The sequence below is a fragment of the Microbacterium sp. UMB0228 genome (assembly GCF_002871415.1).
Classification (GTDB): Bacteria; Actinomycetota; Actinomycetes; order Actinomycetales; family Microbacteriaceae; genus Microbacterium.
The window spans coordinates 146,157-202,813 of record NZ_PNFU01000006.1 but is presented as its reverse complement, the minus strand read 5'-3'; the positions used below and the strand labels follow the sequence as shown (position 1 = coordinate 202,813).

Below are 56,657 nucleotides of genomic sequence, written 5' to 3'. Positions count from 1 at the left end.
TAGCCATCCCTTGGATTCTCGCTTCCCCAGCGCCGTGCTGGAATCAGCGTGTCCAAGATCAGGGGTCAAGCGCCGTGTTCCTGACGAGCGCGCAACGTGGGCAGAAGGCGCCCCCCATCGCGTACCAGGTGATGAACGGTTCAGGCCCCACGACCCTGCAAGCTCGCCTGAGCGCTCTTCGAGAGCGTCTCTCCGAGGCGGGGTCCATTCGGGAGGTAATCGAGGTAGCGGCGACGGCACACGACGCGCTCGGACTACCGCAGAAGTCGGGCGCCTGGCAGCAAGCAGCAACCCTGCTCTCGGTGATGTACGCGCGAGCGGCACGCACGAGCAGCGCCCGCGATGACCGTCAGATGGTTGCAGCGATCTGTGCGGAAGCTCGTGAGGCGAGTTACGCGGCGCTCACGGACTCGGCGCTGAGCCCGCGAGAGGTTCAACTAATGAACCTCTACCAGACGAAGGGACGCGAGGCCGACGCAACCGTCGTGGTGTTGCGGGAGGGAGACTTCATGGGCTACGAATCAGAACCGTTCCCCACAACAAGTCGGCTCCTCTACGTGGTCTTCTCCAGAGCCAGACACAAGATCGTCGTGCTGCTCGTGGGCAACAGGTTCCACGCCGCCGTAGCGCCTCTCGCGGCTCTGGCCGCGAACTGAGCTTGCCTACGAGGGGGACCAGAAGGGGACCAGAATCATGCAATCCATGCATCCCGTGACGTGTTCTGCATGATCTGACGCCCGGAATCACGCGGAATCCGGGCAGGCCGAAGCCGTTTGGACGCCTGGGGGTCAAGGGGTCGCAGGTTCAAATCCTGTCAGCCCGACCATTTCGGGGCCGGAATCTCGCACGAGGTTCCGGCCCTTCTGTATTCCTGGGATCGCCGAGGGCACGAAGAGGGCACGCCCTCCGCGGCCCTCCGCGACCGTCAGTGCGTCGGAAGAAGCTCCGCGATCTCCCCCGGGGCCGCGCCGACCAGCGTCTCGCAGGCCTGTGCCAACCGAGCGGCGAACAGCGCCGCGTCGGTACGGCGGGTCAGGGCATGCGCTGCGATGCCGTCGATCATGGCGAGGATCTGCCAGGCCACGGCATCCGTGTCATCGGTGCGGAACACCCCGGAGCGCCGGCCCTCCTCGATGAGCTGCGCGATGAACGACTGCCAGGCGCTCATCTGCTCGTCGATGGCCACCGACAGCGCCGCGCTGCCGCGGCCGAGGGACCAGGCGTCCACCCACACGAGCGTGATGTCGTCGTGATCGCTGCTGAGGACCGTGGAGATCATCCGCGCCACCCGAGCCGCCGGCTCGCTCTCGGTCTCGGCCTGGGTGCGGACGTCGTCCAGTTCGGATGCCGTCAGCTCGCGGAAGGTGCGCGCCACCAACTCGTCCATGCTCGATGAGTAGTGCGAGACGAGCCCCGGCGCCACCCCTGCCCTGCTGGCAACCGCCCGCAGCGTCAGCGCGGACAGTCCCTTCTCCCTGGCGATCGCGATCGCGGCGTCGTTGATCTCGCCGGCGCGCTGCTCCGGCGTCTTCCTGGTTCGTGGACGCGTATCGGGTGTTGACATGGTGCCTCCAGTGTAGGAACATTCCTGTATTGGTCATGTGACCAACAAGCCGTTGTCGGCAAAGGAGATGACATGGGCTGGCGGATGCCGCACGAGGGCGAACGGCACGAACGCACCTGGATGGCGTTTCCGCGCGTGGGCGTCACCCTGGGCGACGGTGCTGCCTGGCGCGACACGGCGTACCGCGCGTGGACCGACGTCGCCCTGGCGATCGCCGAGTTCGAACCGGTGACGATGGTCGTGGACCCGACCGAGATGGCGCGGGCGCGGGACATGCTCGGCTCGGCCGTCGAGATCGTCGAGTCGCCGCTCGACGAGTTCTGGATGCGCGACTTCGGCCCCACCTTCGTCCTCGACGACGATCGGCCAGGCGTCCTCGGCGCGGTCGACTGGATCTTCAACGGCTGGGGTGCGCCCGCATGGGCCGAGTGGCAGGTGTCGGCCGGCATCGCACGCATCGTCGCCGCACACGTGGGAGCCGAGCACATCAGTTCGGTGCTCGTGAATGAGGGCGGCGGTATCCACGTCGACGGTGAGGGCACGGTGCTGCTCACCGAGACGGTGCAACTCGACCCGAACCGCAACCCCTACGCCGACAGAGGCCGCGTCGAGGCCGAACTCGCACGCACGATCGGCGCGACCACAGCCATCTGGCTGCCCCGAGGCCTCACGCGCGACTACGACGAGTTCGGCACCAACGGGCACGTCGACATCGTCGCCGCGTTCGCCGCTCCGGGCCGGGTGCTGCTGCACCGCCAGGACGACGCGGGACACCCCGACCACGACGTCACGCGGGAGCTGAAGACGTTCCTCCAGGACCAGACGGATGCCGCGGGCCGCCCGCTCGAGATCATCGACGTCCCGGCCCCGGCGACCCTCCGCGACGACGAGGGCTTCGTGGACTGGAGCTACATCAACCACCTCGTGGTGAACGACGCCGTGATCGCCTGCGGGTTCGGTGAGGACGCCGCCGATGCCCGTGCGCGAGACATCCTCGGAGCCGCGTACCCCGGGCGACAGATCGTGACCGTCGACGCGCGCCCGATCTTCGCGCGCGGCGGCGGCATCCACTGCATCACCCAGCAGCAGCCGGCCACGAGCGAGGCACCCGCATGATCGACGTCGTCGACGCATCCATCGCGGACCTGCAGCGAGCGCTGGAGACCGGTGCAGCGACCAGCGTCGCGCTGGTGCAGGCCTATCTCGCCCGCATCGACGCGTACGACGCACCCGGCACCGAGACCGCGCTCAACGCGGTCGTCGTCCGCAACCCCGACGCACTCGCCGAAGCCGCGGCGTCCGATGCCCGCAGGGCGGCCCGGCACTCGCTCGGCCCGCTGGACGGCATCCCGTACACCGCGAAGGACAGCTACCTCGTCGCCGGCCTCACCGCGGCATGCGGATCCCCAGCGTTCGCGGATCTGGTCGCGCAGCGGGACGCGTTCACGATCGAACGGCTCAGGGCCGGCGGGGCGATCTGCCTCGGCCTGACCAACATGCCGCCGATGGCGAACGGCGGGATGCAGCGCGGTGTGTACGGACGGGCGGAGAGCCCGTACAGCGCCGACTGGCTGACGAGTGCGTTCGGATCCGGTTCCTCCAACGGATCGGGCACCGCGACCGCCGCGAGCTTCGCTGCCTTCGGGCTCGGCGAGGAGACCTGGTCGAGCGGTCGGGCACCGGCGTCGAACAACGCCCTGTGCGCGTACACGCCCAGCCGCGGCGTCATCTCGGTGCGCGGTAACTGGCCGCTGGTGCCCACGATGGACGTCGTGGTGCCGCATGCCCGTACGATGGCCGATCTCTTCGAGGTGCTCGACGTGATCGTCGCCGACGACGCCGACGTCCGCGGCGACTTCTGGCGCGCCCAGCCGTGGGTGCGTATTCCTGCCGCATCCGAGGTGCGTCCGGCGTCGTACCGCGACCTCGCCGCGGCCGACCCTCGTTCCGCTCTCGCCGGCCGGCGCTTCGGCGTGCCGCGCATGTACATCAATGCCGATCCGGATGCCGGCACCGGCACCACCATCGGAGGCGCGTCCGGGCAGCGCATCGTGACCAGGGCGTCCGTCATCGACCTCTGGGAGCAGGCGCGCCGAGACCTCGAAGACGCCGGCGCCCACGTGGTCGAGGTCGACTTCCCGGTCGTCACCAACTACGAGGGTGACCGCGCCGGGGCGCCGACCGTGCGCACCAGGGGACTGGTGTCCGAGCGGTTCCTGCGTTCCGAGATCGAGGATCTCTCTGCCTGGGCGTGGGACGACTTCCTGCGCGCGAACGGCGACCCCGCGCTCGACCGGCTCGAACTCGTCGACGGCGCGCGCATCTTCCCGCATCCGGAAGGTGCCCTCCCGGATCGCTACACCGGCTTCGATGACGAGATCGCCGGGTATCCGGCCCTCGTCCGCGAGCGCCCGTACGCGTCATTCACCGACATCCCGCATCTCGAGGAGGGTGTGCGCGGGCTCGAGGAGACCCGCCGCGTCGACCTCGAGGAGTGGATGGACGCGCTCGGCCTCGACGCCGTGATCTTCCCCGCGGTCGCCGACATCGGCCCCGCCGACATGGACGTGAACCCGGCATCCGCCGACGCCGGTTGGCGCAACGGGGTGTGGGTCGCGAACGGAAATCTCGCGATCCGTCATCTCGGCATCCCGACCGTCACGGTGCCGATGGGCACGACGGCAGACATCGGGATGCCGGTGGGTCTGACCATCGCGGGCCGCGGCTGGGACGACACCGCCCTGCTGCGCCTCGCCGCCGCGTTCGAGGCGACCGGCGAGCGCCGTACTGCGCCGCCGCGCACTCCCGCTCTTCTCGGAGAGGAACTCTCGTGACGTCGCCCTTCCCGCGTCCGGAGCGGCGCCAGCAGATCATGGCCGATGCCTCGGATCCGTTCCGGCGCGGCGTCGAGCGCGGAATGCAGCTGCGTGAGACTCTGCCCGGCACGATCGACGCGTATGATCGGCTCTTCCGCCTCGGTGCCGTCGACGAGAAGACCGTGCGCGACGACGCCGAGCGGCTGCTCGACGCGGTCGACGCCCACCGTCCGGCGCTGCGCGCGCAGATCGAGGGCATCGCCGCCGGGGCGGACGCCGAGATCTGGCGCGTCGCCGCATTGAACGGCCGCACGGAGATCCTGTCCCGCAGCGTCGCCGTACCGCCGGGAGAGTGCTCGACCATCGTGCGCTCGATCCGCGATGCGGACGGCCGCGCGCGCACCCTCGGCGTGCAGACGTGGGACTGGCACATGGAGATCGCGCCGTACTGGCACACGATCATCTCGCGCGGCGGCGTCCACGACTACGCCGGGCTCACCGAATGTGGCATCCTCGGCAAGATCGGCCTGAACAGCGCCGGCGTCGCGCTGCACTTCAACATCCTGGGGCATCGGTCCGACCGGCCCGAGGGCATCCCGATGCACGTGCTCGCCGCTCTCGTGCTCGAGGAGGCCTCCAGTGTCGCGCACGCCGTTGAACTGGTGCGCGAGGCGCCGGTCACGAGCTCCGGCTCGTTCGCGCTCTTCGACGCCGCGGGCGACGCGGTGCTGCTCGACATCAGCCCCGAAGGCGTGTTCTCCGCGCCCGCCATCACCGAAGGCACCTGGCTGCGCACCAACCACTTCCTCACCGAAGCGCCGGCGGCGCACGAGAAGACCTGGCTGTACCAGCCCGACTCCGGTCTGCGATGGGAGTTCCTGCGAGACCGACTGCTGTCGGTCGGCGCGCCGACGGATGCCGAGCAGCTGCGCGCCATGCTCGTGACCGGCGACGGCGAGCCTCCGGTGACCTGCGTACCCGACCTCGCGCTTCCGATGGGACAGCGGTGGGCCAGCCTGGCCACCGTCGTGCTCGACCCCGTCGGTCGTCGGGCCGACGTGCTCGACGGCACTCCCGCTGAATCCGCCACCCGCCCTCATCTGGCTCTGGCGCTCTGATCCGATCGAAGGGACCACCATGACCGACACCGCCACCGTCTATCGCAACGCCACCGTCTTCGACGGGCTCGCGGATGCTCCAGTGCAGTCCGCGTTCGCCGTGCGCGGCGATCGCATCCTCGCTGTCGGCACGGAGACGGAGGTCCGCTCCGCGGCAGGTGAGGGTGCCGCCGTCGTGGACCTCGGCGGGGCGTTCGTGATGCCCGGTGTCATCGAGGCGCACGCCCACCTGGCGATGTTTGGCCACGCGCAGGGCAAGGTGCAACTCCGCGACTGCACCTCGGTGGCACAGATCCAGCAGCGGCTGCTCGAGGCGCGGGCGATGAACCCGGACGCGACGATCATCGAGGGCGTCAGCTGGCTGTTCGATGCGCTGCCCGACGGCGTCACCCAGCCGACCGCGGCGATGATCGACGAGGTGATCGACGACATCCCGGTCTTCCTCGACGCGAACGACCTGCACAGCACCTGGGTGAACACGGCCGCGCTGCGCGCTGCCGGAATCGACCGCGACACCGTCGACCCGATCGGCGGCCAGGTCGTGCGGGACGACGACGGAGAGGCGACCGGGTTCCTGCTCGAGACCGCGGCCATGGATCTGCTCGCGGACTATCTCGACGGCATCCGGACCGAGGAGGAGGTCGACGGCCACCTGGAGCTCGCCTTCGCCGCGTATCTGGCGGCCGGCGTCACCGGTGCCGCCGACATGGGGATGACAGAGCAGTCGATGGCGGCGCTGCGGCGTCGGCTCGACCGCGACGGTCGGCTGCCGTTCCCGGTCACCGCGCACTGGTGGCTGAGCTCGACCGGCGACCCGGCAGCCGATCTCGCCCAGGTCGAGCGTGCGGTCCAGCTGCGTGACGAGCTCGAGGCCACGGGCACGCCGTGGCTGAAGGTCGTCGGAGTGAAGTTCATCCTCGACGGCGTGATCGACGCGTGCACCGCCGCGATGGTGCGCCCGTACGCTGACGGCTCGAACGCCGACCCGATCTGGAGCCGCGAGGCCGCGACGCCGGTCGCGATCGCCGCCGACCGCGCCGGCCTGCAGCTCGCGATGCACGCGATCGGAGACGCGGCGAGCGCCCTGGCCGTCGACCTCGTCGAGGCCTGTGAGCGGGCGAACGGCACCGGCACCGCCCGCCGCCCGCGCATCGAGCACCTGGAGTCGGTCGCGCCCGAGACGGTCGCACGGATGCGCGCGCACGGCATCGCGGCATCCATGCAGCCGGTGCACTGCGACCCCGCCATCCTGGACAACTGGATGGCGATGCTCGGAGATCAGCGCGCTGAGGACGGCTTCCCGTGGAACTGGTTCCGCGACGTCGATGTTCCCATCGCGCTGGGTACCGACGCCCCCACCGCACCCCACGAGGCTCTGCACAACCTGTTCATCGCGATGTCCGGGCGATCCTCGATCGACCGCGCGCTGCCGCCGTACCACCCCGAGCGTGCGTTCACCGCCGCGCAGGCACTCGCTGCGGCGACGTCCGGCGCGGCCCACGTCGGTGCGATCGACGACGCCTACGGCCGGATCGCGCCCGGTTTCTTCGCGAACGTCGCCGTGCTGGACATCGACCCGCTGTCCGCGCCGACCGACGACCTGCTCACCGGTGCCGTGCTGCTCACCCTCGTGCACGGCGAGGTCGCCTACCGGCGGCCATGAGCTCCCGCTCCTGAATCCCGAACGCCCCCTGCACTGACGCAGGAGGGTGCCCGTCCTGGAAGGACCGTCATGTCCGACACATCCGCCGTCCCCGCTCCCGGTGCCGTCGCGCCCGGATCCGAGTCCGACTTCGTCGACTCCGCGAGCACTCCCGAGACCCGGGGCATCGAACTCATCGACGACGCCCAACGGCACGGGAGAGCGCGCGATCTGTTCTTCGTCTGGAGCGCACCGGGCGTCAGCGTGCTGAACATCACGGTCGGCGCCTCGATGACGCTCGTGCTCGGCCTGGAGATCTGGCAGGCGCTGCTGGTGATTCTGGCGTCGAGCGCGCTCGCTCTGCTGCCGGGTATCGTCGCCATCTCCGGACCGGCAGCAGGGACCTCCGGCTCGGTGGTCCAGCGAGCGATCTACGGCATCCACGGCAACAAGATCGTCATCGCGTTCTACGGCTGGTTCATCTCGGGGGTCTTCCTCGCGCTGAACTGGGTGGCGGCGTCGTTCATCGGCGGCGAACTGCTCGTGCGGTGGGGCTTCCCCGATCCGATCGCGGCATCGATCCTGGTGGCGGTCGCGGTCTCGACGATCACCGTGGTCGTCGCCGCGTACGGTCACGCCCTCATCCTGAAGGCCTACCTGGCGATCTCGATCGGGCTGTTCGTGATCTTCGCACTCGTCATCGGCTTCATCGCCCCCGCGCTGGATAGGGGATTCGCGCAGCCCGAGCCGCTCAGCGGGCTGCCGCTGTGGGTGAGCGTCACGATCGCGTTCGCGCTGATGGCATCGTCGCCGCTGTCGTTCAGCAACAGCGCCGACATGGCCCGTTATCTGCCACGCGACACCAAAGCGTCCGGCATCATCGGCGCGACCGCGCTGGGACAGCTCTTCCCCGCCGTGCTCATCACCGCCTTCGGCGTCGTGCTGGGCGGCTCCATCGGGCCGGACAGTCTCGCGAACGGCATCGAGTACTCCCTGCTCGAGAAGCTGCCGGTGTGGCTCGCCCCGCTGTTCGTGCTCGGCGTCCTGGTGAACTGCATCTCGCTCAACGGCATGACGACCTACACGGCGAGCATGGCACTGCAGTCGATCGGCGTGCCGATCCGCCGCATCCCCTCCGCGATTCTCATCGGTGCGCTCGGCTGCGCGTTCACGATCGTGCTCGTCGTGGCATCCGACCTGATCAGCGCCGTCAACCTGATGCTGCAGTTCCTGCTGATCATCTCCGTGCCCACCATGGGCGTCTACGTCGCCGACATCGTCCTGCGCCGCAACCGGTACTCCGGGACCGACCTGTTCGACGAGCGGCCCGGCGGCAGGTTCTGGTACACCGGCGGCTTCGGCATCCCGGGTCTCGTCTCCGTGGTCGCCGGTGGCTTCGCCACCGCGATGTTCCTGTCGACGACCGTGTGGACCGGCCCGCTCGGCGCGGCGCTGGGCGGGCTCGACCTCTCGGTGCCGGTCGGACTCCTGGTCTCGATCGGCCTGTACGCCGTGCTCGCAGGACGGACGGTGCGCACGCAGATCGGCGGCTGAGCCCGGCGGCCTCCGCGGTTGCTCTCTTCGGCCACCGGGCGTCAAGGGGGTAGGGCGCCGTCGTCCCCCGTCCTACCGTTCCCCCATGGCTATCGAACTGAATCGACCGGCGCTGAAGCTCGCGCGTTCCCTCGTCCGCGACGGCAAGGTCGTGCGGGACGAACGCGACGACTGGTCCGAGGCGGCGCCCAGCGCCGAAGAAGAGAACCGCTTCATCGACGAGCACGGGTGGACGGAGTTCGCCCACTGGCACCTCGGCATCGACAAGAGCGAGAACCCGGAGACGAAGAAGGCGTACAGCTTTCCCTTCGGGGACTTCCAGAAGGTGCGTCGTTCCGGCGTGATCTCGGGGGAGAGCCGCGCCGGGCAGTATGACCACGAGGAGATCCGCGACGAGCTGCGAAAGATCCTCGACCTCATCGACTCCGAGGATTGACGCCGCGCGTCCGTATGCTCGTCGCAAGGCTGTTTCGATGACGACGGGGTGGGGCATGGTCGACGACACCGGCAGGGACGACGCGGACGCGAGCGGCGAGACGGAGGACGACCTCCCGTACTACACACCGCCGTTCGGCAGGGAAGAGGTCCCCGGGTTCCTCGACCGGCTCGTCGCGCACCTGCTCGGGGGAGAGACGCGCGAGGCCTTCACGTTCGAGGGCGTGGAGGTCGAGGAGTCGCAGGGCGTCTGGCTGCTCCCCCTCGGCGGCTACGACCCCGACGCCGACGAGTCGCTGCGGCCGAACCCACCCGCCGACCTCGTGGTCCCCGAGGGGGGATTCGCCGCCTACGCGGAGGAGTGGACGGAGGGCGTGCGCCGGACGCTGCGCGAAGCGTGGGGCGCGCCGATGGTGCGGAAGCCCTCGCTCGTGGGGGAGAACCAGGACCCGGAGGGAATCCTCGACGTCGTCCTCGTCTCGGTCGGTATCCCGGAGGCGGAGATGTGGGACCGCGGCGATCTGTACTGCGTGCTCGTCACGAACTGGGACGCCGAACCGCGGCAGAGCATGCTGCGCCAGGCGATGGTCGTGCTGCCGCGGGAGTACGCCGTCGGCAGCCTCAGCGCGCTCCTGCCCGAGGAGGACATGCACAACGACCTCCTCATGAACGGCGAGCATCCGCTCGAGCTGCGACGCCGCGCCTGGCTGCTGAGCACGCTGTTCGGCGCCGGGGAGGTGCGACTGCGCGACGTCGACGTTCCGGCATCCCGTTTCAGCCTGCAGTCGCGCAGCGGGGTGACGACGGTCTGGACGTTCACGGACGACGGCCGCATCCTCGTCCTCATCCAGGACCAGACGTCGACGTTCGCGGACGAAGCGCCGGCGCAGTTCCTCGCGGAGGTGGCGCAGCAGCACGGTGGCGATGCGCCGGATGCGGCGGATGCGGCGGATCCGTCCGAACGGGAGGCGGACCTGGCGGAGGCCTGGCTGATCCTGGCCGCCCGCATGCTCGACAGGGTGCCGGACGATCTTCGCGCCCTCATCGCCGCCCGAGGCGAGGACGCCCGCGGTGCGGTCGCGGAGCACGACCTGGAATTCCGGATGCTCGGCGACGAGCCCGTGCCGGTCATCACCGGCGCGGTGTGGTTCGACGGGGAGCACTGGTGCGTCTCGCCCTCGCTCATGGAGATCGGCCGCCGCAACGACTTCGGCATGGACGACTTCGGCTTCGGCGCTGCGGTGCGGCAGCCGTATCGCCTCGGCGGCGCCCTCACCGTCGACGAGATGTCGCGGGAAGGGGACGAACGACGCACCTGGTCGAGCAGGTCTTCGCCGCGTGTCCGTATCCGGAGCAGGACCGCCCGTCCGACACGGAACGCCTCGGCTACGCGGTGCCGACGAGCGGTGACCACCACGACCTCCTGGCCGATATAGAGCGCGTCACGAGGGCCTGGTGGGAGCGCTCGCCGGAAGACGCCGACTGGGCGGATCGGACGTTCGAGATCGGCGGACGTGGCCTTCGCGACGACCACGGCCGCGCGCTCCGCGTCGTGCTCGCGTCAGGGGAGGTGTGGACGGTCGATGCGCTGCAGGCCTGGGCGGACGACCTCATCGGCGTCATGAGCGAACGGTGGGGAGCGGCGGGGGAGATCCACGCCCGCAACGAGAAGACCGGGATCGATCGCCGCAGCCCGCTCACCCGCGTCATGCGCGCCACGGGCCTCCTCACCGCGCCGCTCTGGTGGGTGAACGGCCACGCGGTCGCTGTCGTCGCCGGAACGCCCGATCCCTCGTACGGCGACGACCCCGAGGTCATCATCGTCATCGCGCGCCCGGACGCCGTGCTCGACCTCGCGCGTGGAAGCAACCCGTGGGAGCTCCGCATCCGCGCCCGGATCATCTCCGACATCTCCGCCCTCGTGGGCGGCGCCCCCGCGCCGGGACCCCTGCGGTGGAACGGCCCGCCGCTCGCCGGCTCCTCCCTCGTCCCCGATGCGATGCGCGGCGGTTTCCGCACCGGGGACCACTTCTGGACGTGGCACTTCACCCACGACGGGCGCGGCCTCTTCCTGTCCCATCCGACGGGTCCCGACGCCGCCGCGCGACCCGAGCCCACGTTCGAGGAACAGGTCGCCTTGTTCGGCGGCGTGCCCGACGACCTGCTGTCGCTCGTGGTCGACCGAGACCCGGGAGGGTTCTTCCCGGTCGTGCATCGCGGGGCTTCGACCCCTGGCTCCGCTGAGACCGAGAACCTCCTCACCGGCGCAGCGACCCTGCCCGCCGTGCACGCGGTGTTCTGGCGGGATGACGTCGACTGGCGCGCCTCGGACGGGATGCTGCAGCGGGTCCGCGACGCCCTCGACCCGGACGACGTGGACACGACGAACCCCCTGGAGACCATCTACCCCGAGGCCTTCGGGGTGCCGCAGCTCCAGTGGGCACTGCGGATGGGCGAGCGCATGGGGCCGCCGACCCTCCTCGATGCGCCGTACGTGAGCTTCGTCTTCGATCGGGTGCCCGAGCGGGAGGAGATCGAGCAGGTCTACGCCGCACTCGGGATGTTCCCCGATCTCGCACTCACCGGCACGCTCAACGATCTCCTCGACGTCGTCGTCGATGCTCCGGGATACCGGTTCCTCCTCGATGCCGCGCTCAGCAACCCGCACCCCGAGCGTCGCCGCGAGCTCGCGCTCTGGCTCTTGGACCAGCGCCTCGACGCGTCATCCGCCCTGTCGTTCCTGAGCCCGGTCAACGTCCTCTTCGCCAACCCCACGCTGGGCGCGGAAGATGAACCGGTGCTGCGACGCCTGCTCGAGCAGGGCGCGATCCCGGGCCCGACACCCGTCGCGATGCTCCCGGAGTGGCATCCGTTCGTGCAGCTGCTGGATCGCGACATCGAGGAGACCGCGCTGGCGCCGCTGGTGCGGACCCTCCTCGTGCACGGCGACGTCGATCCCGCGACGCCCGCGCTCCCCGACGGTCGCAGCGTGCTGGACTTTGCATCCGGCCCGTTCCCGCACGGGCGGTCCCGAGATGCGCTCGCGTCGGCGATCCGAGAGCTCGTCGCGGGCGGCGCCGTGGACACCGCTGCGGAGCCGGAACGATGAGCGCTCCGGAGCCCGGAGCGCGCGTGGACGACGCCGAGCCCTACGCCCGTGCTCTGCGCACCGTGCTCGACGGGGAGAGCGAGCGCGTCGCCGCCGCACTGAGTCACCTGCATCGGGCCGCCGTCGAAGCGCAGAGCGGTGCGGAAGCGGTCCTCACCGACGTCTTCGTCGACCAGGTCCTCGTCGGGGCTCCGGACCTCGGCTACGCCTGACCTTCTCCTCCGGCCCCGGAACCTAGCTGCTCGGCGAGGTCTCCTCAAGCCCCTCGGCCACTCTGATTCCAGCCGGGAGACTGGGGGCAGCCCGATCGAAGGAGGAGACATGGAATCGACACCCGACGACGTCGGCGGTCAGCCGCTGCGCGACGGCGACGCGACCACCGAGGCCGACCCGAGCAACGATCCCGCGCAGGCGGAATGGGAGCGCACGGAAGCCCTCGACGAGGGTGCGGCACCGGAGGATCTGGAGGCGTCGACAGCCACCGGCCGCGATCCCGACGAGATCCCCGACCCCGACGATGAGGTGCCGGCGGAGGACCTGCCGGGTTCCGCCCCGCAGCCCGAGAGCCAGGGGGAGGACCCGGTCCTCGCCGACCTCGGCGACGAGGGGCAGGGCGACCTGGGGCCGGGGGACGTCTGATGGCCGTCTCGGCGGTCGTCACCCGGTCGAAGAACGGGCAATGGGTCAACGAGGTGGACGGCGCCCCGGAGCTCTCCCGCAGCTACACCAGCCGTGACGAGGCGATCGAGGAGGGGGAAGCTCTCGCGGCGGAGCACGGTGCCCGCCACGAGATCGAGCACAGCGAGCCGACCGGCGCCATCACCGACGGCGGCGCACCCGACGACGCCTGATCGTCACCGCCGCGGCGTGAACTCGTCCGGAGCCTCCGGCTCCTCGACATCCTGCGATTGCTGGAGGTGTCCGCAATCCGGGCACCTCCAGCCACCGGGGATGGCGAGCATCACGACATCGTCCTCCGGGCAATGCGGTGCCGCCCCCTCGCCGTTCGTCATCGCCCCAGGCTAGAGCGCCCGGTCCGCCGGGACCAGGGGGTGCTCATCGCAGGATGACCAGTTCTCGGGTCGCGCGGGTCATGGCCACGTAGCGGTCGACCGCTCCCGTCCGCCCGGTACCGAACGCCTCCGGGCGCACCAGCACCACGAGATCGAACTCGAGTCCCTTCGCGCCTTCCGGCGTCAGCGCACGGACCCGGGGCCGCGGAGCGAACCCGGGATCGCCGATGACCGCGGCGACTCCCTCCGGGTTCGCCGCGAGCCACGCGTCGACCACCTCGTCACGCTCGACGGCGTTCCCGTGCCGGACCGGAATTCCGCTCTCGCGCACGGACACCGGGACGTTGGCGTCGGGCAGGGCCTCGCGGATGGTCGGTGCGGCGACAGCCATCACCTCCGTGGGCGTGCGGTAGTTCACCCGCAGCGAGGAGACCCGGACGTTCCGCAGGCCGAGGCGCTGCAGACGCTCACTCCACGACTCCGTGAACGCCCTCCGTGCTTGGGCTCTGTCGCCCACCACCGTGAAGCTGCGGGACGGACACCGTGCGATCAGCGTGCGCCACTGCGCGTCGGTGAGCTCCTGTGCCTCATCCACGACGATGTGCCCGAACGGGCCGGCGAGCTCGTCCGGGGGGAACGGAGGAGGAACGTCCGCTCCGGCGAGCACGGTCCGCGCGTCGGCACCGCGCAGGATCGACATCACCTTCATCTCGCTGTCATCGCTCTCGACGAGGTGGTCGACCACGGCGGACATCTGCTCCCGCGCCGCCGCGGCCGCGACCTGCCGGCGGTGCTGCTCCCGCACGGCCTCCGGGTCGCCCAGCCGACGGTGCGCGGCATCGAGCAGGGGAAGGTCGGCGTCCGTCCACGGCGCCCCCTCTGCGCGGTGCAGCAGGGCGAGCTCGTCCGCCGGGAGATCCGGCGCGCACCGCGCGAGCAGCGCCGGAGACGCCCACAGGGCGGCGACCACCGCCGCCGGAGAAAGCAGCGGCCACGCGCGTACGAACGTCGTCGTGAGATCGTCGTCCTGCCGCAGCCACCGACGGACGGAGGACTCCGGGACCTCGGGATCGCGAACCTGGTCCACCAGCATCTCCAGCACCTCCTCCCACACCTCGTCACGAGCCTCGTTGTGCGGCGACGCGGGATCCGCACGGGCGAACAGATCGGCCCACTCCTCTCGGCTCACCCAGAGATCGGCCCACGGCGCCTCGATGCGGAGCGCGTGCATCGGCGGCCGGGTGAGCTCGGAGACCGCCGCCGCGATCACCAGCTCCGGGTCGAGGCGCTGCTTGAGCTCGGCCACGCGGGAATCCGTCTCCGCAATCGCGCCGGCGCCCTCGGGAGTGAGATCACGCAGGGTGCACAACCGCACCGTGTCCTCCCCGAGGCTCGGCAGCACGTCCTCGACATAGCCGAGGTACTGCGGGTTCGGTCCCACGAGCAGCATGCCCCCGGCGCCGGTGGTCAGCCGCGGCTCGGCGTACAGGAGGTGCGCCGCCCGGTGCAGCGCGACGACGGTCTTCCCGGTGCCCGGGCCGCCGTCCACGACCAGAGCGCCGGGCGAAGGGGCGCGCACGATGGCGTCCTGATCCGCCTGGATCGTCGCCAGCACGTCCCGCATGCGCCCAGTCCGGTGTGCGTCGAGGCTTGCGAGAAAAGCGGACTGGTCGTCGAGGGAGGCGGCGCCGTCGAGGCCCTCCGGCGACAGCGCCTCGTCCCAGTAGTCCCTGATCCTGCCTCGATTCCACCGGTACCGTCGCCGGGAGAGGAGGCCCCGGGGGTCTTTCCAGGTCGCGGCGAAGTACGGTTCCGCTGCCGGAGCCCGCCAGTCGACCAGCAGGCGGGTGCCGTCCGCATCGGACACCCCGGCGCGACCGATGTACGCCGGCGGTCCGGCCGCCGGGGTCATCCGGCCCAGGCACATGTCGATGCCGTACCGCTCCCGCAGGCGCAGCGTCGCACTGAGGCGGCGGATCTCCAGGTCGCGATCGACCGCCGTGACGCCTGCGTCGGCGGCCTGCCGGCGCACGAGGGCGAGACGAGCCGTCAGGGCGTCCTGTTCTCGGGACAGAGCGGCGCCGAGGCGCCGGAGGTGGGCGCGGTCGGCGGCGATGAGGTCGTCTGCGGATTTCGCCGCGTGGTCGTCGGGCAGATCAAAGGGGTCGAGCACGGGACATCTCCTTCGCGAGGGCATGCGGGGGCACGCGAGCCGTCGATTCTGCCTCCCGGCGGGGGCCTTGTGGCAAGCCCCCACCCCGGCGATATCCTGGAGATGCACGGAGACGAGGGGACCTCACCATGACCCATCGGATCGGCTACCTCATCGGCAGCCTCGCATCGGACTCGATCAATCGCGTCCTGGCCACGGCGCTCGTACGGCTCGCCCCGCCGGACCTCGAGCTCGTGGAGATCCCGATCCGCGACCTCCCCCTCTACAACCGCGACGACGAGCTCGAACCCGTCGCTGCGGTCACCGCGTTCAAGAGAGCGATCGAGGGGGCAGAGGGTCTGCTGCTCGTCTCGCCGGAGTACAACCGCTCGATCCCCGGGGCGTTGAAGAACGCCATCGACTGGGGCTCGCGGCCCTGGGGTCACAACTCGTTCGCGCGCAAGCCCACCGGCATCATCGGCGCCTCGACCGGAGCGATCGGCACCGCGGTCATGCAGTCGTCGATGCGGAGCGTGCTGAGCTTCCTCAATGCGCCGCAGCTGAACGCCCCGGAGGCGTACATCACGTTCCGGCCCGAGGTCTTCGGTGCCGACGGTCAGGTGCACGATGCCGACACCGAGAAGTTCCTCGCGCACTACATGGAGGAGTACGCGGCGTTCGTCGAACGGGTGCTGTCGCTCACCGCTCCGGGTCACGTCGGCGACCGGTAGCCGCCGCGCTCGCCGCGTCAGGAAGGCGCGTCCGCCACGAGCGCGCTCAACGCCAGGGCGTCGTGGGGCGCGTGTCCGCGGGCGTCGTTGTCGAAGTACACGAAGACGTCGCGCGGTTTCCCGTCGTCGGCTCCGGTCCCGTCGGCCCACCCGCGGATGAGTCTCGCCCACTCCCGCAGCTCGGTCTCGGTGTAGGCGCTGTGATAGAGCATCTGCGCGCCGTGGAGACGGATGTAGACGAAGTCCGCGGTGAGGGCATCGAACCGTGGCCACCTGCCTGCGGTGTCGGCGATGACGAGGGAAGCCCCGTGGTGCTGCAGGAGCCTCAGGCTCGAGGGGTCGGCGAAGGAATCGGAACGCGGTTCGAGGGCATAGCGGAGCGGGCGGTCGGCATCGATCTCCAGCCAGGCCCGGTCCTGCAGCCGCTCGTCGTGCCGTCGGGCGAGGGCGAGAGCGTCGGCCGTCGTCCGGGGAAGCGCGTCGAAGAAGGACTCCAGGAGCTCCGGGTCGAAGCGCTGGCGCTCGGGGAGCTGCCACAGGATCGGGCCGAGGCGGGGGCCGAGGGCGAGGACGCCCGACGCGAAGAAGTTCGCCAGTGCCTGCTCGACGTTCTGCAGTCGCAGCATGTGGCTGACGTAGCGTGAGCCTTTGACCGCGAACACGAAGTCGTCGGGAACGCTCGCGGCCCACCGGCGGTAGCTCTCGGGCCGCTGCAGGGAGTAGAACGAGCCGTTGAGCTCGACGGTGGGGAACTGCGATCCGATGTGCTCGAGCTCTCGACGCTGCGGGAGGCCGCGCGGGTAGAAGTCGCCGCGCCACCGGGCGTACCGCCACCCGGAGACGCCGATGCGTACCCGGCCCTGCCCGCTCTTCCTCGTCATGGCCGGCTCCGTCGGGTCAAGCCCCTTGCCGCTGTCGTGCGGCCTCGGCAGGCTGGAGGCATCCACACCGAAGGAGGAGGAGCCATGTCTCTCAATGACCATCCGATCGACGATGTGAAGCCCGAGGCCGACCTGCAGGAGCAGGAGCGCCTTGCGGAGGAGGTTCCCGAGGACCCGGAAGCGCCGACCCCCTCGGCACCGGAGCCGCACCCCATCGAGGCGGACCCGGCGGACGCCGCGGAGCAGCGCATCGAAGTGCCGCTGGATGAGGACGGCCTCGACGAGCCCACCGACGACTGACGGCCTCCGGCGGCAGGTGCGCCGGGGCGGCGTTCGAGACAGGGGAGAGGCGTCATGACGAACGACCGTAGTCCGAGCGGTGCGTGCTCTCGCCGGGGTTGACGCTCAGCGGGACGGTGGCTAGCCGCGGGGTATGCCCTCTCGACGGGACCGCCCCAACCCGGTGCTGCCGAGAGGGCTCACCGTCCTACCCGGACGGTTGGGGAGGCGGCGAAGTCTCGCTGTCTCTACGGCTGATCCCCCAGAGATTCAGCCGGTAGCCCCCGCTACGAAGAGCAGAATATCCCTTAATCCTCTTGTCCGCCATTTGGGGGACAAAAGTTTCTTCGAAAATTCTGCGCGGCTCCCGGCCCTGTCGCCGATACGGACCGTTCCGTAGGGTGGGGGGCATGGACAGGATGCTCGTCTTCGCCGGTCAGGTCGCACTCCCGGTCGGGCACCGTGTCGAGGTCTCCGAACTCGTCGACCCCCAGACGCAGGAGCCCGTCGTCCTGTCGCTGCTCGACCTGGACACCGGTATCCGCTACCGCCGCGGCGAGGAGCCCCGAGCTGAGGTGACGCACTGGATCGGCCGTGTCCTCGACTGCACGGTGGCGGTGGGCGTCGCTCCGCGGACGTCGCTGCTCATCGACCCCATCGGGCCGTCGGCCAGCGGCGCGGGCATCGCTCTGCGCGGCGCGGATGCGGCGGTCAACGCGGCCAAGGCCGAGGCGGATCGCTGGGGTGGATCGGACCGTCCCCCGCCGGAGGAGCCCGAACGCTTCTGGTGACCGCCGGAGGCCAGGGCCCCTCCCGCACCGGGGTCATCGGAAGTCCCGCGAGCGGTGCATGACCCCCGTGCGGAGGTCTTCGAAGGCGTCGGCGAGCACATTGACGACCCCCTCCGGGGAGCGCTCGAGGATGCCGCGGATGATGAGCGCCGGGGACTCCCGGGCGATGCGACCGAACCGGCCCCATACCCCCGTCGAGCAGATCACGTTCACCAACCCGCTCTCGTCCTCGAGGTTGACGAAGGTGACGCCGGCGGCCGTGGCGGGGCGCTGTCGATGAGTGACGAGACCGGCCACCTCGACGCGTCGTCCGGTCTCGTGGCGCTGCAGGTCTGCGGCCGTCAGGACACCGCGAGCCCGGAGGTCGTCGCGGAAGTGCGTCATCGGGTGGTCGTCGGTCGAGATGCCCGTGGCCCAGAGATCGGCCGAGAGGCGCTCGTAGCTGGTCTGGTCGGCGAACAGCGGCGGCTGCACCGCCACCGTGGTCCCCGGGAGGAATCGGGCGCGGTCTTCCGCGGCAGCCCCGGCGAGCCAGATGGCCTCCCGGCGCTCCAACCCGAGGCACGCGAAGGCTCCGGCGGTGGCGAGGGCCTCCAATTGCGCGGCCGTGGCGTCGGTCCGGCGCACGAGGTCGTGCAGATCGCGGTAAGGGCCGTGCGCTTCCCGCTCGGCGACGATGCGCTCTGCCATCGGCACTCCGATCCCGCGGATGCCGCTGAGCCCCAGGCGCACCGCGTACCGTCCGTCCCGCCGGTGCGCCGCGGACTCGTCCGGTGCGCTCCGGTCGAACCGATGCACGGGCGGCTGCGGGTCGGCCAGGCAGTCGTCCCTCCCGGTCGTCCCTGCGGCGTCGGGCGTGAGGGGTTCGAGGGTCTCGGTGGCGCCGGAGAGGTGGAGATCCGGGCGCCGGACCTCCACGCCGTGTCGACGGGCATCCGCCGTGAGGGTCGCGGGGGAGTAGAAGCCCATCGGCTGCGACCGCAGCAGGCCCGCGAGGAACGCGGCCGGATAGTGCAGCTTCAACCATGAGCTCGCGTAGACGAGCAGGGCGAAGGACAGCGAATGGGACTCCGCGAAGCCGAAGTTCGAGAACGCCTGGATCTGCGCGTAGATCCGGTCGGCGGCCTCGTCGACGAGCCCGCGGCGGGCCATCCCGGCGTACAGCTTGTCCCTGACCTTCTCGATCTTCTCCAGACCCCGCTTCGACCCCATCGCCCGGCGCAGCAGGTCGGCCTCGTCGGCCGTGCAGTCGCCGACGGCCGTGGCCATCTGGATGAGCTGCTCCTGGAAGATGGGGATGCCGAGTGTCCGCTCGAGGATGTCCTCGAGGTCGCTGTGCGGGTAGGGGATGGGGAACTCCTCCGGGGGCTCGCCCCTGGCCTCCCGTTCCCGGTTGGCCTCGTCCACCTTGTCCTTCGCCATCTTCCGACGGACGAACGGGTGCACGGCGCCGCCCTGGATGGGTCCGGGGCGGATGAGGGCGATCTGGATGGCGAGGTCGTAGAAGCGCCGCGGCTGCAGCCGGGGGAGCAGCCCGATCTGCGCGCGGGACTCCACCTGGAAGACGCCGATCGAGTCGGCCCGGCAGAGCATGTCATAGACGCCGGCCTCCTCCTTCGGCAGGGTCTCCAGCGTCCACTCCTCGCCCGTCGCCTCCCGGACCAGGTCGAAGCAGTGCTGCAGCGCCGCGAGCATGCCCAGGCCGAGGAGGTCGAACTTCACCAGCCCCATGAAGGCGGCGTCGTCCTTGTCCCACTGGATGACGGTGCGGTCCTCCATGCGGGCGTGCTCGACCGGCACCACCTCGCCGACCGGCCGGGCCGTGAGGACCATGCCGCCCGAGTGGATCCCCAGGTGCCGCGGAGCCTTCAGCAGCTCGGCTGCGTAGTCGAGCACGGTCTCGGGGATGTCGTGGCCCTCGACGGGTTCGAGTCCCGATCCCCAGCCGTCCACCTGCCGCGACCAGGAGTCCTGCTGCCCCGGGGAGTGCCCCAGGGCTCTGGCCATGTCGCGGACCGCGTTCTTCGGACGGTACTGGATGACGTTCGCCACCTGGGCCGCCCGCTCCCTGCCGTACTCCCGATAGACCCACTGGATGATCTCCTCTCGGCGCCGTGAGTCGAAGTCCACGTCGATGTCCGGTTCCTCCGTGCGGGTGGTGGCGAGGAAGCGCTCGAAGGGGAGACGGTAGAGGATCGGATCGACCGCGGTGATGCCCAGCAGGTAGCAGACCGCGCTCGCCGCCGCGGAACCCCGGCCCTGGCAGAGGATGCCGCGTCGCCGGGCTTCCGCCACGATGCCGTGCACGATGAGGAAGTATCCGGGGAAGTCCTTCTCCTCGATCACGTCGAGCTCGCGGGCGATGCGCCGACGGCCGTCCTCGTCCAGCCGCGGATACTTCGACGGGACCGCCTCCCAGACCAGGTGCCGCAGCCAGCTCATCGGGGTGTGTCCCGTCGGCACGTCCTGGCGGGGGAGGGCCGGGCGCGCCATCCGAAGTGGGAAGGCCGAGGCCGCAGCCAGCTCCAGGCCGTGCGAGATCGCACCGGGGTACCGCCGGAAGCGCGCCGTCATCTCCGCGCCGCTGCGCAGGTGCGCGCCGCCATGGGCCGGGAGCCAGCCGTCGAGCTCGTCCATGCTCCGGACCGCGCGGACCGCGGCCACCGCCTCGGCGAGAGGGGCCTGATCCGGGCGGGCGTAGTGCACGTTGTTGGTCGCCACGACGGGCAGCCGCATCCGGCGGGCGAGATCGGCCAGGGCGTCGTTGCGCCGGGTGTCCAGCGGATCGCCGTGGTCGAAGAGCTCGACGGCGATGTTGTCGCGTCCGAAGAGGTCGACGAGGTGGCGCAGCGGCGCGGCGGCGTCCCCGGCCTCCAGCCCCTGCCGTACCGCCCCCTTGCGGCAGCCGGTGAGGATCGTCCAGTGCCCGTCGGCGGTCGCCGCCAGTTCGTCGAGATCGTAGACCGGGCGTCCCTTCTCCCCGCCGCGGAGCTGGGCCGCGGTGATCGCCCCCGACAGGCGGTGGTACCCCTCGAGGCCCCGGGCGAGCACGAGCAGATGCGTGCCCGGCGGATCGGCGGCCCCCTGCGGAGCGGAGGGCAGATCGAGGGAGAGCTCGACGCCGTAGACGGTCTGCAGCCGCAGCTCCATGAGCTCCGCCAGCTCGGCGAAGCGCGCGGCGCCGTAGAACCCGTCGTGGTCGGTGAGCGCGAGCGCGCTCAGGCCGAGACGCTCGGCCTCCGCGAGCAGATCCTCGGGGGAGGACGCCCCGTCGAGGAAGGAGTAGGACGAGTGCGCGTGCAGCTCGGCATAGGGCACCGCCTCTTCTGGGCGCTCCGGGAGGGTCGGGGGGACGAGCTTCCGCGGACGACTCACCGGTCCGGGATCCGGGCGGAGCCCCCGCGGTGCGGAGGTCGCTTCGGGGGTGGGCTCGCCGCTGAGGGTGCGCTCGAGCTGATCCCAGGTCAACGGCGGATTGTGCCAGCCCATCAGCGGTACCTCCCCTCGGCCCACCAGCGCTCGCCGGCCAGGAAGACCAGCCAGGCGCGGTCGCGGTCGTCGACGATCTGGAGCCGGTGGCCTCGTTTGCCGCCGCCCGTGCTCCACCGCCGCTCGTGCACGGGCCACGGGCCGGCCCAGGCCTGCACGGTCGCCCCGTCGATGCGGGCGGGGTCATGCGTGAGGACGCCGCGATCGTCGACGTCTATCGTGCTCCCGTCCGCGGCGACGACGCCGATGGGGCGCGGGGGGCGGAACACCTCGGAGGGGAGAGGGTCGGGGAGGCTCCCCGGCCAGGGGGACCGTGGATCACGAGGCGGGACCGGGCGCTCGCCCCACGGCGTGAGTACCTGACGATCGGCGAGCCAGCGCCCTCCGGAGAGGGCGGCGGTGACCACGCCCTGATGCCCCAGCATGGTCTGCACCCGGGAGACCGCGTGATGCAGTCGCTCATCGGTACCCGAGCCGAAGAGTCCCGGTTGGTGGTGGGCCGCATCATCCACCGCGACGGGGAGGAGACGGGCGGCCACGATGCCCCCGAACGCCCTCGCCTCGTCGACGGGCGCGCTCGCGGTCAGGGCGGCCAGCGCCTCCAGCTGCCAGCGCACGCGGTCCACGAGGTCGGCGGCGTCGAAGCTCGTCGGGTGCAGCCAGGTGCGGGAGTGGACGGCGCCGTCGTCGTCGGTCAGGTCGATCCGCACCTCGGTGCACACGAGCGACGCGTCCGCCAGAGCGAGCATCACGGCATCGGCGGTCTGCCGCACGGCGAAGGCCACCTGGTCGGTGCCTCCGAGAGGGGACTCGAACTCGATGGTCCTGGCCAGTTCGGGGTCGGGCGGCCGGGGAGCCAGGGGCCGGGAGTCGGCGCCGGCGGCGAGGGCCTGCAGGCGGGCACCGTGCTCGCCGAAGCGGTCGCGGACGTCGAGAGGGGCGAGCGCGGTGAACTCGCCGAGAGTGCGCACGCCGAGGCGGAGGAGGAGATCGCTGATCTGCTCGTCGCGGAGCACCTGCACGGGATAGGGGGCCAGGAACTCCCGGGAGCCGCCCGGGGGCACGACCGTGCAGGACGCCGTTCCTCGGGCCGCGATCTCGGCGGTGAAGGGTCCGTCGGCGACGCCGACACGCACTTCGGGGAAGCCGGCAGCGGCGAGGACCGCGGACAGGGCTGTCGCCGCCTCGGTCTCCCCGCCGTGATAGCGGGCGATGCCGCGGGCGCGCAGGATCGCGAGGCCGGGGCGCAGCAGCGTCACGCCCGGGGCGTGCTTCTCGATGAGCTGCAGCACGGGGACGAAGGCGCGCTCGTCCTTCTCGGCGTCGTGGGGGAGGACCTGCAAGGAGGAGAGGAGGCCCTGGGCGACGCGGCGGCGCTGGCCGATGCGGACGCCGTGTGCGCGGGCCGATGCGGTGCAGGCGACGACCGTGTTCGCCTGCACCAGGGCCGTCGGCGGGTGCGGGCCTCCGCCCAGCACCGCTCGCAGCGGCCAATCGGGGAACCAGAGCACGAGGACGCGGAGCGGGGCGTTCATCCTGCCTCCGCCCAGAAGAGGAGGTCGGACGACCCGGCCACAGCATCGTCTGTCGCCGAGAGGCTGCCCGTCGCAGAGGGAGCGAGCGGCGGCAGAGCGGTCAGCTCCGCGGCCGCGGTCTCCACGGCTCCGTGTCCGCCGGGCAGTCGGACGCGCACGCTCGAGGCGCGAGGGCTGTGCCTGGTCCGCGCCGTGACCGTCACCGTGCAGTCCGAGAGCAGTCCCCACCCCTCGCCGAGCCCATGCCAGTCGGGGTCGTGGAGCCGGATGGTCCCCTCGCTCTGCGCCCAGCGCCCGGCGCCCGGTTCCTCCGCCACGAGCAGCGTGGACCCGCGGTCGCGCAGACGGGCGCTGAGTCGGGACACATCGGTATCCCGTGCCCTCGTCGTGGGCTGCACGACGACCAGGGGCACCACCTCGGCCAGCGCGGATGCGACGGCGAGCCAGCGGTCCCCCGGGTCGGGGACGAGGATCAGGCGGCTCAGATCGATGCCGTAGGCGGCGGCGGCCTCGACCCCCAGGGTGGGCATGCCGATCACCGCGCACCAGTGCCCGCGGCCGGAGGAGGCGCTGAGCAGGGCGAGCACGAGGGCGGGCGAGGGGGAGACGGTGTACGAGGTGCCCGTCTGCAGTCCCTCGTCCGGCAGCAGCGCGGCGAAGGCGGGATCGAGGGGGAGGAGGGTGTGCTCGCTGCGCCGCCGCTGCATCCGGCTGATCTCGCGGCGCAGTCGCAGGACCTCTCCGGCGCGGGTGTCGCTGGTCGGAGAGAGCGCGGTCATCGCATCGAGCCCGATCCCCATGTGTCCATCCTCGAAGATATGTACGAATAAAGCAAGTGACGCGACTGACGCTAGTTCGTACATCCGACATCGCCTTCCGGGTTGTCCACAGGGCGCTCCGCGCCGTCACGGATCTCCCTACCCTGCCGGGATGGACATCCGTCTCGCCCTCCTCGGCCTCGTGCACGGCGGCCTCCTCGCGATCGGCATCCTGCTGACCGTGATCGATGCGCGCACGCACCGGCTCCCGAACCGCATCGTGCTGCCGACCCTGTTCCTGCTGCTCCTGGCGGCGGTCGCCGACGCCGTCGTCACCGCCGACGCCGCCGCTCTGGGGCGGGGCCTGCTCGGAGCCCTCGTGCTCGGCGGCTTCTATGCGGCCCTGCGGCTGCTCAGCCGGGCGGGCATGGGTGGAGGCGATGTGAAGCTCGCCCTGGTGATCGGGCTCGTCCTCGCCTGGCATGGCTGGGGGGCCTTCCTCCTCGGCGCGGTGTCCGCCTTCGTGCTCGGAGCGGTCTACGCGCTCGTGCTCCTCGCCGCGGGCCGGGCCGATCGGAGGACCCGCATCGCCTTCGGGCCGTGGATGATCGCGGGGGCCGTCCTCGGCGTCCTCGGCGGCTGACCGCGCAGGTCGCCCCGAATGGGGGAGGGCGGCGCTACCCTGGGCACATGGCACTCGCGCGACTTCACGGTGGCCCGCTGGACGGGCAGATCATCCCCCTCGATGACGATGCGGACGACAAGCTGATCGTCCCCTACAGCGAGACGCAGGTGGTCTACAACCGCCGCGGCGAGCCGCAGAACACGGGCGAGGGCGACGGCCCCACCGAGATCGACTACTGGTTCGAGGAAGCCCTCGAAGACCTCACGCTCGAGGATGACTGAGCCCTCTCGCACCGTCGAGGTCGAGCGCAAGTACGACGTCGACGACGGGACGCCCCTGCCCGACTGGACGGCGATCCCCGGCGTCGACGCCGTCTCGCCCGGCGAGCACCGCGCTCTCGACGCCCGCTACCTGGACACCGCGGACGGAACGCTGGCCCGTGCCGGCGTCGCGGTGCGCCGTCGTTCCGGGGGGCCGGACGAGGGCTGGCACATCAAGGGCCCGCGGCAGGGCGACGGCCGGGTTGAGCAGGGCTGGCCCCTCGGCGGCGAGGAGGTCCCGACGGCGGTGCGCGCAGCGATCGCCGCTTGGACGACCGCGCCGCTGGAGCCTCTCGCACGCATCGAGAACGACCGAACGGCCTACCTCCTCACCGGACCGGGCGGCGTCGTGGCTGAGTTCGTGGACGACCACGTGCGCGCGACCGACCTGCGCAGCGGGACTCGCCGGACCTGGCGGGAGTGGGAGGTCGAGCTCGGCCCCGCAGGCCCCTCCGACGACGCCGGTCGTGCGGCGTTCTTCGCAGCGATCGGGCGTGCGGTGCACGCCGCCGGCGGCCGTGAGGCGGGCTCCGATTCGAAGCTCGCCCGGGCTCTCGGCTTCTAGGCTGCCGACTCCTCGGATGCAACCCCTTTCCGCGTGGGGTTGCAGGGTGGTTGAGTGACCACATGAGTCGACCGCCCGTGCTCCGATCGCTGCAGACGATCGTCCCCGAGACCATCCTCGTGCAGGAGCAGGTGCGCGACGTCTTCGCCGCCCAGCCCGGCCTGGGACGGCTGGCGCAGCGCATCGTGGCGACGTCGTTCAACGTCTCCGGCATCGACACGCGGCACACCGTGATCGCGGAGCTGGCCGACGACGCCTCCCCGGACGACCCGTTGTTCTACGATCGCGTCTCCGGGCAGCTGCTGGCGCCGGGTACGAGGGCACGCAACGAGGTCTACACGCGCGAGGCCTCCCGTCTCTTCGTCGAGGTCGCGCGCCGCGCCCTCGAGGCGGACCCTGACCTGAGCCCGGCGGACGTGACGCACGTCATCACGGTCTCCTGCACGGGCTTCCACGCCCCGGGCCCCGAGTACGAGATCGTGCGCGGGCTCGGCCTGTCCGACGCCGTCCAGCGCTATCACCTCGGCTTCATGGGGTGCTACGCCTCGATGCCGGCTCTCCGCGCCGCCGCACAGTTCTGCGCGGCCGATGAGAACGCGGTCGTCCTCGTCGTCAGCGTCGAACTGTGCACGCTGCACCTGCGCTCCTCCGAGGATCCGGACACCATCGTGGCCTCCTCCCTGTTCGCCGACGGGGCGGCCGCGGGGATCGTGACGGCCCGGGAGCTGCCCACGGCCGTCCCCGCGCTCCGGCTCGACGGCTTCCACACGGCGATCGTGCCGGAGGGGGTGGACGACATGGCCTGGACGATCGGCGACTCCGGCTTCGAGATGATCCTCTCCACCGCCGTCCCGCAGATCATCGGGGAGTCGATCATCGGAGCGCTCGCGCCGCTCTACGGGCGGGAGGACGGCCTGGCGGAGGCTTTCGCCGCCGGGCGGGTGGGCGACCGGGTGCGCCACTGGGCGATCCACCCCGGCGGACGGAGCATCCTCGATCGCGTGCAGGAGCGGATGGCGCTGAGTGACGGGCAGTTGCGACCGGCGCGGGAGACGCTCCGGGAGTACGGGAACATGTCGAGTGCGACCGTGCTGTTCGTGCTGAAGCGCATCCTCGAGCAGGAGGATGCGGAGCCCGGGGACCGCGTGGCAGCGATGGCCTTCGGCCCGGGGCTCACCGCCGAGAGCGCGCTGCTGACCGTCGTCGCGCCCGCGCCGTGAGCGTGGATCTGTCGGCGCGCGCCGTCGACCTCGTCGAGCTCATGGACGACCCCGCCGCCGACGACGAGGCGCTCGGTCGCACGTACCGGCGCTTCAGCGCCGTCAACGCGGTCGTCTCGCGCCCCGGGCGGCTGTATCGGCGGGACATCCGCCCGCGGGCGGTCGCCGGGCGTCCGCTGCGCATCCTCGACATCGGCGCCGGTGGGGGAGACCTGTGTCGCGACCTCGTCCGGAGACTGCGACGCGACGGCCTCCGTGCCGACATCACCGCTCTGGACGCCGACGAGCGTGCGATCCGCTGGGCGTCGGCGCACGACGACGGCGCAGGCATCCACTATCGCCATGCGCTCTCCGGCGACCTCGTGGCGGCGGGCGACACCTATGACGTCGTGCTCTCCAACCACGTCCTCCACCACCTCGACGCCGCAGCACTGCACGCGGTGCTCGACGAATCCCGTGCGCTGGTGGGTGACCGCGGACTCATCTCCCACCACGACATCGCCCGCAGCCGCCTGGCCTACGGGGCGTTCGCGGCAGGAACCTGGCCGTTCGCGCGGAACCTCCTCGCCGGGTCCTTCATCCGGGTCGACGGTCTCCTGAGTATCCGCCGCTCGTACACTCCGCAGGAGCTCGCGGCCGTCGCCCCGCCGGGCTGGGAGGTGCGCTCGCACCTGCCCGCTCGTCTGGAGCTGCGCTGGGAGGGTACGGATGGTCGACCATGACGTCCTCGTGGTCGGGGGCGGTCCGGTCGGGCTGCTGCTCGCCTGTCTCGTCGCGCAGGACGGTCGTCGGGTGCGCGTATGCGAGCGTCGCGCCGAGCCGGGCCTGCAGACGCGCGCGATCGGGATCCATCGTCCGGGGCTGGATGCTCTCGATGCCGCGGGAGTGGGCGCCGACGTCCGCTCCGCGGCGCTCCGCCTGTCGAGCGGCGAGGTCCGCAGCCGCGGGCGACGGCTCGCCGCCCTGACTTTCCCTCCCGAGCGTCCCATCCTCACGCTGGCGCAGCCCCGGACCGAGGAACTGCTGCGCGACCGCCTGCGGACGCTGCGACCCGATGCGCTGCAGTTCGGCTCCGCCGTCCGGTCCGTCCAGGACGAGGGTCCGTTCGTCCGGGTCGGGATCGACGGTGAGCACGGGCGCGCCGAGGAGACGGCATCGGTCGTGGTGGTCGCCGACGGTGTGCGGAGTCCTCTGCGGGCGGCGTTCGGCGCCGGGTGGGGCCGGCGGTCGGGGAGTGCCGGCTACGCGATGCTCGACGTCGACGATCCGCAGGCCGACGATCGCGCCGTGCTGTACTTCGAGCCGGACGGCCTCGTCGAGTCCTTCCCCTTGCCGGATGGACGGCGCCGCTGGGTGGTGCGCGAAGACGACGGCCGGGCGGTGGCGTCCGCCGCCGAGCTGGCGGACATCGTCGGGCGCCGGACGGGGCACCGCCTCGACGTGGACCCCGCGGCGGCGGTGTCGTCGTTCCGCGCCGCTCAGCACGCGGCACGGCGGCTGCACCGCGGACGGATCGTCCTGCTCGGGGACGCCGCGCACGAGGTGAGTCCCATCGGCGGTCAGGGCATGAACCTCGGCTGGGCGGATGCGCTCCGCCTGCGGGACGCGTTGCGCCGCACCGACCCGGACGCCGTCCCCGTTCTGGACGGCTTCGCCCGGGAGGTGCGGCGGACCACGCGGAAGGCGCATCGTCGTTCCGCGTTCTTCATGGCGATGGGTGCTCCGGCGATCGCGCCGGTCGTCGCCGCGCGGGAGGGGCTGGTGCGTACGCTCGGTTCCTCCGCGCTGCGCCCGTGGACGACCGGTCTCATCACGATGCGCGGCCTCTGACGCGAAAAGGCCCGGTCCGCGATGCGCGGACCGGGCCTTCTCAAGGCGTCGGATCAGAAGTTGATCATGTGGCCGGCGAGGCCGTGGAAGCCCTCCTGCAGTGCCTCCGACAGCGTCGGGTGCGTGTGCACGTTGCGGGCCAGCTCGAGAGCCGTGAGGTCCCACTTCTGCGCGAGGGTGAGCTCGGGCAGCAGCTCGGACACGTCGGGGCCGATCATGTGCGCGCCGATGAGCTCCAGGTGCTCGGCGTCGGCGATGAGCTTGACGAAGCCGACCGGCTCGCCGAGGCCGTGGGCCTTGCCGTTGGCCATGAACGGGAAGGTCGCGACCTTGATCTCGCGCCCCTCGTCCTTGGCCTGCTGCTCGGTGAGTCCGAACGAGGCCACCTGCGGCGAGCAGAACGTCGCCCGCGGCATCATGCGGTAGTCGCCCAGCGTCATGGTCTCGGCGCCGCCGATGGTCTCGGCCGCGACGACGCCCTGCGCCTCGGCGACGTGCGCGAGCTGCAGCTTGGCGGTGACGTCGCCGATGGCGTAGATGCCCTCGACGTTCGTGCGCATGTGGTCGTCGATGTCGATCGCACCGCGCTCCGTGAGCTTCACACCCGTCTTGTCGAGTCCGAAGCCCTCGACGTTCGGGGCGAACCCGACCGACATGAGCACCTTGTCGGCCTCGATCGACGCCTGCTGGCCGTCCTTGCCCGTGTACGAGACGGTCACCGAGGAGCCGTTGTCGACGACCGACTCGACCTTGGTCGAGGTGAGGATGTCGACGCCGTAGTTCTTGTACTGCTTGGTGATCTCCTTCGACACATCGGCGTCCTCGTTGGGGAGGGCGCGGTCGAGGAACTCGATGATCGTGACCTTCACGCCGTAGTTCGTCATCACATAGGCGAACTCCATGCCGATGGCGCCGGCGCCGACGATCACGATGGACTTCGGCAGCTCACGGGAGAGAATCTGCTCCTCGTAGGTCACGACGTTGTCGCTGAGCTGCACGCCGGGCAGCAGGCGCACCTTGGAGCCGGTCGCGATGATCACGTTGTCGAACGTGACCTCCTCGGTGGAGCCGTCCGCCTTCGCGACGGAGATGGCCTTGGGGCCGGTGAAGGTGCCGCGGCCGTCGTACTCGGTCACCTTGTTCTTCTTCATGAGGAAGTGGATGCCCTTGACCCGGCCGTCCGCGACGACGCGGCTGCGGTCGAACGCCTTGCCGTAGTCGATCGTGAACTCTCCGGAGATCCCGAAGAAGTCGGCCTTGTGGTTCAGGGTGTGCGCGATCTCCGCGTTCTTCAGGAGCGCCTTGGAAGGGATGCAGCCGACGTTGAGGCAGACACCACCCCAGTACTTCTCCTCGATGATCGCGGTGGACAGGCCGAGCTGTGCGCTGCGAACCGCAGCGACGTATCCGCCAGGACCTGCACCAAGGATGACGACGTCGTAATGTGGCATGCCTTAAGCCTATCGCTCCGAGGGGGCGTCGGAATCGGTCGGAGCGGGGCGCCGACGACCGCGCAGGGTGAGCCAGATGACGAGGGCGAGCACCGCGAGCGCGCCGAGGATCACGAGCACCCAGATCCACGCCGGAGCGGCTCCGGCGTCTTCTCCGGCGTCCGGCGCCGTCGTCGCGGTCGCCTCGGGGGTGGCGGTCTGCTCCGCCGTCGGTGCCGCCGTCGGGGGAGCGGTGGTGGGCTCGTCCGTCGCGGCGCCCTCGTCGCCGACGGTGAAGGAGAACTCGCCGGACGTGGGGTGGCCGTCGCTCGAGACGACCTTCCACACGACGCGGTACTCGCCGGCGGGCCCCGAGCCGGTCAGGGGCTGGGTCACGATCGCGCCGTCGACCGTCGGGGCGCCGTCGATCACGGACTCGCCGGCCGGATCGGTGACGGTGAGCTCCGTCGCACCCTCCCCGTCGATGAGCTTGGCGCTGAACGTCAGGGTCAGCTCCGCCGGCAGGGTCTCCACGCTGCTGTCCGCCGCGGGCGACGACGACACGAGGGCGTCGTGGGCCGAGGCCGACAGCGGGGAGAAGAGGACGAGGAACGCGGCGAGGAGGGTGGCCGCGAGGGCGATCGGGGCCGCCGTGCGGCGCAGGGCTGTGGTCTTCACGAGTCCAGCCTATGAATCCCCGGTATGGGAACGCTGAGTGCGAAAGCGGCCTCCCGCGCACCCCGTCGGATCGGATAGTCTGGACGACCAGGAGGGCACAGTGACAGACAGCGACAGCCGACCGGCCGGTGAAGCCGCCATCCATCGCTCCGGCGAGCCGAGACACGATGTGACGCAGACGTTCGGACACGATTCCGATCTGTCGTTCGTGCCGTTCGGCGTGGAGTTGACCGATGTCGAGCAGTCGGCCATCGCGGCGCTGCCCTCGGGCTCCGCACTGCTGCTCGTCCGCTCCGGCGCCCTCGCCGGCGCCCGATACCTCCTCGACACCGACGTCACCACCGTCGGTCGTCACCCGGAGGCCGACATCTTCTTCGACGACGTCACGGTGTCCCGTCGTCACGCGGAGATCACCCGCACCGGGACGACGTTCGAGATCATCGACCAGCGCTCCCTCAACGGCACCTACGTGAACGGGGAGCGCGTCGATCGAAGCGCCCTCGCGGACGGCTCCGAGCTGCGCGTCGGCAAGTTCCGCCTGAACTTCTTCGCTTCTCCGCTCGACCGCGCGGCGAACGCCTGATGGCGGCGACTCCCGCCCGCGAACGCTCGGCGTCCGCGGGCCTGCTGAGTATCGGTCAGGTGCTCGCCCGCCTCACCCCGGAGTTCCCCGACCTGACCTCCAGCAAGTTGCGGTTCCTCGAGGTGCAGGGCATCGTCCGCCCCTGCCGTACCGAATCCGGCTACCGCAAGTTCTCCGCGTCCGACATCGAGCGGCTGCGCCTGGGCCTCACGCTGCAGCGGGATCACTACCTTCCGCTCAGCGTGATCCGCGAGCAGCTCGATGAGGCGGAGGCGTCCGGCGAGACCGCCGCGCTCGCGCCGCCGCCCTCCATCGCCCCCGCGCCGCGTCGCTACCGCCGCGAGGAGCTGCTCGCCGCGGCGGGCGCGGGACCACAGCTGCTCAACGACGCGATCAGCACGGGTGTCATCACCGCCCAGGAGACGTACCCGGAATCCACCGTCGCGCTGCTCCGCGGGCTCGTCGCCCTCGATCGGCACGGCATCGAGCCTCGGCACCTGCGCTCCCTGCGGCAGGGCGCCGAACGTGAGGTGTCGCTCATCGAGTCGGCGCTCTCCACGCTGCTGCGTCGCACGGACGCGGCGTCCCGTGCTCGCGCCAACGAATTGGCCCCGGAGCTGGCCACGCGGATCGACGATGTGCGGACGCTCTTCGTGAAGGACGCGCTCACCCGGATCCTTTCGTAACGAACTGATTGCGACACACCTTCGGCGTCGCACGGATGTCGTTGCCGGTGCCGGGACCCTGCTCTACCGTGGAGATAACCGTTCCAGGGAGGATTTCAGATGAATGCGGATGAGCTCGCAGGCGACCCGCGGTTCGTGACCGAACTCCTCTTCACGGACGGTCTGCCCGCGATGGACGACGAGGTCGGCTACCGCGGCGCCGTGGCGGCCCGTGCCGCCGGCATCACCTACCGTCAGCTGGACTACTGGGCCCGCACCGAGCTCGTGGAGCCCACCGTGCGCGGTGCGAACGGCTCCGGATCGCAGCGCCTCTATGGCTTCCGCGACATCCTCGTGCTCAAGCTCGTCAAGAGCCTGCTCGACACCGGCATCTCCCTGCAGCAGATCCGCACCGCGGTGGACGAGCTCCGCCGTGCGGGTATCCGCGACCTCGCCGGCACGACCCTCATGAGCGACGGCGCCTCGGTCTACCTCTGCACGTCGAATGACGAGGTGATCGACCTCGTCAGCCGCGGCCAGGGCGTGTTCGGCATCGCGGTGGGCAAGGTCCTCCGCGAGGTGGAGTCGACGCTCGTCGCGTTCGATCCGACCGCACCGGACCCCGTCGACGAGCTGTCGGCCCGTCGCGCCAAGCGCACCGCCTGACGCGTCCCCTCCCGCTTCACGAAGAACGGCCACCCTCGAAGAGGATGGCCGTTTCGTCGTTCCGCGGGATCAGCTCTGTGGTCCGTTCTCCGGCACCGGGACGCGGCCCGTCCGGATGATGCGGTCGAGGAGCTGGTCGAAGTCGGCGGCGAGCTCCTGTGCGGAGTCGCCGGGCCAGATGTGCAGAGGCTTCGCGGCGCCCTGGGCCTGCTGGAGCGAGGTGCGTTCGGGCAGCTGGGGCGAGAGCACCAGGGGACCGAACATGTCCCGCAGCTCCTTGATGCGGAACTGGTGCTCGATCGACTGCGGACGGACGCGGTTGACCACGATCCCCAGCGGCTGGAGGCGCGGGGAGAGGCCCCGACGGATCTCCTCGATCGCGCGGAGCGCACGGTCCGCCGCGGCCACGGAGAAGAGGCCGGGCTCGGTGACGACCATGACGCGGTCGCTGGCGGCCCACGCCGTTCGCGTCAGGGCGTTCAGCGACGGGGCGCAGTCGATGAGCACGAGGTCGTAGTCGGCCTCAACTGCCGCGAGGGCCTCCTCGAGCTTCCACACGTCGCGGACGCTCGGGTGCGGGCCGTCGAAGTTGATGGCGGACGGACTGCCGATCAGCACGTCGATCGTGCCGGGGTGGACCTTGGCCCAGCCGCTGGAGGTGATCGCCTGACGGACGGTCTTCTCCTTCGGGTTCGCCAGCACATCGGCGATGTTGAGTCGTCCCGCGACCTGGATGTCCATCCCGGTGGAGACGTCGGACTGCGGGTCGAGGTCGACGACGAGCGTCCGGACACCCCGGGCGAAAGCCGCGGAGGCCAGCCCGAGTGTCACGGTCGTCTTGCCGACGCCTCCCTTGAGAGAGCTGACGCTGAGTACGTGCACGGACTCCACGTTACCTTCCCCTAGGCTGGGGGAACACTCAGCCCCGCCCCATGTGCGTGCTTCGGCCGTGCATCGAGCTCTCAGAGGTGTGCATGTTCCAGAAGATCCTTGTGGCGAATCGTGGCGAGATCGCGATCCGGGCATTCCGAGCGGCCGTGGAGGTGGGGGCGCGCACCGTCGCCGTCTTCCCGCACGAGGACCGCGGCTCGGTCCACAGGCTCAAGGCCGACGAGGCGTACGAGATCGGCGAGCGCGGCCATCCGGTCCGTGCCTACCTCGACGTCGACGAGATCATCCGCGTCGCGACCGAGGCCGGCGCCGACGCCATCTACCCCGGCTACGGCTTCCTCTCGGAGAACCCCGAGCTGGCGGAGAAGGCCGCAGCGAACGGCATCGTGTTCATCGGGCCGCCGGCGAAGGTCCTCGAGATGGCCGGCAACAAGGTGGAGGCGAAGCGCCACGCCGTCGAAGCGGGCGTCCCCGTGCTCCGGTCCACCGAGGCCTCGGACGACGTCGACGCCCTGGTCGCCCAGGCGGAGGAGATCGGGTTCCCCCTCTTCGCCAAGGCGGTGGCCGGGGGAGGTGGGCGTGGCATGCGGCGCGTCGAGACGATGGGCGATCTCGGCCCTGCCCTCGCCGAGGCCATGCGGGAGGCCGGCAGCGCCTTCGGCGACCCCCGCATGTTCCTCGAGCAGGCCGTCGTGCGGCCCCGGCACATCGAGGTGCAGATCCTCGCGGACAAGACCGGTCAGACGGTGCACCTGTTCGAGCGGGACTGCTCCGTGCAGCGGCGGCATCAGAAGGTCGTCGAGATCGCTCCCGCCCCCAACCTCGACGACGACGTGCGCCAGGCCCTGCACGGCTACGCCGTCGCGTTCGCGCGCTCGATCGGCTACGAGAACGCGGGCACCGTCGAGTTCCTCCTGGAGACGGCGGGGGAGCGCGCCGGCGAGGTCGTGTTCATCGAGATGAACCCGCGTATCCAGGTCGAGCACACGGTGACCGAGGAAGTCACCGACGTCGACCTCGTGCAGAGCCAGATGCGCATCGCCGCGGGGCAGACCCTCGCCGAGTTGGGACTGCAGCAGGAGAATCTGCACCTGCGGGGTGCCGCACTGCAGTGCCGCATCACCACGGAGGACCCGACGCAGGGCTTCCGCCCAGACACCGGGAAGATCACGACCTACCGCTCGCCCGGCGGCGCGGGGATCCGCCTGGACGGCGGCACCGTGCACCAGGGCGCTCAGATCAGCCCGCACTTCGACTCGATGCTGGCGAAGCTCACGTGCCGCGGACGCGACTTCCCGGCCGCCGTCGCCCGCGCGCGCCGTGCCCTCGCCGAGTTCCGCATCCGCGGCGTCTCCACGAACATCCCCTTCCTCCAGGCGCTGCTCGACGACGAGGCGTTCATCCGGGGCGACGTCAGCACGTCCTTCATCGACGAGCGTCCGGAGCTGCTCCGCGGACGCGAGTCGAAGGACCGCGGGACGAAGATCCTCAACTGGCTCGTCGACGTGACGGTGAACAAGCCGCACGGTGCGCATCCCGGCGTCATCGACCCCGCGACCAAGCTGCCGCCGATCGACCTGGCCGCCGAACCCGCGCCCGGCTCCCGGCAGCGGCTGCTCGAGGTCGGCCCGGAGGAGTTCGCGCGCGGTCTGCGTGCGCAGAGCGCGCTCGCGATCACGGACACGACGTTCCGAGACGCGCACCAGTCGCTGCTCGCGACCCGCGTCCGCACGAAGGACCTCGTCGCCGCCGCGCCGTACCTCGCCCGGCTGACACCGGAGCTGCTGTCGGTCGAGGCCTGGGGCGGCGCCACCTACGACGTGGCGCTACGCTTCCTCGGCGAGGACCCGTGGGAGCGGCTCGACAAGCTGCGCGCGGCTCTGCCGAACGTCGCGATCCAGATGCTGCTGCGCGGCCGGAACACGGTCGGCTACACGCCGTACCCGACGGCGGTGACCGAGGCCTTCGTCGCGGAGGCGGCGGCGAGCGGCGTCGACATCTTCCGCATCTTCGACGCGCTCAACGACGTGGAGCAGATGCGCCCCGCGATCGAGGCGGTCCGCGCCACGGGGACGGCCGTCGCGGAGGTCGCGCTCTGCTACACCGGCGATCTGCTGGATCCGGCGGAGGAGCTCTACACCCTCGACTACTACCTGGGGCTCGCGGATCAGATCGTCGCCGCGGGTGCGCACATCCTCGCGATCAAGGACATGGCGGGACTGCTCCGTCCCGCCGCCGCCGCGAAGCTCGTCTCGGCGCTCCGGGAGCGCTTCGACCTGCCCGTGCACCTGCACACCCACGACACTCCGGGCGGACAGCTCGCCACCCTCCTCGCGGCCAGCGCCGCCGGCGTCGATGCGGTGGACGCCGCGTCGGCCCCGCTGTCCGGCACGACCAGTCAGCCGTCGCTGTCGTCGCTCGTGGCCGCCCTCGCCCACACGGAGCGGGACAGCGGGATCTCCCTCGCCGCGGTCTCCGACCTGGAACCGTACTGGGAGGCGGTGCGTCGCCAGTACGCGCCGTTCGAGTCCGGGCTCCCGGGGCCCACGGGGCGCGTGTACCACCACGAGATCCCCGGCGGACAGCTGTCGAACCTCCGGCAGCAGGCGAAGGCTCTCGGCCTCGCGGACGACTTCGAGCTCATCGAGGACATGTACGCCGCCGCGGACCGCATCCTCGGACGCGTGCCGAAGGTCACCCCGTCGTCGAAGGTCGTGGGCGACCTCGCCCTGCACCTCGCCGCGGTGAAGGCCGACCCCGCAGACTTCGAGGCGAACCCCGAGAAGTACGACGTGCCGGACTCCGTGGTCGGGTTCATGGCCGGAGAGCTCGGCGACCTCCCCGGTGGCTGGCCGGAGCCCTTCCGCTCCAAGGTGCTCGCGGGGCGTTCCGTGCGCACGGGGCTCACGGCGCTGACGGAGCAGGACGAGGCGGAGCTGGCCGGGACGAGCGAGCAGCGCCGTTCTCGCCTGAACACGCTGCTCTTCCCCGCCCCCACGGCCGAGTTCGCGGAGCGGCGCGAGCAGTACGGCGATCTGTCCGTGCTCGACACGAGCGACTACCTCTACGGGCTGGTCCCCGGCCAGGAGCACCTCATCGAGATCGACCGAGGAGTACAGCTCTACGTCGGTCTCGAAGCCATCGGCGAGGCGGACGACAAGGGCATGCGCACCGTGATGACGACTCTCAACGGTCAACTCCGGCCCGTTTTCGTGCGCGATCGCTCGATCGCCGTCGACGCGCACGAGGTGGAGAAGGCCGACACGTCGGTGCCCGGTCAGGTGGCCGCGCCGTTCTCCGGCGTGGTCACGCTCAAGGCCGAGGTGGGCGCGACCGTGCGGGCGGGCGAGCCGGTCGCGTCGATCGAGGCGATGAAGATGGAGGCCGCCATCACCGCCCCGGTGGACGGGGTCGTGGAGCGGCATGCCATCGCCGAGACGCAGCAGGTGGACGCGGGTGATCTTTTGGTCGTGATCCGACCGGCGCACTAATCTTGTGCGGGCGAGGCCGCGCACCCTGGGCGCATCCCGAGGCCCGCACAGGTTGGGAGTGACACGTGACCGCGAAGAAGAACGCCGACCCCGAGGACAGTCCGCTGGGAGTGCTCGACGACGCCGCGTCCGTCGACACCGCCGGCATCGGCATCCTCGGCGGGACCGCGCAGGTGCGGGTGACCCTGCCGGCGGAGGAGGACGACGACCTGGCCGACGACGGCGTGGTGGAGGGAGAGGTCGGCATCGATCTCGTCGTCGACGACCTCACCCTCCCCTCCGCGCCGACGCCCGTCCTCGACCCGCCGCGCATCCACGAGGTGATCGACGCGGTCGTGGTGGAGGAGCCGGTGCCGACCGTGGTTGCCGCGCCGGAGCGGGCCGCTGAAGAGAAGGCGGCCGCCCTCTTCGTCGCGAAGGCCGATGCCGACCGTGCGGAGGTCCCGGCCGCGAAACCGGCGCGGGACCCGCAGGTGCCCGTGCAGAAGGAGACCACGATGCCCGAAGCCGACGACACACCCGCGGCCTCCGCGCCCGCACGTCCGGCGCCGCGGTCGGATGTGACCCTCACCGCGAAGCGTCTGGGGGAGCTGGGGGAGTCCGCTCGCGAGTCCGCGGACCTCCTCACGACCGATCGCCTCCTCGACCCGCACCGGGTGGCCAAGCCCGAACCCGAGGGCGGGTGGAGTCACCTGCTCTACACGTTGTCCGGTCGGCGTTTGAACATCGGCGACGGGCGCCGTGCGCGCGAGCGCAAGGAGCTGACCGCGCGCATCGCGGCCCCGCTCGCCGGCGGCGCCCGCTTCGTGCCGGTGCTCTCCCGCAAGGGCGGGGTGGGCAAGACCACCGTCACGGCGCTCCTGGGCATGGCCCTCGCGGACGCGCGGGAGGACCGTGTCATCGCGGTGGACGCGAACCCCGATCGGGGCACTCTCGCCGACCGGGTGCAGCGCGCCGCGCACGGCAAGTCCGTGCGCGACCTCGTCCGCATCCGGGACGACGTGCGCGGCTACCACGACATCTCCGCGATCGTGGCTCGGGATGCGACACGCCTCGACGTGCTCGCGTCGGACGCCGATCCCCGTGTCGCCGAAGCCTTCAGCGACAGCGACTACCGCGATGTCGCCGACGTGGCCGCGCACTACTACTCGCTCGTCCTCACGGACACCGGGACGGGGATCGTCCATTCAGTGATGTCGGCCACCCTCGACCTCGCCGACCAGATCGTCATCGTCTCCGGCCTCAGCGTCGACGAGGCGCGACTGGCCTCCGAGACGCTCACGTGGCTGGAGACCAACGGGTACGCGCAGCAGGCGCGGGATGCGATCGTGGTGCTCAACCAGTCGACCCCGGGCACGCCGCTCGTCCGCCTCGGAGAGCTGCAGGCGCACTTCGCGTCGCGGGCCCGCAGCGTCGTGCGCGTGCCGTACGACCCGCAGATCGCCGCGGGCGGGACGATCGTCTTCGCGAACCTCCTCCCCGAGACCCGGAAGGCGGCGCGGGAACTCGCCGCGCTCCTCGTCGAGGGCCTCCGGACGAAGGCCGCCTGATGACGGTTCGAGAGATCCGCATCTTCGGCGACCCGGTCCTGCGGACGGTGTGCGCGCCCATCGAGGAGATCGACGACGGCGTGCGCGCCCTGGTCGCCGATCTCCTGGAGACCGTCGAGCTTCCGGGGCGCGCCGGCGTGGCGGCCCCGCAGATCGGCGTCGCGCTGCGCGCCTTCAGCTACAACGTCGACGGCGAGATCGGGTACGTCCTCAACCCCGTGCTGACGGAGGTGCGCGGCGAGCCGGAGCCCACGGGGGAGGGCTGCCTCTCCGTCCCCGGACTCTGGCACGACGCGCAGCGCCACCCTTGGGCCCGGGTCGAGGGGATCGACCTCGACGGACAGCCCGTGGTACTCGAGGGCGACGGCTTGCTCGCGCAGGCGCTCCAGCACGAGACCGACCACCTCGACGGCACGCTCTTCCTCTCCCGGCTCGACCCGGAGACCCGGAAGGTCGCGATGCGCGAGGTCCGCGAGAGCTCCTGGTTCTAGCTGCCGACCCACCCCTTTTCGTACGAACCGGCCCCTTACGCGCGAGCGCAAGGGGCCGGTTCGGTCAGAAGGGGGTGGGTCGACGAGGGGCGTCAGCCGCCGATCGCGACGTTGGTGGTGGCGACGGGCTCGTCGTAGATCGCGGAGATCTCGTCGGCGAAGTCGTTCATGATGATGTTCCGCTTGATCGACAGCTTCGGGGTGAGGTGGCCCGAGGCCTCCGTCCACTCCGAGTCGAGGATCGTGAACTTGCGGATGGACTCCGCACGCGACACCCGCTCGTTCGCCGCGTCGACCGCGCGCTGCACCTCGGCGCGGACCTGCGGGTTGGTCGAGGCCTCCGCCAGCGTCATCTTCTCGTCGAGGCCGTTGTTCGCGAGCCACGTCGGCAGCATCTCGGGGTCGAGCGTGACGAGCGCCGAGATGAACGGACGCTGGTCGCCCACGACGACGACCTGCCCGACGATCGGGTTCGCGCGGATCGGGTCCTCCAGGGCCGCGGGAGCGACGTTCTTGCCGCCCGCCGTGACGATGATCTCCTTCTTGCGTCCGGTGATCGTGAGGAACCCGTCGGCGTCGAAGCTGCCGATGTCGCCGGTGTGGAACCAGCCGCCGTCGCTGAACGCCTCGGCGGTGGCCTCCGGGTTGTTCCAGTACTCCTTGAAGACGTTGATGCCGCGCACCTCGATCTCGCCGTCGTCGGCGAGACGCACGCCCACGCCGGGGAGGGCGGGACCGACGGTGCCGATCTTCGACTTCGAGGCGAGGTTCACCGTCGCGGGCGCGGTCGTCTCGGTCAGGCCGTAGCCCTCGAGGATCACGACGCCGAGGCTGTGGAAGAAGTGACCGAGGCGGGCGCCCAGGGGAGCGGAGCCCGACACCGCGTAGACGACCTTGCCGCCCATGGCCTCGCGGAGCTTGGAGTAGACGAGCTTGTTGAACAGCGCGAACTTGAGCTTCGTCCCGAACGGGATCTTCTTGCCCTCCTCCAGCAGCCGGGAGTGCTCGATCGCGACGTCGGCCGCGGCGCGGAAGATCTTGCCCTTGCCGCCCGCCTCGGCCTTCTGCTCGGCGGAGTTGTAGACCTTCTCGAACACGCGGGGGACCGCGAGGAGGAAGGTGGGCTGGAACGAGCCGAGGGCCGGGAGCAGCTGGCGCGTGTCCGGCTGGTGACCGGTGCGCACCCCCGCGTGCACGTTGAGGATGGAGATGAAGCGGGCGAAGACGTGTGCCGTCGTGATGAAGAGGAGGGTGGAGGACCCCGGCGTCTGCACGACCTCGTCGAGCGCCTTCGCGGAGTTGCGGGACAGCTCGACGAAGTTGCTGTGGGTGAGCACGCAGCCCTTCGGTCGCCCGGTGGAACCCGAGGTGTAGATGAGGGTGGCGATGTCGGAGCCGACGGCGAGGTTCCGGCGGCGCTGGATCTCCTCGTCGGAGACCGACGCCCCCTGGGCGGTGAGCGTGTCGATCGCGCCCAGGTGCAGCTGCCAGACCTCCCGGAGCAGCGGCAGGTCGCCGCGCACCTCGTCGACGCGAGCGAAGTGCTCCGGCGACTCGACGAGGAGGGCGATCGCGCCGGAGTCCTCGAGGATCCATTGGATCTGCGACGGCGAGCTGGTCTCGTAGATCGGCACCATCACCGCACCGGCGTAGAAGAGGGCGAAGTCGACGAGGCTCCACTCGTAGGTGGTGCGGGCGAGGAAGCCCACCTTCTCGCCGGGCTGGATGCCCGCGGCGGCGAAGCCCTTCGCGAGCGCGATCACCGCGGTCTCGAAGTCGGCGGCGGTGATGTCGCGCCATCCGTCGCCCTGCGGGACGGAGAACAGCGCCCGGTCGGGAGTCGCCTCGACGCGCTTCGCAAGCAGGTCGGCGACGTTCGCGTCGGGATCGGCGGGGACGATCGCGGGGACTTCAAACTGGACCACGGCAGCTCCTTCGGTACCGGTCGGGCACGGGCGTTGGTCCGAGTCTAGGGCATGGCACCGGGTCGCGGTCAGGGTGAAACTGAGTCGCTTTCCCGAGGTGGCGAGGGGGAACAGCGGGACGATCCGCGACACGGCGCTAGACTTCACCTCGATGTTCTACTGGCTGATGAAGTACGTCGTGATCGGCCCCGTGGTCAAGGCCGTGTTCCGCCCCTGGATCGTGGGGCGGAAGAACGTGCCCGCGACCGGAGCGGCGATCCTCGCCAGCAATCATCTCTCCTTCGCGGACTCGATCTTCCTCCCGCTCGTGATCGACCGGCCCATGTCGTTCCTCGCGAAGAGCGACTACTTCACCGGGAGGGGTCTCAAGGGGTGGTCCACCCGCTTCTTCATGAAGGCGACCGGGCAGCTCCCCATCGACCGCTCGGGCGGAAAGGCCTCGGAGGCATCGCTCAACACGGGTCTCCAGGTTCTCGGCGGGGGCGACCTCCTCGGCATCTATCCGGAGGGCACCCGCAGCCCTGACGGCAAGCTCTACCGCGGCCGCACCGGCATCGCGCGGATGGCACTCGAAGCCAAGGTCCCCGTGATCCCGGTCATCATGGTCGACACCGACACGGCCATGCCCATCGGCCGGCGGATCCCGCGCGTCATGCGGGTCGGGATCGTCATCGGCGAGCCCCTCGACTTCTCCCGGTACGCCGGCATGGAGAACGACCGCTACATCCTCCGCTCGGTCACGGACGAGATCATGGTGGCGCTCCAGCGGCTCGGTCAGCAGGAGTACGAGGACGTCTACGCATCGACCGTCAAGGACCGCCTCCCGAGCCGCGTCACATAGGCTCCAGGGGGCGTCTCGGCGGTGTCGCCGCCCACTAGGCTGGACGCATGCTCCCGCACCACATCGAAGCCCTTGATGCCTGGCGCTCGCTTCCCATCAAGCAGCAGCCGCAGTGGCCAGACGCCGACCGCGTCGCCGACGTCTCCCGGCAGATCTCGAGCCTTCCGCCGCTGGTCTTCGCCGGTGAGGTCGACAACCTCCGCGATCGTCTCGCCCGGGCAGCCTCCGGGCAGGCCTTCCTGCTGCAGGGCGGCGACTGCGCCGAGACGTTCGCCGGCGCGACCGCCGAGCAGATCCGCAACCGCATCAAGACGGTGCTGCAGATGGCCGTGGTGCTCACGTACGGCGCCTCCATGCCGGTCGTCAAGATGGGACGCATGGCCGGGCAGTTCGCCAAGCCGCGCTCCAGCGACACGGAGACCCGCGGCGAGGTCACGCTCCCGGCGTACCGCGGCGACATCGTCAACGGCTACGACTTCACCGAGGGCTCGCGTCAGGCCGACCCCGGTCGTCTGCTGCAGGGCTACCACACCGCGGCGTCGACGCTGAACCTCATCCGGGCGTTCACGCAGGGTGGATTCGCCGACCTCCGCGAGGTGCACTCCTGGAACAAGGGCTTCGCCCAGAACCCCGCCAACCAGCGCTACGAGCGCATGGCCGCGGAGATCGACCGGGCGATCAAGTTCATGGAGGCCGCCGGCGCCGACTTCGACGAGCTCAAGCGCGTCGAGTTCTTCACCGGGCACGAGGGCCTGCTCATGGACTACGAGCGGCCGATGACGCGCATCGACTCCCGGACGGACACCCCGTACAACACCTCGGCCCACTTCCTGTGGATCGGGGAGCGCACGCGCGAGCTCGACGGCGCGCACGTCGACTACTTCTCCAAGATCCGGAACCCGATCGGCGTGAAGCTGGGCCCCACCACGACGCCGGAGACGGCGCTGGCGCTCATCGACAAGCTCGACCCGGAGCGCGAGCCCGGACGCCTGACCTTCATCACGCGCATGGGCGCCGGACGCATCCGCGACGCGCTGCCCCCGCTGCTGGAGGCCGTCCGGGAATCCGGCGCGCAGCCGCTGTGGGTCACCGACCCCATGCACGGCAACGGCATCACCACTCCGACCGGGTACAAGACGCGACGCTTCGACGACGTCGTCGACGAGGTCCGCGGCTTCTTCGAGGCGCACCGCGCGGTGGGCACGTTCCCCGGCGGCATCCACGTCGAGCTGACGGGAGACGACGTCACCGAGTGCCTGGGCGGTTCGGAGCAGATCGACGAGGCCGCGCTCGCGACCCGTTACGAGAGCCTGTGCGACCCGCGCCTGAACCACATGCAGTCCCTGGAGCTGGCGTTCCTCGTCGCCGAGGAGCTCGAGAAGCGCTGATCCGCGAGGAGGATGCACGAAGGGGCCGGAACGATGTTCCGGCCCCTTCGTCGTCTCGGTCTCAGCCGGCGAAGCCCATGGTGAGCGTGATCCGTGTCCCCTTGCGCTGCGGTTCGGACGGGCTGTACGCCTCCACCCGCGTGTTCTCGTTCGCGAGGAGATCCCAGACGGAGTCGGGGAGTCCGGTCTTGCTCGTGTAGCTCCAGGTGAAGCCCGCGTCACGCAGGGCCGCGGTGGCCTCGTTGCGCGTCATACCCGACACGTCGGGGACGTCGAAGAGCGGCGGACCCTGCGAGACGATGAGCTGGATGGTCTCGCCCGGCCTCCACGCGCCTTCCTCCGCCCGGTCCGCGTATCCGATGACGCGGTCCTTGCCGATGGAGTCGCTCGGGCGGTAGATGCTCTCCTCGGCGACCCGGAGGCCTTTGCCGGTGAGCGCTTCGGTGGCCTGCTTGACCGTCATGTCCGTGACATCCGGAACCGGTCCGCGTGACACCTGGATGGTCGCGGTGTCTTTCTCGTGCACCGTGCAGCCCTCTTCGCAGCCGAAGGCGTCTCCGCCGTCCCGGGGAGTGATGCGCACGTCGATCACCGACCCGTTCTCCGCGTCGGTGAAGAACTCCTCGTCGTCGGTGATCTCCAGGTTCGCCGCCTCCAGTGCCGCGCGCACGTCGTCGGCGGGCTGCCCGGCGACGGCAGCGAGGTCGTGCGGGGCGGGACCGGCGGAGACGACGACGGCGACCGTGGTGCCCTTGTCGACTCGGGCGCCCGTGCCGGGATCGGTCTCGATGACGATGCCCCCATCGACGTCGACGGAGAACTCCTCGCGCTGCGTCGGTACGAATCCTGCTTCGGTGAGATCGGCCGCCGCCTCCTCGTACGTCTGTCCTGCCACCTCGGGGACCGCGATCAGGGAACCGGGCCCGGAGCCGAACCACCAGCCCACACCGCCGGCGAGGACGGCGAGCAGGAGCACGAGGGAGAGGAGGAAGGTGCCGCGGGCGCGGCGCTTCGAGGCCCGCCGACGGAGGATGGTGGCGTTGTCGATGCCGGCGGAGGTGGCCGTCGCCGGCTCCGGGAGCACCATCGTGCCCGGCATGACCTTGGTGAGGTCGCCGGAGTCCGCCTGGTCACGGGCGGAGCCGGTCGTCCGGGTCACGGCGGGGGCGACGCCGATCTCGCGCTCGATCTCACGCAGCCGCTCCAGCATCTGCTGCGCGTCGTCAGGTCGCTCGTCCGGCGATTTCTCCGTCGCCCAGAGCACGAGCTCGTCGAGTTGCTCCGGAATCGCGGGGTTGCGCACACTGGGGCGGGGGACCGATTCGGTGGCGTGCTGGAACGCGATCTGCATCGGCTGCTCGCCCTTGTAGGGCTGCTCGCCGACGAGCATCTCGTAGAGCATGATGCCGAGCGCGTAGATGTCGCTGCGGGCGTCGGCCGTACCGCGCGTGACGAGCTCAGGGGCGAGGTAGGCGATCGTCCCGAGCAGCTGCTGCCCGGTCGCCGTGTTCGCCGTGGTGGCCCTGGCGAGACCGAAGTCTCCGATCTTGATCCGGCCGTCTTCCGCGAGCAGCACGTTCTCCGGCTTGACGTCGCGGTGGACGATCCCGGCGCGGTGCGCGGCGGACAGTCCGGCGAGCACGGCATCCATGATCGTGATCGTCTGGGCGACCGTCAGGCGCTTCTGCTCGCGGAGGAGTTCACGCAGGGTGATGCCCGGCAGGTACTCCATGACGAGGTAGGCGAGTTCGCCGTCCTGACCCTGGTCGAAGACGTTGACGACATGCGGGTCGGCCAGACGGGCGGCCGCGCGGGCCTCCTGGATGAACCGGCTCTGGAATGCCGAGTCGTCGCTCAGGTGCGCGTGCATGACCTTCAGGGCGATGCGGCGCTCGAGGCGCAGGTCGGTGGCGACGTAGACGGTCGCCATCCCGCCGCGGGCGATCCGTGCCCGTACACGGTAGCGACCGTCGACAAGCCGCCCGATGAGGGGGTCGGCCTGATGATTGGTCGTCACGACAGAAGTCTAGGGACGATTGGCTGAAAGCCCCGGGAACGCCTCACCCCTCGGGGCATCCGGATTTCCGGAAGCGTCACCCGTGCTGGGCAAGCCATGCGTACGCCTGTGCCTCCCACTGCCCGTAGCGCTCGGGGTAGGCGGAGATCTGCACGGCCTGAGCCGCGTCGGTGAACGACAGGGATTCCCACCCGGGGATGTCGAACAGGCCGCGGGTCACGTCGCCGTTGGGGTCCCCGGTGCCGCCGTAGAAGACCCGCGTGCTCCGTCCCGCATCCATGATCTGCTCCGGGGTGCCCCAGCCGGTGCTGGGACGCTGCTGGAACAGACCGAGCGAATCGCGGTCTCCCCAGTCGAGGTTCCGCAGGCCCGACTCCACCATCCCTGTCGCGAGCGCGGTGGCGATCGCGCGGTCGGAGGCGCCCAGCTCACGGCCGATGCGGATGATGAGGGAGGCATTGGCCGCCTGCTCCGCATTCAGGGCGGCGGTGCGCTGGCCGCTCGGGGCGGCCGCGGGCGTCGGCGCCGGAGCACCCTGGACGGCGAGCTTCTGACCGGGATAGATGATCGACGAGGCTTCGAGGCCGTTCCAGGCGAAGAGGGACTGCGTCGTGGTGCCGTACTTCTGGGCGATCGAGAACAGCGTCTCACCGGCGGCCACGGTGTGCGTGGCGGCGGCCGGTGCGGGAGCGGGCGTCGACGGTGCTGCGGCCGGAGCGGCCGCGGGGGCGGCGGGTGCACCCGCGGAGACGACGAGCTTCTGGCCCGGGTAGATGATCGCGCCCTGGGGCAGGCCGTTCGCGGCGAGGACGGCGCTCACCGAGGTCCCGTACGTCTGGGCGATGGCGAACACCGTGTCGCCGGCTGCGACGACGTGCGTCTTCGCCGCGGCAGGGGCGGGCGTCGCGGCCGGGGCCGGAGCCGCCGCAGGTGCCCGCAGGGAGAGAGTCTGGCCGGGGTAGATCACGGAGCGCATCGAGAGCCCGTTCCAGCTGAGGACGTCGGCGGTCCGGAGTCCGTACCGACCGGCGATGCCAGCGACCGTGTCGCCCGGCTGCACGACGTGCCCCGGTGGCACGTTCTGCGTGGGGACGACGCGCGTCGGAGCGACGCGCTGGCGTTCGTGCGGTGCGAGCGGTGGTGCGGGTGCGGCGGCGGGTGTCGCCGTCAGGGTGGCGGCGAGAGCGCCGGCCACGGCTGTCTGCAGGATCACGTCGGGCCCCCTTTTCGAGCACTTCACGCTGACACGGATGTATAGAGATGTCAACAGAAGTGACGGGTGTGACGTGTGGGACGGAAGTGACGAACATGCGACCGGGCCGTGGAGGTGAGATAGTGGCACCGTGTCTGAGAACGTCGCTGCAACCCCTGATTCCGCGCTCGAGTGGCTGACCATGCCCGACCTCGTCGAGGTCCTCGGCGAGCCGTTGGGTCGCGTGCGACGCCTGATCGACGAGCACTACCTCGTCGGCTCGCGCCGCAGCGGTGTCTTCGCGGTCCCCTCGGTGTTCATCGTGGACGGACAGCCGCTGAGCTCGCTGCGCGGAACGATCATCGTGCTGCAGGACGCCGGGTTCTCCGACGACGAGCTGATCGACTGGCTGCTCGCCGAGGACGAGACCCTCGGGCGTTCGCCGATCGCCTCTCTCCTCGCGGGGCACAAGAGCGAGGTGCGTCGGCTCGCGCGCACGCTCGCCTGAGCCTGCTCAGGAGGAGCGCACGGTGGCGGCCCTGGCGAGGTCGCGCAGCTCGCCGACCGCTGCGTCGTCGAGGCGCGCGCCGGACAGTGCGCGGTCGGCGTCCCTGGCGTAGTCGGCGATCATTGTCTCGACGCGGTCCAGAGCCCCGGTCCCGGCGATCGTCTCCTGCAGGAACGAGACCTGGGACGTCGACAGGTCGGGATCGCCGAGCATCTCGTCGAGCACCCGGCGGGCCGAGGTGTCCAGGTGCTCCCTGGTGAAGGCGATGAGCACGGTCCGCTTGCCCTCCCGCAGGTCGTCGCCCGCGGGCTTCCCGGTGACGGCCGCGTCGCCGAACACGCCGAGCACATCGTCGCGCAGCTGGAAGGCGAGACCGAGCGGATGCCCGAAGCGGCGCAACGCCCGCGTCTGCTCGTCATCGGCGCCGGCCAGGCTCGCTCCGAGGACCAGCGGCTGCTCGATGCTGTAGCGCGCCGATTTCAGCGAGGCGACGCGGAGCGCTCGCTCGGCGTGCTCGCGGTCGTCGCTCACGCTCCACGCCGACTCCTCGGCGATGTCGAGGAACTGCCCGGTCGTGACGTCGCGACGCATCCGGGCATACTCCGCCCGCACGGTCCTCGCCTCGGGGTGCCCGTCGAGCGCCGACTCCAGGAGGTCGTCGCTCCAGGCCACGAGGAGATCGCCGAGCAGGACGGATCCGGCGCGCCCGAAGGCGGCGGCGTCGCCCCACCATCCGGCGGCGCGGTGCGAGGACTCGAGTGCGCGGTGGGCGGCGGGGCGTCCTCGACGGGTGTCCGAGTTGTCGATCAGGTCGTCATGGACGAGAGCGGCGGACTGGAAGATCTCGAGGGCGGCGCAGGCGTCCCACAGGTGGTCGTCCTCGACCACGCGACGATCGCGGAATCGGGCGACCGCACGCCACCCGGCGTGGCAGAACCGGGCGCGCAGGCGCTTGCCGCCGGAGAGGGTGTCCGCCGCCGCGGCGAGGAAGGCGGCGGCGTCCTCGCCGTACTCCGCCGACTCGGCTCGCATGCGGTCGAGGAAGACGTCCAGTCGCGCGGCCACGGCGTCGGGGACGGAGGGGGAGGGGGACGTCACGACTCCCAGCATACGTAAAGGATGTGAGGCGGGAACCGCTAGCCCCGGACGCTGCTCGCGCGTAGACTGGAGGGCACGATACCCGAGGGGGATGAGATGCCACTCTCCGAACAGGAGCAACGTCTGCTCGACGAGATGGAACGCCATCTCCTGCACAATGACGCCGATGTCGTGAGCGCGCCGTCGGGTGATCGCACGCTGAGCTATCGCAACCTCGTCTACGGGGCCCTCCTCCTGCTCGCCGGTATCGGCGGACTGGTCGTGGGTGTCATCCTGGGCGACGTCTGGGGCATCGTGGTCGGCGTCATCGGCTTCGCGGCCATGCTCGGCGGAGTGATGCTGGCCGTCACTCCGGTCCGGCGCAGCGGTCCGACAGAGGCCCGCACGCGCACGGTCCCGAAGCGGCAGGACTCCTCCTCCTTCATGGATCGCATGAACGACCGGTGGGATCGGCGCCAGGACGGCCACTGAGCCCCTCCCTTCTCCTCCACCAGGAAGCCCGGATGCTGAGCATCCGGGCTTTTTCGTGTCTTCGGTGCATTGACGCCTTCTGAGCCCTCCACTGGCCCTCCACCGGCCCTCCACCTTCCTCCACCGCGGAATCTCGCGGGTCGCGGGCGCGCTGCTCTTGAACCGCCGCCCGATACGCGGGATTCGTCGTAGGAATGTGGAGGAAAGTGGAGTAAAGTGGGGCGCACCTCGAGTTGGCCGGACGGAGAGGGGGTGATGGCCGATGCTGCTGGGCACGCACTCACCGAAGCTGGACGACAAGGGACGGGTCATCCTTCCCGCGAAGTTCCGCGAGGACCTGGGCGGCGGCATCGTCGTCACCCGGGGTCAGGAGCGGTGCCTCTACGTCTTCAGCACGGCCGAGTTCGAGGCGATGCACGAGCGGATCCGTCAGGCCCCGCTCGCCAACAAGCAGGCGCGTGACTTCATGCGCATGTTCCTCTCCGGTGCCAGTGCGGAGATGCCCGACAGCCAGAACCGCATCACCATCCCCGCCCACCTGCGTCAGTACGCGGGTCTTCAGAAGGAACTCATCGTGACCGGAGTCGGCGCCCACGCCGAGATCTGGGATGCGGAGAGCTGGAACGCCTACCTCGCCGCCGGCGAGGAGTCCTACGCCGAGCTGGAGCAGGAGGTGATTCCCGGACTGTTCTGACCACGGCTGTGATGCCCCGCCGCTCCCGCCCCGACACACTTCCCCGGTGCCGGGTCGAGAAGCGGAGGGGGATCAGAGCCGAAGGTCGGACCCGAGAGAGATCATGAGCCTCCGCGACATCCACACTCCTGTCCTGCTCGACCGCTGCGTCGAGCTCCTCGCGCCCGCCCTCCAGGAGGACGGCGCCGTGCTCGTCGACGCCACCCTCGGCATGGGCGGGCACTCGGAGGCGCTGCTCGAGCGCTTCCCTGGCATCCGCCTCATCGGCCTGGACCGCGACACCGACGCGCTGACGATCGCGGGGGAGCGGCTCGCCCGGTTCCGGGATCGGGTCACGCTCGTGCACACCGTCTACGACGAGATCGGTCTGCACGCCCAGGGGGCGGCCGGTATCCTCTTCGACCTCGGCGTCTCGTCGCTGCAGCTGGACGAGGCCGAACGCGGCTTCGCGTACTCCAAGGACGCTCCGCTCGACATGCGGATGGATCAGACGAAGGGCATCACCGCCGCCGACGTCATCGCGACGTACAGCGAGGGGAACCTGCGCCGCATCTTCGAGCGGTACGGCGAGGAGAAGCTGGCGGCACGGTATGCCCGCTTCATCATCGAGGCCCGCCAGAAGCAGCCGATCACCCGCTCCGGGGAGCTCGTGGACATCCTCGTGGCGGCGACGCCCGCCGCGGCACAGCGTGCGGGGCACCCCGCGAAGCGCGTGTTCCAGGCGCTGCGCATCGAGGTCAACGCGGAGCTGAACGTGCTCGCGGACGCCATCCCCGCCGCGATGGACGCTCTCGCCGTCGGCGGTCGCATCGTCGTGATGTCGTACCAGTCCCTCGAAGACCGGCTGGTGAAGCAGGCCTTCGCCGCCGCGTCCTCCTCGACGGCGCCCGCCGGCCTCCCGGTCGAGCTGCCGGAGCACGCCCCCCGATTCCGTGTCCTCACCAAGGGGGCGGAACTCGCCGACGACGAAGAACGCGCACGCAACCCGCGTGCGATACCGGTGCGCCTGCGCGCCGCCGAGAAGGTGCGGGAGAGCGCATGAGCATGAACGCAGTCCGCAAGCCGACCCTGCCCCTGCAGCCGGTCGTCCCGGAGAGGACCCCCGAGCGCCGCCTCCAGCCCGTGACGGCACCGGCGCGGCGGCGCAAACCGAAGCTCGCCTACGCCCTCGTCGCCCTCGGCGGCGCCCTGGCGATCGGGGCGGCGCAGGTCGGGCTCTCCCTGGCCATCACGCAGGACTCGTTCACCCTCGCGGGGTTGACCTCCCAGCAGCGCGAACTCGACCTCCGCACGGATGCGCTGCAGGAGGAGCTCACGGGCCTGAGTTCTCCGCAGGTGCTCGCCGGCAATGCGGCCGACCTCGGGATGGTCGTCGCGGGAGCGCCCTCCTATCTGCGTCTCAGTGACGGCGCGGTCTTCGGCGCCGGCGCCGGCGCCGAGGGGATCTCGACGGTCGACCCTCATGGGCCGGCGGCCGTCGGCAACGTCCTCGTCACCGAGGAGGCGCCCGCGGCGGAGCAGACGGCGGAGGAGTCCACCGGAGGCGCCCCGCCCGCGACGGATCTGCCGCCCGCCCTCACCGACGGCCTCCCCAGCCCCACGACCCACTGACCATCCCGATCGACGGAGAGATCCCATGACGACACGAGCCACGCGCGGACCGCGGCGACGCACCGTCGTCGCACTGGCGGTCATCCTCTCGGTGCTGGTGGCGTTCGTCGTCCGCCTCATCGACATCCAGGTCGTGAGCGCCGACGAGCATGTCAGCCAGTCCCTGGAGCACATCGGGGACGGGTCCACGATCCCCGGGCAGCGCGGTTCCATCGTCGACGCGGAGGGCACCGTCCTCGCGTCGAGCGTCATGGTGTACGACGCTCAGCTCAGCCCGCAGGTCATCAGGCTCACGGAGGAGAAGGACCCGGCGCTGCCGTGGGCCGAGGCCTCCGAGAAGATCGCCGCCATCACGGGCGTGCCGGGCGACGAGATCCGCAAGCGCGTCTCGGACGCCCTGGCCGAGAACCCGAACAGCCAGTACGCGCCCTTGAAGACCGGGTTGAACACCGAGCAGTACATCGCGCTCCGCGACCTCGGCCTCGGGAGCTATCTGGCGCTGCAGCCGCGCGAGACGCGGGTCTACCCGAACGGCGCCGTCGCCGGCAACGTGCTGGGCTTCCTCGACAACACGGGCGAGGCCAAGGCGGGTATCGAGCAGCTTGAGGAATCCTGCCTGGCGCCCGTGGACGGCGAGAAGACCTACCGCAAGGGCAAGGACGGGGTCGTGATCCCGGGCAGCGAGTCCGTCACCGACGCCGTGAACGGCGGCACCGTGCAGCTCACGATCAACAGTGACCTGCAGTGGTACCTCCAGCAGATGATCGGCGAAGAGGCCCAGAAGCAGGGGGCGAAGGGCGGGACGGTGACGGTGGTCGAGGTGGGCACCGGCAAGATCCGCGCCGCCGCCGAGTGGCCCGCCATGGACCCCAACGACCTGGACTCCTCGACGCCCGAGACGCGCTACAGCCAGATCTTCCACCGCGACTTCGAGCCGGGCTCGACGTTCAAGGCGATCACGGCGGCGGCAGCGATGGAGGGCGCCGGCCTCACTCCGCTCAGCACGGTCACAGCGTCGTCGCGCGAGACCTTCCCGAACGGCGCTGTGATCAACGACTCGTTCAGCCACCCCGCGTACAACTACACGCTGGCGGGCGGACTCATCGACTCGTCCAACACCGCGCTGTCGAAGTTCGGCACGATGGTCGCCCCCGAGGTCCGCTACGACTACCTGCAGCGCTTCGGCGTCGGTCAGAAGACGCTGGACTTCCCCTCCGAGGTCGGGGGCATCCTCCACCCGGTGAGCGACTGGGACAGCCAGTCGCTCTACACGACGACGTTCGGCCAGTACTTCACCGTGACGGCCCCACAGCTCGCGGGCGCCTACCAGGCCATCGCCAACGGCGGGGAGAAGATCGACCTGACGATGGTCGAGTCCTGCACGGCGCCCGACGGGACGGTCACGGAGACCCCGAAGCCGAAGCACGAGCAGATCGTGAAGGAGCAGACCGCGGCCGATCTGACGCGCATGCTCGAGAACGTGGCCGTGCAGGGCGGGAACGCCGATCGCATCCAGGTGCCCGGCTATCGCGTGACCAGCAAGACCGGTACCGCACAGGTGTCCGACGGCAAGGGCGGCTACAAGGCGGGCGTCTACTACACCAGCATGGTGGGCTTCGCTCCCGTCGACGACCCCCAGTACGTCGTCGTGGTGACCCTCGACGAGCCGACTAAGGTTGTATCGTCCGCGGCCACCGCTTCCGCCTTCCAGAAGGCGATGACGCAGGTGATGAAGACCTATCGCGTGATGCCGTCCTCTGTCCCGATGGACGCGCTCCTCCCCAAGTTCGGATAGCCGGCGAGAGCCGCGCATGGAGATGACATGATCGCCCTGACGCTCGCTGAGATCGCCGCCGCCGTCGGTGGTGAGCTGCGCGTGGCCGGAGAGCACACGCCGGAGACGGTGGTCGACGGCATCGTCGACACCGATTCCCGCACCATGGAGGCGGGGTCGATCTTCGTCGCCAAGCCCGGAGCCGAGACGGACGGACACCGCTTCGTCGGCGCCGCCGTCGAAGCCGGCGCGGTGCTGGCGATCGTCGAGCGTCCGGTCGACGTCGCGGTTTCACAGATCGTCGTCCCGGATGCCGTCGCCGCGCTCGGCGACCTCGCCCGCGAGGTCGTGGCGCGCGTGCGCGCCGGCGGGAACCTGCGCATCGTCGGCATCACCGGCTCCAACGGCAAGACGACGACCAAGAACTTCCTCGCCCGCATCCTCGATGACGAGGGCGAGACCGTCGCTCCGGTGAAGTCCTTCAACAACGAGGTCGGCGCCCCGGTGACGATGCTCCGCGTCACGCACGACACCCGGTTCCTCGTGAGCGAGTTCGGCGCCGCCGCGCCGGGCAGCATCGCGCGGCTCGCCGGCCTCGTCGAGCCCGACCTCGTCGTCGTGCTCATGGTCGGGATGGCGCACGCCGGGGGCTTCGGCGGCATCGAGGCCACCGCGAAGGCCAAGTCCGAGCTCGTCGCCGCGGCCCGCGTACCCGGCACGGCCGTGCTCAACGCCGACGACGCCCGGGTGTGGGCGATGCGCGAGCTCGCGGAGAGCCGCGGCCTCCGGGTCGTCGGCTTCGGCCAGTCCGCCGCGGCCGCCGTGCACGCGCGCGACATCGAGGTCTCGGCCTCCGGCACGCAGTGCGTGATCGAGGTCGCGGGGGAGCGGCTGCCGCTGCGTCTGCGCGTCCTCGGCGCGCACCACGTCACGAACGCCCTCGCCGCGATCACCGCGGCCGTCGAGCTCGGTGTGGCCCCTGCCGACGCCGTCGCCCGCTTGGAGACCGTCGAGATCGCCGAGCGCTGGCGCATGCAGCCCCTGGGCAACGACCGCGTCCGCATCATCAACGACGCCTACAACGCCAGCCCCGACTCGATGGCAGCCGCCTTGCGTACCCTCGCCCAGATCACCGGCCCCGACGAGCGCACCGTCGCCGTCCTCGGCGCGATGAGCGAGCTCGGCGAGAGCGCGGGGGAGGAGCACGACCGCATCGGCCTCCTCGCGGTGCGCCTCAACATCCGGCGCATCGTCGTCGTCGGCCCGGAGGCGCGTCGGCTGTACCTCGCCGCCGTCGGCGAGGGATCGTGGGACAGCGAGGCCGTGCATCTGCCGGACCAGGACGCCGCGTTCGAGTACCTCCGCACCGAGCTGCGCGACGGCGACCGGGTCCTCGTGAAGTCGTCCAACTCCGTGGGCCTCCGGCATCTCGGCGATCGTCTGGGAGAATTGTTCTCGTGAGGTCCCTCATCATGGCGGCGGCCATCTCGCTCGCCTTCACTCTCTTCCTGACTCCCGTCTTCCTCCGGCTCTTCCGGAAGTGGGGCTGGGGGCAGGTCATCCGCACCCCGGAAGCCGCCGGCAACCCGAGCCACGAGGCCAAGCGCGGCACGCCCACGATGGGCGGGGTCATCTTCATCCTCGGCTCGATCGTCGGCTACTTCACCGGCGTCCTCGTCAGCGGCGAGACCCCGGCGCTGTCCGCGATCCTCGTCATCTGGCTCATGGTGGGCTTCGGCGTGGTCGGGTTCATCGACGACTACATGAAGGTGCGCAGCCAGCGCAGTCTCGGGCTGTCCGGGTGGCGCAAGGTGATCGGGCAGCTCATCGTCGTGATCCCGTTCGGGATCGTGGCGCTGAACTTCCCGAACAAGTGGGGGCAGACGCCGGCCAGTGCGTCCATCTCGCTCTTCCGCGACATCACCTGGCTGAACCTCTTCGCGTTCGGCGTCATCCTCGGCTGGATCCTCTACCTCGCCTGGATCTCGATCATCGGGGTCGCGACCTCCAACAGCGTCAACCTCACCGACGGCCTCGACGGCCTCGCCGCCGGTGCCGGCGTGATCGTCGTCGGTGCGTACAGCCTCATCGCGTTCTGGCAGTTCAAGCAGCCCTGCATCGGCGGAGACCCCGGTTCCCTCGGCGGCTGCTACGAGGTGCGCGACCCGTTCAACCTCGTCATCATCTCGGCCTCGTTCGCCGCCAGCCTCATCGGCTTCCTGTGGTGGAACGCCCCGAAGGCCAAGGTGTTCATGGGAGATGTGGGTTCGATGGCCATCGGCGGCGTCATCACCGCGATGGCGGTCATGACCCGCACCGAGCTGCTGCTCCTCATCATCGCCGGTGTCTTCGTGCTCGCCTCCGGATCCGTGATCCTGCAGCGCGCCTACTTCAAGATCACCCGCGGCAAGCGGCTCTTCCTCATGAGTCCGTTCCACCACCACCTCGAGATGCGGGGATGGTCGGAGGTCACCATCGTGGTGCGAATGTGGATCATCGCGGGTCTGCTCGCCGTCTCTGCCGTCGGGCTCTTCTACGTGGAGTGGCTGACCCGTGTCGGCTGAGCGCCTGGCCGGGCTGACGAGCTGGCACGCCGACTGGCGCGGCCTGCGCGTCGCCGTCCTCGGTCTCTCCATGACCGGCTTCTCCGTCGCCGACACCCTCGCCGAGCTCGGTGCCGACGTCCTCGTGCTCAGCGCGTCGGCGGAGGAGGAGTACGCCCGTCTGCTCCCCGTCATCGGCGCCCGGTTGGAACTCGGTCCGCTGGACGCTGTGCCGGAGGCGCTGACGGCGTTCGCGCCCGAGGTCGTCATCGCCTCCCCGGGTTTCGCTCCGTCGCACCCCGTCATCCGCTGGGTCCAGGACGAGGGCATCGCGCTCTGGGGCGACGTCGAGCTCGCCTGGCGCGTGCGCGACAAGGTCCTCCGCGCGGACGGCACGCCGGCCGACTGGGTGCTCATCACCGGGACCAACGGCAAGACGACGACGACCCAGCTCACGGCGACGCTGCTCGTCGCCGGCGGGCTGCGTGCCGCACCGTGCGGCAACATCGGCGTCCCCGTGCTCGACGCGGTCCGGGATCCGGCCGGCTTCGACGTGCTCGTCGTCGAACTCTCCAGCCACCAGCTCTGGTATCTCGGCCTGTCGCGCCCGGAGGGGGAGCTCTTCCCGCACGCCGCGGTCTGCCTCAACCTCGCCGACGATCATCTCGTCTGGCACGGCAGCGCCCAGGCGTACCGGGACGCGAAGGCACTGGTCTATCGGAACACCCGCGTCGCCTGCGTCTACAACAAGGCCGACGAGGCCACGCGGCGGATGGTCGAGGAGGCCGAGGTCGTCGAGGGCGCTCGTGCCATCGGCTTCGACCTGGGCATCCCCGGCCCGAGCGACCTCGGCGTCGTGGAGGGGCTGCTCGTCGATCGGGCCTTCCTCGACGACCGGGCCCGCAGCGCCCTGGAGCTGACCACGGTCGCCGACCTGGAGGCCGCCGGCCTGTCGGCCCCGCACATCGTGCAGAACATCCTCGCCGCCAGTGCTCTCGCCCGGTCCCTCGGAGTCGAGCCCGAGGCGATCCATGGCGCGCTGCAGACATTCCGCCTGGACGCGCACCGCATCGAGGTGGTCGCCCGGCATGCCGGCATCACCTGGATCGACGACTCCAAGGCGACGAACCCGCACGCCGCCGCCTCCTCGCTGCGCGCGTACCCTGGCGCGGTGTGGGTCGTCGGCGGCGATCTCAAGGGCGTCGACATCGCCGATCTCGTCGCGGACGCGGGCTCGACCGCGCGCGCGGCGGTGGTCATCGGAGTGGACCGCACGGCCGTCGTCGCGGCATTCGAGCGACACGCGCCGACGGTGCCGGTCTTCGAGGTCGATGCTGGCGACACTGGACAGGTCATGAACCGCGTCGTGGAGATCGCGGCGGGGATCGTCGACGGGGAGGGCACCGTGCTCCTCGCTCCCGCCGCCGCATCCTTCGACCAGTTCTCCAGCTACGCGGATCGCGGCCACCGCTTCGCCGAAGCGGTGCAGCAATGGATCGATCGGGGGAGCACCGATGACGCAGGTGGCTCGCCCTCCGCGGTCTGAGTCGGGCGGGCTCGCGGCCCGGGTCTCGCTCGGGCGCCGGTTCACGCCGGTCTCGACCGAGTTCCTGCTGATCGCGTCGACCGCCCTGCTCCTCACGATCTTCGGCCTCGTCATGGTGCTGTCCGCGACGAGCGCCACCGCCGTGGCCAACGCGCAGAACCCGTTGGACGGCGCCCT

General features: G+C 70.6%; 53 protein-coding genes (1 of these 53 only partly in view). 39 read left to right on the top strand and 14 right to left on the bottom strand.

What is annotated here, in order from left to right; all coding sequences use genetic code 11:
- Positions 1-440: 440 nt before the first annotated feature.
- Entirely contained in the window at positions 441-656 is a 216-nt protein-coding gene (locus CJ226_RS17860; protein ID WP_146008251.1) for a hypothetical protein, read from the top strand.
- 269 nt (positions 657-925) lie between these two features.
- Here the strand turns inward: CJ226_RS17860 and CJ226_RS14695 are convergent, their stop codons facing one another.
- Positions 926-1,564, bottom strand: a complete 639-nt coding sequence (locus CJ226_RS14695) for a TetR/AcrR family transcriptional regulator (RefSeq protein WP_102209641.1) — start codon at positions 1,562-1,564, stop codon at positions 926-928.
- A gap of 72 nt (positions 1,565-1,636) precedes the next feature.
- On the opposite strand from CJ226_RS14695, the gene CJ226_RS14690 reads away from it, so the two are divergent.
- The 11 genes from CJ226_RS14690 (at position 1,637) to CJ226_RS14640 (ending at position 13,089) form a co-directional block, all read left to right on the top strand.
- A complete protein-coding gene (locus CJ226_RS14690; protein WP_102209640.1) occupies positions 1,637-2,680 on the top strand; it encodes an agmatine/peptidylarginine deiminase in 1,044 nt (347 codons plus the stop codon).
- Entirely contained in the window at positions 2,677-4,398 is a 1,722-nt protein-coding gene (locus CJ226_RS14685) for an amidase (RefSeq protein ID WP_102209639.1), read from the top strand. Before CJ226_RS14690 ends, CJ226_RS14685 begins: the two co-directional genes overlap by 4 nt.
- Complete coding sequence (locus CJ226_RS14680; RefSeq protein WP_219719961.1) at positions 4,395-5,498, top strand: C45 family peptidase; 1,104 nt, start codon at positions 4,395-4,397, stop codon at positions 5,496-5,498. The genes CJ226_RS14685 and CJ226_RS14680 overlap by 4 nt, the downstream gene beginning before the upstream one ends.
- 19 nt (positions 5,499-5,517) lie before the next feature.
- On the top strand, positions 5,518-7,161 hold the full coding sequence (locus tag CJ226_RS14675) for an amidohydrolase (RefSeq protein WP_102209638.1): 1,644 nt from the start codon (positions 5,518-5,520) through the stop codon (positions 7,159-7,161).
- Positions 7,162-7,230: 69 nt separating this feature from the next.
- Positions 7,231-8,694, top strand: a complete 1,464-nt coding sequence (locus tag CJ226_RS14670) for a cytosine permease (protein WP_102209637.1) — start codon at positions 7,231-7,233, stop codon at positions 8,692-8,694.
- A gap of 85 nt (positions 8,695-8,779) precedes the next feature.
- The gene (locus tag CJ226_RS14665; RefSeq protein WP_102209636.1) at positions 8,780-9,130 is read left to right on the top strand and encodes a hypothetical protein; all 351 of its coding nucleotides are present in this window, start codon (positions 8,780-8,782) and stop codon (positions 9,128-9,130) included.
- A 37-nt stretch (positions 9,131-9,167) separates the two neighbouring features.
- Complete coding sequence (locus CJ226_RS14660) at positions 9,168-10,565, top strand: hypothetical protein (RefSeq protein WP_146008250.1); 1,398 nt, start codon at positions 9,168-9,170, stop codon at positions 10,563-10,565.
- The gene (locus tag CJ226_RS14655) at positions 10,523-12,238 is read left to right on the top strand and encodes a hypothetical protein (RefSeq protein WP_102209634.1); all 1,716 of its coding nucleotides are present in this window, start codon (positions 10,523-10,525) and stop codon (positions 12,236-12,238) included. The genes CJ226_RS14660 and CJ226_RS14655 overlap by 43 nt, the downstream gene beginning before the upstream one ends.
- Positions 12,235-12,450, top strand: a complete 216-nt coding sequence (locus CJ226_RS14650; protein WP_102209633.1) for a hypothetical protein — start codon at positions 12,235-12,237, stop codon at positions 12,448-12,450. The genes CJ226_RS14655 and CJ226_RS14650 overlap by 4 nt, the downstream gene beginning before the upstream one ends.
- A gap of 109 nt (positions 12,451-12,559) precedes the next feature.
- Positions 12,560-12,877 (top strand): hypothetical protein, encoded by a 318-nt coding sequence (locus CJ226_RS14645; RefSeq protein ID WP_062633930.1) that lies wholly within the window; start codon positions 12,560-12,562, stop codon positions 12,875-12,877.
- Complete coding sequence (locus tag CJ226_RS14640; RefSeq protein ID WP_062633931.1) at positions 12,877-13,089, top strand: DUF2188 domain-containing protein; 213 nt, start codon at positions 12,877-12,879, stop codon at positions 13,087-13,089. The genes CJ226_RS14645 and CJ226_RS14640 overlap by 1 nt, the downstream gene beginning before the upstream one ends.
- A 3-nt stretch (positions 13,090-13,092) precedes the next feature.
- Here the strand turns inward: CJ226_RS14640 and CJ226_RS18165 are convergent, their stop codons facing one another.
- The gene (locus CJ226_RS18165) at positions 13,093-13,251 is read right to left on the bottom strand and encodes a hypothetical protein (RefSeq protein WP_157523899.1); all 159 of its coding nucleotides are present in this window, start codon (positions 13,249-13,251) and stop codon (positions 13,093-13,095) included.
- 43 nt (positions 13,252-13,294) lie between these two features.
- Positions 13,295-15,424: an RNA polymerase recycling motor ATPase HelR gene (gene helR, locus CJ226_RS14635; protein WP_257996681.1), complete on the bottom strand. Its 2,130-nt coding sequence runs from the start codon at positions 15,422-15,424 to the stop codon at positions 13,295-13,297.
- 128 nt (positions 15,425-15,552) lie between these two features.
- On the opposite strand from helR, the gene CJ226_RS14630 reads away from it, so the two are divergent.
- Positions 15,553-16,134, top strand: coding sequence for an NADPH-dependent FMN reductase (locus tag CJ226_RS14630; RefSeq protein WP_062633933.1), 582 nt, complete (start codon positions 15,553-15,555; stop codon positions 16,132-16,134).
- Positions 16,135-16,151: 17 nt separating this feature from the next.
- On the opposite strand, the gene CJ226_RS14625 is transcribed toward CJ226_RS14630, so the two are convergent.
- Entirely contained in the window at positions 16,152-17,015 is an 864-nt protein-coding gene (locus CJ226_RS14625; protein ID WP_102209631.1) for a DUF72 domain-containing protein, read from the bottom strand.
- A gap of 84 nt (positions 17,016-17,099) precedes the next feature.
- Between CJ226_RS14625 and CJ226_RS14620 the strand changes: the two genes are divergently transcribed.
- A complete protein-coding gene (locus CJ226_RS14620) occupies positions 17,100-17,315 on the top strand; it encodes a hypothetical protein (RefSeq protein ID WP_102209630.1) in 216 nt (71 codons plus the stop codon).
- Between the two features lie 389 nt (positions 17,316-17,704).
- The gene (locus tag CJ226_RS14615) at positions 17,705-18,085 is read left to right on the top strand and encodes a hypothetical protein (protein WP_102209629.1); all 381 of its coding nucleotides are present in this window, start codon (positions 17,705-17,707) and stop codon (positions 18,083-18,085) included.
- A 33-nt stretch (positions 18,086-18,118) separates the two neighbouring features.
- Here the strand turns inward: CJ226_RS14615 and CJ226_RS14610 are convergent, their stop codons facing one another.
- The 3 genes from CJ226_RS14610 to CJ226_RS14600 are packed head-to-tail and all read right to left on the bottom strand — an operon-like array spanning position 18,119 to position 23,909.
- Positions 18,119-21,574: an error-prone DNA polymerase gene (locus CJ226_RS14610; protein ID WP_102209628.1), complete on the bottom strand. Its 3,456-nt coding sequence runs from the start codon at positions 21,572-21,574 to the stop codon at positions 18,119-18,121.
- Positions 21,574-23,109, bottom strand: a complete 1,536-nt coding sequence (locus CJ226_RS14605; RefSeq protein ID WP_102209627.1) for a DNA polymerase Y family protein — start codon at positions 23,107-23,109, stop codon at positions 21,574-21,576. The genes CJ226_RS14610 and CJ226_RS14605 overlap by 1 nt, the downstream gene beginning before the upstream one ends.
- Positions 23,106-23,909, bottom strand: a complete 804-nt coding sequence (locus CJ226_RS14600; protein ID WP_257996680.1) for a hypothetical protein — start codon at positions 23,907-23,909, stop codon at positions 23,106-23,108. The genes CJ226_RS14605 and CJ226_RS14600 overlap by 4 nt, the downstream gene beginning before the upstream one ends.
- 130 nt (positions 23,910-24,039) lie before the next feature.
- On the opposite strand from CJ226_RS14600, the gene CJ226_RS14595 reads away from it, so the two are divergent.
- The 6 genes from CJ226_RS14595 (at position 24,040) to CJ226_RS14570 (ending at position 28,427) form a co-directional block, all read left to right on the top strand.
- Positions 24,040-24,510 carry an A24 family peptidase gene (locus CJ226_RS14595; protein WP_102209626.1) on the top strand — a complete coding sequence of 157 codons (471 nt, stop codon included), beginning with the start codon at positions 24,040-24,042 and terminating at the stop codon, positions 24,508-24,510.
- 47 nt (positions 24,511-24,557) lie between these two features.
- Positions 24,558-24,773, top strand: coding sequence for a hypothetical protein (locus CJ226_RS14590; protein WP_025105115.1), 216 nt, complete (start codon positions 24,558-24,560; stop codon positions 24,771-24,773).
- Positions 24,766-25,377: a CYTH domain-containing protein gene (locus tag CJ226_RS14585; RefSeq protein ID WP_102209625.1), complete on the top strand. Its 612-nt coding sequence runs from the start codon at positions 24,766-24,768 to the stop codon at positions 25,375-25,377. The genes CJ226_RS14590 and CJ226_RS14585 overlap by 8 nt, the downstream gene beginning before the upstream one ends.
- A 62-nt stretch (positions 25,378-25,439) precedes the next feature.
- Positions 25,440-26,597 carry a type III polyketide synthase gene (locus CJ226_RS14580; protein ID WP_257996679.1) on the top strand — a complete coding sequence of 386 codons (1,158 nt, stop codon included), beginning with the start codon at positions 25,440-25,442 and terminating at the stop codon, positions 26,595-26,597.
- Positions 26,594-27,319, top strand: a complete 726-nt coding sequence (locus tag CJ226_RS14575; protein WP_102209623.1) for a methyltransferase domain-containing protein — start codon at positions 26,594-26,596, stop codon at positions 27,317-27,319. The genes CJ226_RS14580 and CJ226_RS14575 overlap by 4 nt, the downstream gene beginning before the upstream one ends.
- Entirely contained in the window at positions 27,306-28,427 is a 1,122-nt protein-coding gene (locus tag CJ226_RS14570; RefSeq protein ID WP_102209622.1) for an NAD(P)/FAD-dependent oxidoreductase, read from the top strand. The genes CJ226_RS14575 and CJ226_RS14570 overlap by 14 nt, the downstream gene beginning before the upstream one ends.
- A gap of 53 nt (positions 28,428-28,480) precedes the next feature.
- Here CJ226_RS14570 and lpdA read toward each other — a convergent pair whose 3' ends face one another.
- Positions 28,481-29,878 (bottom strand): dihydrolipoyl dehydrogenase, encoded by a 1,398-nt coding sequence (gene lpdA / locus CJ226_RS14565; protein WP_025105110.1) that lies wholly within the window; start codon positions 29,876-29,878, stop codon positions 28,481-28,483.
- Positions 29,879-29,887: 9 nt separating this feature from the next.
- Positions 29,888-30,535, bottom strand: a complete 648-nt coding sequence (locus CJ226_RS14560; RefSeq protein WP_102209621.1) for a copper resistance CopC family protein — start codon at positions 30,533-30,535, stop codon at positions 29,888-29,890.
- A 100-nt stretch (positions 30,536-30,635) separates the two neighbouring features.
- Here CJ226_RS14560 and CJ226_RS14555 point away from each other — a divergent pair, with 100 nt between their 5' ends.
- The 3 genes from CJ226_RS14555 to CJ226_RS14545 all read left to right on the top strand — a co-directional run bounded on the left by CJ226_RS14555 (position 30,636) and on the right by CJ226_RS14545 (position 32,449).
- Positions 30,636-31,118: an FHA domain-containing protein gene (locus CJ226_RS14555; protein WP_025105108.1), complete on the top strand. Its 483-nt coding sequence runs from the start codon at positions 30,636-30,638 to the stop codon at positions 31,116-31,118.
- A complete protein-coding gene (locus CJ226_RS14550; protein WP_102209620.1) occupies positions 31,118-31,804 on the top strand; it encodes a MerR family transcriptional regulator in 687 nt (228 codons plus the stop codon). The genes CJ226_RS14555 and CJ226_RS14550 overlap by 1 nt, the downstream gene beginning before the upstream one ends.
- A gap of 99 nt (positions 31,805-31,903) precedes the next feature.
- Entirely contained in the window at positions 31,904-32,449 is a 546-nt protein-coding gene (locus CJ226_RS14545) for a MerR family transcriptional regulator (protein ID WP_025105106.1), read from the top strand.
- A gap of 69 nt (positions 32,450-32,518) precedes the next feature.
- Here the strand turns inward: CJ226_RS14545 and CJ226_RS14540 are convergent, their stop codons facing one another.
- Entirely contained in the window at positions 32,519-33,331 is an 813-nt protein-coding gene (locus tag CJ226_RS14540) for a ParA family protein (protein WP_025105105.1), read from the bottom strand.
- Positions 33,332-33,423: 92 nt separating this feature from the next.
- On the opposite strand from CJ226_RS14540, the gene CJ226_RS14535 reads away from it, so the two are divergent.
- The 3 genes from CJ226_RS14535 (at position 33,424) to def (ending at position 38,872) form a co-directional block, all read left to right on the top strand.
- Entirely contained in the window at positions 33,424-36,831 is a 3,408-nt protein-coding gene (locus CJ226_RS14535) for a pyruvate carboxylase (protein WP_102209619.1), read from the top strand.
- Between the two features lie 65 nt (positions 36,832-36,896).
- Entirely contained in the window at positions 36,897-38,381 is a 1,485-nt protein-coding gene (locus CJ226_RS14530; RefSeq protein ID WP_102209618.1) for a MinD/ParA family protein, read from the top strand.
- The gene (def, locus tag CJ226_RS14525) at positions 38,381-38,872 is read left to right on the top strand and encodes a peptide deformylase (protein ID WP_085607896.1); all 492 of its coding nucleotides are present in this window, start codon (positions 38,381-38,383) and stop codon (positions 38,870-38,872) included. Before CJ226_RS14530 ends, def begins: the two co-directional genes overlap by 1 nt.
- A gap of 92 nt (positions 38,873-38,964) precedes the next feature.
- On the opposite strand, the gene CJ226_RS14520 is transcribed toward def, so the two are convergent.
- Positions 38,965-40,797 carry a long-chain fatty acid--CoA ligase gene (locus tag CJ226_RS14520; protein ID WP_025105101.1) on the bottom strand — a complete coding sequence of 611 codons (1,833 nt, stop codon included), beginning with the start codon at positions 40,795-40,797 and terminating at the stop codon, positions 38,965-38,967.
- A 151-nt stretch (positions 40,798-40,948) separates the two neighbouring features.
- On the opposite strand from CJ226_RS14520, the gene CJ226_RS14515 reads away from it, so the two are divergent.
- Together CJ226_RS14515 and CJ226_RS14510 are read left to right on the top strand one after the other, a co-directional pair.
- Positions 40,949-41,638 (top strand): 1-acyl-sn-glycerol-3-phosphate acyltransferase, encoded by a 690-nt coding sequence (locus CJ226_RS14515; protein WP_029989867.1) that lies wholly within the window; start codon positions 40,949-40,951, stop codon positions 41,636-41,638.
- A 47-nt stretch (positions 41,639-41,685) separates the two neighbouring features.
- Positions 41,686-43,026 (top strand): class II 3-deoxy-7-phosphoheptulonate synthase, encoded by a 1,341-nt coding sequence (locus CJ226_RS14510; protein WP_029989865.1) that lies wholly within the window; start codon positions 41,686-41,688, stop codon positions 43,024-43,026.
- Positions 43,027-43,087: 61 nt separating this feature from the next.
- Here CJ226_RS14510 and pknB read toward each other — a convergent pair whose 3' ends face one another.
- A complete protein-coding gene (gene pknB, locus CJ226_RS14505) occupies positions 43,088-45,043 on the bottom strand; it encodes a Stk1 family PASTA domain-containing Ser/Thr kinase (protein ID WP_102209617.1) in 1,956 nt (651 codons plus the stop codon).
- A 76-nt stretch (positions 45,044-45,119) separates the two neighbouring features.
- Positions 45,120-46,256, bottom strand: coding sequence for a LysM peptidoglycan-binding domain-containing protein (locus tag CJ226_RS14500; RefSeq protein WP_257996676.1), 1,137 nt, complete (start codon positions 46,254-46,256; stop codon positions 45,120-45,122).
- Between the two features lie 130 nt (positions 46,257-46,386).
- Between CJ226_RS14500 and CJ226_RS14495 the strand changes: the two genes are divergently transcribed.
- A complete protein-coding gene (locus tag CJ226_RS14495) occupies positions 46,387-46,743 on the top strand; it encodes an Rv2175c family DNA-binding protein (protein WP_025105098.1) in 357 nt (118 codons plus the stop codon).
- Positions 46,744-46,749: 6 nt separating this feature from the next.
- On the opposite strand, the gene CJ226_RS14490 is transcribed toward CJ226_RS14495, so the two are convergent.
- Entirely contained in the window at positions 46,750-47,853 is a 1,104-nt protein-coding gene (locus tag CJ226_RS14490) for a polyprenyl synthetase family protein (RefSeq protein ID WP_062633972.1), read from the bottom strand.
- Between the two features lie 84 nt (positions 47,854-47,937).
- On the opposite strand from CJ226_RS14490, the gene CJ226_RS14485 reads away from it, so the two are divergent.
- From CJ226_RS14485 to ftsW, 9 genes are all read left to right on the top strand, one after another.
- Complete coding sequence (locus tag CJ226_RS14485) at positions 47,938-48,312, top strand: DUF3040 domain-containing protein (protein WP_102209615.1); 375 nt, start codon at positions 47,938-47,940, stop codon at positions 48,310-48,312.
- Between the two features lie 262 nt (positions 48,313-48,574).
- Complete coding sequence (gene mraZ / locus CJ226_RS14480; RefSeq protein ID WP_025105095.1) at positions 48,575-49,006, top strand: division/cell wall cluster transcriptional repressor MraZ; 432 nt, start codon at positions 48,575-48,577, stop codon at positions 49,004-49,006.
- A gap of 103 nt (positions 49,007-49,109) precedes the next feature.
- Entirely contained in the window at positions 49,110-50,048 is a 939-nt protein-coding gene (gene rsmH / locus CJ226_RS14475; RefSeq protein ID WP_102209614.1) for a 16S rRNA (cytosine(1402)-N(4))-methyltransferase RsmH, read from the top strand.
- Entirely contained in the window at positions 50,045-50,617 is a 573-nt protein-coding gene (locus tag CJ226_RS14470) for a hypothetical protein (RefSeq protein ID WP_102209613.1), read from the top strand. The genes rsmH and CJ226_RS14470 overlap by 4 nt, the downstream gene beginning before the upstream one ends.
- A gap of 25 nt (positions 50,618-50,642) precedes the next feature.
- Positions 50,643-52,412, top strand: coding sequence for a penicillin-binding protein 2 (locus CJ226_RS14465; RefSeq protein WP_102209612.1), 1,770 nt, complete (start codon positions 50,643-50,645; stop codon positions 52,410-52,412).
- 27 nt (positions 52,413-52,439) lie between these two features.
- A complete protein-coding gene (gene murF / locus CJ226_RS14460; protein WP_102209611.1) occupies positions 52,440-53,852 on the top strand; it encodes a UDP-N-acetylmuramoyl-tripeptide--D-alanyl-D-alanine ligase in 1,413 nt (470 codons plus the stop codon).
- On the top strand, positions 53,849-54,955 hold the full coding sequence (mraY, locus tag CJ226_RS14455) for a phospho-N-acetylmuramoyl-pentapeptide-transferase (protein ID WP_102209610.1): 1,107 nt from the start codon (positions 53,849-53,851) through the stop codon (positions 54,953-54,955). Before murF ends, mraY begins: the two co-directional genes overlap by 4 nt.
- Positions 54,945-56,480, top strand: coding sequence for a UDP-N-acetylmuramoyl-L-alanine--D-glutamate ligase (gene murD / locus CJ226_RS14450; protein ID WP_102209609.1), 1,536 nt, complete (start codon positions 54,945-54,947; stop codon positions 56,478-56,480). The genes mraY and murD overlap by 11 nt, the downstream gene beginning before the upstream one ends.
- Positions 56,449-56,657, top strand: partial view of a putative lipid II flippase FtsW gene (gene ftsW, locus CJ226_RS14445; protein WP_062633985.1) — the 5' portion only. 997 nt of this gene lie beyond the right edge of the window; 209 of the gene's 1,206 nt are visible here — the first part of the coding sequence; the start codon lies at positions 56,449-56,451; its stop codon lies off the right edge, out of view. The genes murD and ftsW overlap by 32 nt, the downstream gene beginning before the upstream one ends.

Coding starts and splice junctions, on each gene's coding strand:
- CJ226_RS17860 (WP_146008251.1), top strand. CDS start 441: ATGAACCTCTACCAGACGAAGGGACGCGAGGCCGACGCAACCGTCGTG.
- CJ226_RS14695 (WP_102209641.1), bottom strand. CDS start 1,564: ATGTCAACACCCGATACGCGTCCACGAACCAGGAAGACGCCGGAGCAG.
- CJ226_RS14690 (WP_102209640.1), top strand. CDS start 1,637: ATGGGCTGGCGGATGCCGCACGAGGGCGAACGGCACGAACGCACCTGG.
- CJ226_RS14685 (WP_102209639.1), top strand. CDS start 2,677: ATGATCGACGTCGTCGACGCATCCATCGCGGACCTGCAGCGAGCGCTG.
- CJ226_RS14675 (WP_102209638.1), top strand. CDS start 5,518: ATGACCGACACCGCCACCGTCTATCGCAACGCCACCGTCTTCGACGGG.
- CJ226_RS14670 (WP_102209637.1), top strand. CDS start 7,231: ATGTCCGACACATCCGCCGTCCCCGCTCCCGGTGCCGTCGCGCCCGGA.
- CJ226_RS14665 (WP_102209636.1), top strand. CDS start 8,780: ATGGCTATCGAACTGAATCGACCGGCGCTGAAGCTCGCGCGTTCCCTC.
- CJ226_RS14660 (WP_146008250.1), top strand. CDS start 9,168: ATGACGACGGGGTGGGGCATGGTCGACGACACCGGCAGGGACGACGCG.
- CJ226_RS14650 (WP_102209633.1), top strand. CDS start 12,235: ATGAGCGCTCCGGAGCCCGGAGCGCGCGTGGACGACGCCGAGCCCTAC.
- CJ226_RS14645 (WP_062633930.1), top strand. CDS start 12,560: ATGGAATCGACACCCGACGACGTCGGCGGTCAGCCGCTGCGCGACGGC.
- CJ226_RS14640 (WP_062633931.1), top strand. CDS start 12,877: ATGGCCGTCTCGGCGGTCGTCACCCGGTCGAAGAACGGGCAATGGGTC.
- CJ226_RS18165 (WP_157523899.1), bottom strand. CDS start 13,251: ATGACGAACGGCGAGGGGGCGGCACCGCATTGCCCGGAGGACGATGTC.
- CJ226_RS14630 (WP_062633933.1), top strand. CDS start 15,553: ATGACCCATCGGATCGGCTACCTCATCGGCAGCCTCGCATCGGACTCG.
- CJ226_RS14625 (WP_102209631.1), bottom strand. CDS start 17,015: ATGACGAGGAAGAGCGGGCAGGGCCGGGTACGCATCGGCGTCTCCGGG.
- CJ226_RS14620 (WP_102209630.1), top strand. CDS start 17,100: ATGTCTCTCAATGACCATCCGATCGACGATGTGAAGCCCGAGGCCGAC.
- CJ226_RS14615 (WP_102209629.1), top strand. CDS start 17,705: ATGGACAGGATGCTCGTCTTCGCCGGTCAGGTCGCACTCCCGGTCGGG.
- CJ226_RS14610 (WP_102209628.1), bottom strand. CDS start 21,574: ATGGGCTGGCACAATCCGCCGTTGACCTGGGATCAGCTCGAGCGCACC.
- CJ226_RS14605 (WP_102209627.1), bottom strand. CDS start 23,109: ATGAACGCCCCGCTCCGCGTCCTCGTGCTCTGGTTCCCCGATTGGCCG.
- CJ226_RS14600 (WP_257996680.1), bottom strand. CDS start 23,909: ATGGGGATCGGGCTCGATGCGATGACCGCGCTCTCTCCGACCAGCGAC.
- CJ226_RS14595 (WP_102209626.1), top strand. CDS start 24,040: ATGGACATCCGTCTCGCCCTCCTCGGCCTCGTGCACGGCGGCCTCCTC.
- CJ226_RS14590 (WP_025105115.1), top strand. CDS start 24,558: ATGGCACTCGCGCGACTTCACGGTGGCCCGCTGGACGGGCAGATCATC.
- CJ226_RS14585 (WP_102209625.1), top strand. CDS start 24,766: ATGACTGAGCCCTCTCGCACCGTCGAGGTCGAGCGCAAGTACGACGTC.
- CJ226_RS14580 (WP_257996679.1), top strand. CDS start 25,440: ATGAGTCGACCGCCCGTGCTCCGATCGCTGCAGACGATCGTCCCCGAG.
- CJ226_RS14570 (WP_102209622.1), top strand. CDS start 27,306: ATGGTCGACCATGACGTCCTCGTGGTCGGGGGCGGTCCGGTCGGGCTG.
- lpdA (WP_025105110.1), bottom strand. CDS start 29,878: ATGCCACATTACGACGTCGTCATCCTTGGTGCAGGTCCTGGCGGATAC.
- CJ226_RS14550 (WP_102209620.1), top strand. CDS start 31,118: ATGGCGGCGACTCCCGCCCGCGAACGCTCGGCGTCCGCGGGCCTGCTG.
- CJ226_RS14545 (WP_025105106.1), top strand. CDS start 31,904: ATGAATGCGGATGAGCTCGCAGGCGACCCGCGGTTCGTGACCGAACTC.
- CJ226_RS14535 (WP_102209619.1), top strand. CDS start 33,424: ATGTTCCAGAAGATCCTTGTGGCGAATCGTGGCGAGATCGCGATCCGG.
- def (WP_085607896.1), top strand. CDS start 38,381: ATGACGGTTCGAGAGATCCGCATCTTCGGCGACCCGGTCCTGCGGACG.
- CJ226_RS14515 (WP_029989867.1), top strand. CDS start 40,949: ATGTTCTACTGGCTGATGAAGTACGTCGTGATCGGCCCCGTGGTCAAG.
- CJ226_RS14510 (WP_029989865.1), top strand. CDS start 41,686: ATGCTCCCGCACCACATCGAAGCCCTTGATGCCTGGCGCTCGCTTCCC.
- CJ226_RS14490 (WP_062633972.1), bottom strand. CDS start 47,853: ATGCTGGGAGTCGTGACGTCCCCCTCCCCCTCCGTCCCCGACGCCGTG.
- CJ226_RS14485 (WP_102209615.1), top strand. CDS start 47,938: ATGCCACTCTCCGAACAGGAGCAACGTCTGCTCGACGAGATGGAACGC.
- mraZ (WP_025105095.1), top strand. CDS start 48,575: ATGCTGCTGGGCACGCACTCACCGAAGCTGGACGACAAGGGACGGGTC.
- rsmH (WP_102209614.1), top strand. CDS start 49,110: ATGAGCCTCCGCGACATCCACACTCCTGTCCTGCTCGACCGCTGCGTC.
- CJ226_RS14470 (WP_102209613.1), top strand. CDS start 50,045: ATGAGCATGAACGCAGTCCGCAAGCCGACCCTGCCCCTGCAGCCGGTC.
- CJ226_RS14465 (WP_102209612.1), top strand. CDS start 50,643: ATGACGACACGAGCCACGCGCGGACCGCGGCGACGCACCGTCGTCGCA.
- murF (WP_102209611.1), top strand. CDS start 52,440: ATGATCGCCCTGACGCTCGCTGAGATCGCCGCCGCCGTCGGTGGTGAG.